The following is a 56680-nucleotide window of genomic DNA, read 5'->3' as shown; positions in this document are numbered from 1 at the left end:
TTCCCGATCACCACCATGATCATCGTCAGCGTGGTGATCTCGATCCTGCTGGCGCTTTTCCGGCGCTGACCCGCCGCCAGCGCACGCGCTGTCAAACAAAAGGGCCGGGATCGCATGATCCCGGCCCTTTTTTCGTGCGAAAAACGCAGATGCAGGAAACGCTCCGGGCCGCGCCTAGCGCGCCATCACCTCGTCGTAGAAGCGCTGCAGGCCGCCCTCGAGGAAGCGGTAGTCCTCGACCCCCCGCTCCTCCAGGTGATACTGCAGCCAGCGCACCTGCTGCCCGTTCTGGTCGAAGATCAGCAGCGGGGCACCGTCCCGGCGGGCCTGGTCGACGATACGATTAAGCGTGTCGATATTCTCCAGCGGCGCGGAGATCTCGCGCCCGGCGAACAGCGAAATCTCGTCGCGTTCCTCGTTGCCACGCACATCCACCACCACGGCATCGTCGTTCTCGCGAACGCGACGGGCAAAGGTGTCGGCCTCCAGCAGACGCGCCTCGAAGGCGTCGTCGGCAATCAACTGCGTCTCGGGGTCCTCGATGGGCTCACCGCGCAGGAGTGCCAGTCCGGGATAGCGTTCCGCCCAGTCCTTGACGCCGGCGTCATACGCCTGGGTCGGGCCCAACCCCGCGGAGTTGGCACGCGCCGCGGCGCGATACGACAGATAGCTCTCGCGACCGTTGCAGTAGAACACCAGCGGGCCACCGTGCTGCTCCTCCAGTGCACGGACCTGGTCCTCGAAATCCGGGGCCCCGAGCGGGACGTGATGCGCCCCCTCGATGTGCAGGATGTCGTATTCCAGGCGCGGGCGGACGTCGATCACCGTGGAACGCGACAGCTGACCGCGCAGATCGAACAGGTCCACGGCATCCACACCAAAGCGCTCGTACAGGCTGCGTCCGGGGAACTCGACAAAGGCCTGGGCACTGGCCACGACAGGGGCACCGGCCAGCCCGACACAGAGGGCCATGACGGCAAGGCGGGGACTCAAAGAGCGAAAGGTCATGCGAACTCCCTTGCATGGACGGGTGAACATGCCGCACGCACTGCCGCGGCCCTGTTGGGGCGTATTCGACGCCCGTTGGGCGACGCGGCGAGACGGGGCTTTATTCCCCGGCCCGGCCGCTCGCCTCGCCCGATTGTAGCCAACCCGCACCCTTTGTGTGCAACGGGAACTACAGCAGGACCTTCTCGATCCCGCCCTCGCGGGCCCGCTCGATGAAGTTCTTCTGCCAGCCATCGCCCATCAGGCGGTTGGCCATCTCGACCACGATGTAGTCGGTATCCAGCCCGGTGTCCTCGCGATAGCGCGAAAGCCCCTGCTGGCAGGCCGGGCAGGAGGTCAGCATCTTCACGTTGCCGTTCTCTGCCTTCTCCTCGCCGGTCAGCTCCTTGATGCCCTTGTGCAGCTCTTCCTGCTTGCGGAAGCGCACCTGGGTGGCAATATCCGGGCGACTCACCGCGAACGTGCCGGCCTCGCCGCAGCAACGATCCGACTTCAGGACGTCCTGTCCCATCAGTTTGGAGGCGACGTCGGTCGGCTTGTGCGACTTCATCGGCGAGTGGCAGGGGTCGTGGTACATGTACTGCACGCCCTTGAGCCCCTCGAGCTTCACGCCCTTCTCCATCAGGTATTCGTGGATGTCGAGCAGGCGGCAGCCCGGGAAGATCCGCTCGAACTCGTACTTCAGCAGCTGATCCATGCAGGTCCCGCAGGACACCACGACGGTCTTGATGTCGAGGTAGTTGAGCGTGGTCGCCAGCCGGTGGAACAGCACGCGATTCTCGGTACTGATCTGCTGGCCCTTCTCGAAGTCGCCGCCGGCGTTCTGCGGATACCCGCAGCACAGGTAGCCCGGGGGCAGCACGGTCTGCGCGCCGACGTCGTAGAGCATGGCCAGCGTCGCCAGCCCCACCTGGCTGAACAGGCGCTCGGAGCCGCAGCCGGGGAAGTAGAACACCGCATCCGAATCCAGATCGGTCTTCACCGGGTCGCGCAGGATCGGCACATAGCGCGAATCCTCCAGCCCCAGCATTTGCCGCGTGGTCTGGCTCGGCAGACCGGCGGGCATCGGCTTCTTCACGAAGTGCACGACCTGCTCGTGCACCGGCGCCTTGCCGGTGGTCGAGCGCGGGGTCTTGCCCTCGCCGGTCAGGTTCAGCTTCTTGAACGCGAAGTGCCCCAGACGCTGGGCGGCATAGCCCATCTGGATCGCGCCCTTGCGGATACCCTTGATGGTGGCCGGATCCTTCGCGTTGAGGAAGGCCATGGACATCATCGTGGCCGGCGTCGCCTTGCGCTTGCCCTTCTTGTTGAGGATCGAACGCATGTGCATGGTCACGTCGCCAAAGTCGATGTCGACCGGGCACGGATTCAGGCACTTGTGGCAGATCGTGCAGTGATCCGCGACGTCGTTCATCTCCTCGAAGTGATTGAGCGACAGCCCGCGGCGGGTCTGCTCCTCGTAGAGGAAGGCCTCGACGATCAGTCCGGTGGCCAGGATCTTGTTGCGCGGCGAGTAGAGCAGATTGGCGCGCGGGACATGCGTATTGCACTCCGGCTTGCACTTGCCGCAACGCAGGCAGTCCTTGATCTCGTCGTTGAGATCGCCCAATTCGCTCTGCTCCAGGATCAGCGCCTCCTGCTTCACCAGACGCAGCGAAGGGGTGTAGGCATTGGACAGCCCGGAGCCCTCGAGCAGCTTGCCGGCGTTGAACACGCCGTTCGGGTCGACCTGCTTCTTGTACTTCGCGAACGACTCGATGCGCTCGGGTTCCAGGTACTGCATCTTGGTCAGGCCGATCCCGTGCTCGCCGGAGATCACCCCGTTCAGCTCGCGCGCCAGGCGCATCACGTCGTCCACCAGACGCTCGGCCTGGTGCATCATCTGGTAGTCGTTGGAGTTGACCGGGATGTTGGTGTGCACGTTGCCGTCGCCCGCATGCATGTGCAGGGCGATGAACAGCCGGCTGGTCAGCACGCGGTCATGGATCGCCGCCAGGCGCTTGCGCACCGGCTCCAGCTGGTGGCCACCGAAGATCTCGAACAGCGGGCGCTCGACCTCGGCGCGGTAGGAGATCCGCAGGCTGCGCCGCAGCAGCAGGTTCATCAGCTTGTCGTGGTCGCGACGGTCAGCGCGGGCCGACTCGTCGAGCAGCTCGTCGCACTCCGACGCGAGCGTGAAGAAGTTCTCCGAGATCGCCTCCCAGCGCTTCTTCACCGCCTCCAGGACCTCCACGGCGCGCTCGCGCTTGGACTCGAACCACTGCTGACCCTCGCCGCCGGTGTCCTCCAGCAGCTCGCGCAGTTCGGGATGGTCGCCGCGCATGCACTCCAGCACCTCGTCGACCATGGTCAGCTTGTTCTTCAGCGACTCGCGCACGTTCAGGGATTCGATCCCCTCGGTGTACTCCGCCAGACGCTCCAGCGGGATCACCACATCCTCGTTGATCTTGAAGGCGTTGGTGTGGTGGGCGATCGCCGCGGTGCGGGCGCGATCCGCCCAGAAGCGCTTGCGCGCCTCGGGGCTGACCGCAATGAAGCCCTCGCCGTTTCGGGCATTGGCCGCGCGCACCATCTGGGCGGCCAGCCGACCCAGCGCATCCTCGTCGTCGGAGACGATATCGGCGACCAGCACCATCTTCGGCAGGTCGCCGCGCGCGCCTTTCGGCGTGTACTTGACCGCGCGTACATAGCGCTCGTCCAGGTGCTCGAGGCCGGCCAGCAGGACGTCGTCCTCGGCATCCACCGCGTCCTTGATCTCGACAATCGCCGGGACGGCCTGGTGCAGGTCGGTCCCGTAGAACTCGAGACACACGGTGCGGATGTTGTCGGGCATGCGGTGCAGGATGAACTCGGCCGAGGTGATCAGGCCGTCACAGCCTTCCTTCTGGATGCCCGGCACGCCCATCAGGGCCTTGTCGGTCACGTCCTTGCCCAGGCCCAGCTTGCGGAAGCGCTGCCCCGGCATCTCGAGGATCTCGGGCTCGCCCTTCGGGGTCTTGCCATCCGGCTGATAGCGCGTCACGCGGAAGCGCACCGTCTCGGCGTCGTGGATCTTGCCCAGGTTGTGATCGAGGCGCTCGATGTACATCCACTCCGCCTCGGGCGTGACCATCGTCCAGGCCGCCAGGTTGTCCAGCGCGGTACCCCACAGCACGGCCTTCTTGCCACCGGCGTTCATCGCCACGTTGCCGCCGATGGTCGAGGCATCCTGCGAGGTCGGATCGACCGCGAACACCAGGCCATTGCGATCGGCCAGTTCGGAGACGCGCTTGGTGACCACGCCGGCCTCCACGCGCACCACCGGCACGTCGTGCTCCACGCCCGGCAACGGTCGCCGCTTGACCTCGCCGAGGCCCTCCAGCTTCTCCGTGTTGATCACCGCGGAACGCTTGGACAGCGGGACCGCGCTGCCGGTGTAGCCAGTGCCGCCACCGCGCGGGATCACCGTCAGGCCCAGCTCGATGCAGGCCGCGACCAGCGGCCCCATCTCTTCCTCTGAATCAGGGGTCAGCACCACGAACGGCAGTTCCACGCGCCAGTCGGTCGCGTCGGTCACGTGGGACACCCGCGCCAGCCCGCCGAACTGGATATTGTCCTTGTGCGTGAGGCCCTTCATGCGCTTGCGCACCTGGTCGCGCAGCGCCGCGGTGTCGGTGAATTCCTTGGCAAAGGCGGATACCGCCGCCTGGGCGCGCTGGGCCAGCTTCAATGCCTTTTCGTTGCCATCGGCCCGGGCCGTGATCTGGTCCAGGCGATGCTGCATGGCGTCGATCAGCGCCTTGCGGCGCTTCTTGTCCTCCAGCAGGTCGTCCTGGATATACGGGTTGCGGGTGACCACCCACATGTCCCCCAGGACCTCGAACAGCATGCGCGCGGACACGCCCGTCCGACGCTCCCCACGCAGCTCGTTGAGGAGATCCCAGGTATCGGACCCCAGGAAACGGATGACGATTTCGCGGTCGGAGAAGGAGGTGTAGTTATAGGGTATTTCTCGAACGCGTTCGGCGGTCATTGAGGCGTGGCCCCCCGATCAAAGTGAGGCCAAAGAGTAACGGGTCCGCGCGCCCTGCGCATGAAGTCGCACTGTTGGTCCATGCTTTTGGGCACCAAACTATCCCCCGGGAACCACCCGGGCTCGCGGCCCGGGCGGTCCCGCAGTGTGCCCTACCAGTGGGCCAGGAGCCCCAGCACCCCGATCACGATCAGGTAGATCGCGACGATGTAATTGAGGAGCCGGGGACGGATCAGGATCAGAATCCCCGCCACCAGCGACAGGATGGCCATCAGCAGGCTCGGGTCAATATGCAGCGTCATGCAGCGACTCCCTTGCCGAACGCCGGCGCGTTCAGAACAGTTTTTCTTCCATCTCGAGATAGACCGCGTTGGCATTGCTGCGGTTGGTCTGCTCGAAGGCCGGGAGATCCTCGTAGTCGCTCCAGTCCATGGCCGCGTAGGCCTCGTCGAAGGTCTCCATGTTCTCCACGGCCGCGCCCATGTGCTCGCGCAGCTTCACCAGGTAGTCACGCGTGAACTTCACCGCGCGGCTTGCCTGATCGGTGGCCTCGCCATGCCCCGGGACCAGGAATTTCAGGTCCATCTCCATCAGTTCTTCCAGACGATTGACCCAGTTCTCCGAATCCAGCGCGTCGTCCCCCAGAAACGGGATACGGCCGTCAAAGACGATGTCGCCGGCAAACACCACGCCCGTCTCCTCCACCACCATGATGATGTCGTCGGGTGAATGGGCCGGGCCGGCGTGCACGCAGCGAAAGGTCTTGCCGCCAAGACGGATGGTGTACTCGTCATCGAAGAACTCGTCCGGCGGGATGATCTGCGTGTCCTCGTCCACCCATGGGCTCAGCACTCCGCGACGCTGTTCCAGCCGCGCTACCGCGCCCGGCCCGCCGAGGTAGTCGCGTGCCCGTGCCTGGCCGATGATCTTCGCGTCGGTATGGTCGGCGAATGCCTGCAGGCCGTAGATGTGGTCCGCATGGTAATGCCCGGCGATCACGTACTTGATCGGCTGGTCGGTCACCTCGCGAATCCGGCGGATCATCTCGAAGCCCAGCGGCGGGGTCCCCAGGGCGTCGTAGACCACTACACCCTCGTCGGTCACGACAAATCCGGCGTTCGATGTGTGGCCCTGGTTGTCGGGGTCCGGGATGCCGGAGATCCCGATCATGTACCAGGTGTCCGCGCCCTCCACTTCGTGGGCGGTGGTATCGACGGTCACGGGCTCGTAGGGGTTATCGGGTACCGACATCTTTGCTCCACTCCTCTTCTTGATGCGTATCCATTCGGCCCGTGGACGGGCTCTGCGTTATTGGACGGAGAAAAGACCGGAGAATTCCCTGCAATTCCCGATCCCCGCCCGGGGATTGTAGCGGAGCCGGGAACAACGATGAGAAGCCACCCGAGGAGCACAACCCAGAAGAGGCCGGGCCAACAGCCCTCCACCTTCGGCAGGACGCAGATTGACGCCGCAGGGCCTGAGGGAATGATTGCCACTCACGGGCGCGATCGTGCCTGACCCGTGCCAGAAGCACCGCATGGTTGGTTGCCCGTCAATGCTGAAATGCGGACATGCCAAACCGAGGGGCACACCGCTATGGCGGGGGACCAGGATGATTCGGCGGCTGCCCCGCCTCACCCCTTTGGGGCTGCACGCGCGGCGCGCGCGCAGTGCTCCGCTGCGCTTCGCCGAACCTTCCAGGTTCGAACCCTGGACTCGCTCAAATATCCATAGAAAAGGGCCCCGCGAGGGGGCCCTTCTCCGAAGGTAGCGACCAGTTTGAGGCAAATGACGGTGAGCCCCATCGAGGGGCACACCGCCATGGCTGGGGGACCAGGATGATTCGGCGGCTGCGCCGCCTCACCCCTTCGGGGCTGCACGCGCGGCGCGCGCGCAGTGCTCCGCTGCGCTTCGCCGAACCTTCCAGGTTCGAACCCTGGACTCGCTCAAATATCCATAGAAAAGGGCCCCGCGAAGGGGCTTCACCTGAAGGAGTGACCATTCTGAAGCAAATGACGGTGAGCCCCATCGAGGGGCACACCGCCATGGCTGGGGGACCAGGATGATTCGGCGGCTACGCCGCCTCACCCCTTCGGGGCTGCACGCGCGGCGCGCGTGCAGTGCTCCGCTGCGCTTCGCCGAACCTTCCAGGTTCGAACCCTGGGCTCGCTCATATATCCATAGAAAAGGGCCCCACGAGGGGGCCCTTTTCTATGGATGGCTGGGGGACCAGGATTCGAACCTGGGTTGACGGAGTCAGAGTCCGTAGTCCTACCGCTAGACGATCCCCCAGTAAACCGGATCGCGTGCGTCCCGCAGAAACTCGAGGCGAATTTTAACGCTTCGAGTACTGGGTTGCACGGCGGGCCTTGCGCAGGCCGATCTTCTTCCGCTCCACCTCGCGGGCATCGCGGGTCAGATGACCACCACGACGCAGCGGCGAGCGCAGCTCTTCGTTGTACTGCACCAGGGCGCGGGCAATGCCCAGGCGGATCGCACCGGCCTGGCCGTTACCACCACCGCCCTCGACGGTTGCGATCACGTCGAAGTTTTCGGTGGACTCGGTCGCCTCCAGCGGCTGGCGCACGACCATGCGCGAGGTCTGGCGGCCGAAGAACTCGTCCAGCGGCTTCTGGTTAACCGTGATGTTGCCCGTACCCGGGCGCAGGAAGACGCGCGCAGCGGCGGTCTTGCGGCGGCCGGTGCCGTAATACTGATTGGTAGCCATTCGGATCGATTCCCTTGCTGATTCTGGCGGCTCAGACTTCGAGCGGCTGCGGCTGCTGGGCCGTATGCCGGTGTTCGGTGCCGGCGTAGACCTTGAGCTTCTTGAACATGGCCCGGCCAAGCGGGTTGCGCGGCAGCATGCCCTTCACGGCAAGCTCCAGCACCTTCTCCGGATGACGCTCGATCATCTGGGTGAAGTTGGCTTCCTTGATGCCACCCGGATAACCGGTGTGGTGGAAGTACTTCTTGTCCATGGCCTTGTTGCCGGAGACGCGAATCTTCTCCGCGTTGATCACGACGATGTAGTCGCCGGTATCGACATGCGGCGTGTACACGGGCTTGTGCTTCCCGCGCAGACGGCGTGCGATCTCCGTGGCGAGTCGGCCGAGGGTCTTGCCGTCGGCGTCGACGAGAAACCAGTCGCGTTCGACTTCGGCCGGCTTGGCGCTGATGGTACTCATGATGTTCGATGCTCCGAGGTCGGGGCGATTCAGAAAGCGCGCAAGAATAACGCTTCCCTTCACCCGATTCAAGCAAAAGGGACAATTCGCGAGACGGGCCGTGCTCGACGTCCACCGGAGGCGACGTGGCGGGCCGGGGCCTGCGCGAGCACCCTCCGCACATAATAAAGGGGCCGCCCCGAAGGGCGGCCCCCCTTGCAGGCCCCGGGCGCAAGGCCCGGGGCGGCACACAACCCGTTTACAGCTGGGCTTCGGCGCGCTCCTGCACTTCCTGCATCAGCTCGGGGTCGTTCTGCAGGGCCATGGCGACTTCGTTGTATTCCTCGACGCTCATGCCCGTGTCTTCCACGGCGCTGACCATTTCGTCCTGAGCTTCCTGCTGCATGGACTGCGCCTCGGTCTCGTCCTCGGCGTTCTGCAGGCGGTCAGCGAAGTCCTCGCGCACTTCCTGCACCGCGACGAAGGCGGTCACGAAGGTGTCAATGTCCTCTTCGCTCAGGTCCACCTCGGGGGCTTCCTGCATCGGGGCTCCGCCCTGGGCCGCGCCACCCTGCGGCGGCTGGCCGCCCTGGGCACCGCCGCCGGCGCCGGCACCGCCTTCCTGGGCCGGGGGCTGGCCACCCTGGGCGCCGCCCATGTCGCCACCGCCGGCGCCGCCTTCGGCACCACCATACTGGGCGGAGGCCGCGCCACCGACGGCAAACAGGGAAGTCAGGGCCATCGCGAGGATCGTCTTGCGCATATTCATCATGTTGCTCCTTTTCCTTTGGTTCGATCGGATCTTGCGGCCGACCGGGACCCGCTCGAGGCGCCCCCGGTCCAGCCGCGCCGCAACCGTGTGAGGAGGAATGAGCCCGTGCGGGCTGCGCTTCTCCGATTGCTGCCTGAGGAGGAGCAGGCATCGTGCCAACAATGGCAACCGGGGAGACATTCTATAGTAATCAGATGGTTAGGACTGAATCAGCTGACATGGCGTCCGCCGACGGCGGGATTGTGAATGGGTCATAATGACACATGGGTCAGCTCGACCCGGGTCAGGATGTCACGACGGGTCGGATTCGCCGAGCTTGCGGTAGAGCGTCTTGCGTCCGATGCCGAGGATGCGCGCGGCCCGCTGCTTGTTGCCGTCCACGTGCTCCAGGACCCGCTGAATGTACTCGCGCTCACGCTCTTCCAGCGTCGGCCATTGGGTGTCGTCGCCGACTCCCGCTACGGGTAACACCTCTGCGCCGGCACCACCGGCGGCCACACCCGCATCTTCGCCGCCGATCGCGAACACGCGTTCCGGCAGGTCCCGGGTCTCGATCACCTCGCCCGTGGCCAGGGTGGCGGCGCGCTCGATGAGGCTGGCCAGTTCGCGTACGTTCCCGGGGAAGGGGTAGCGCACCAGCGCGCGCAGGGCCTCCGGGCTGAGACGCCGCTCGGGCAGGCCTCGGGCCAGGGCTTGCTGGCGCAGGAACTGCAGGGCCAGGTACTCGATATCGTCACCGCGTTCTCGCAGCGGCGGGATCTCGATCCGGAAGGTCTCCAGACGATAGTAGAGATCCTCGCGGAAACGGCCGTCGGCCATGTGCGCCTGCAGGTCCTGGTGGGTGGCCGCGACGATACGCACATCCGTCTCGATCTCCTCGTTGGCGCCCACCGGGCGCACCCGTCCGTCCTGCAGCAGGCGCAGCAGCTTGCTTTGCATCGCCACCGGCATCTCGGCGATCTCGTCCAGGAACAGGGTTCCCCCATGTGCCTCGGTGAACAGTCCTCGACGGGCACCCTTGGCCCCACTGAAGGCACCCGCTACATGCCCCAGCAGCTCCGACTCCAGCAGGGCCTCGGGGATGCCGGCGCAGTTGAGCGCGACGAACGGCCCGTGCGCCCGGTCACTTTCCGCGTGCAGCGCCCGCGCCACCAGCTCCTTCCCGGTCCCGGACTCGCCGGTAATCAGGACGCTGCCGTCGGCGGCCGCGATCCGCCGGATCAGGTCGAACATCTGCAGCATGGCCGGACTGTGTCCCTGCATGCCATGAAACCCGTCGGCCTGGGCGAGCACCTCGCGATAGCGCCGCACCTCGTCCTTCAGGCGACGCGCCTCGGTTACCCGGTCAGCAGCCAGGCGCAGATGATCGAGGTCCACCGGCTTGGTCAGAAAGTCGTCCGCCCCCGCCTTCAGCGCGGCCACGGCCTGATCGATGGTCCCGAAGCCCGTCAGCATGATGAAGCCCGGCGCCGGCACCCGGGCGCGCGCGTCCTCGAGCACCTGAAACCCGTCGGCGCCCGGCAGACGCAGGTCACTGACCACCAGACTGAAGGCCTGCTGTGCCAGTGCCCGCGCGGCGTCCTCGGCGCTGCCTACCGCGGTGACCGCGTAGCCGGCCTCGGCCAGCTCCTCGTGCAGCAATTCGCGATGTCCGCGGTCGTCCTCCACCACAAGGACCGATTCCGGGGGCGCGGCGGGTGTTTGTGGCGCGGCGCTCATAGGCGCGTCTCCTGCGGTTCGTCAGTGGCCAGCGGCAGATGCACGACAAAGCGGGTCTCCCCGGGCACGCTGCGATCCAGCGCGACCGTGCCGCGATGATCTTCCAGTGCCACCTGGACAACAGCCAGCCCCAGTCCGGTTCCCTCGCCCGTGGGTTTGGTGGTGAAGAAGGGCTCGAACAGGCGCGCCGCCTGTTCGTCGTCGATCCCGCGCCCGGCGGTCGGACCGTCATCGGCCACCACCAGGGTTACCCGGTCGGCCTCCGCCCGCCAGTGGACCCGCACCTCACCGGCGGCCGCCTGGGCCGCGTTCTCCAGCAGGTTCTCCAGCGCCTGTCCGAGGCGCAGACGATCGGCCGCGACGACCAGCGCCTCCCCGTCCACCTGGAACCGGATCGCGTCGGGCGCGTGCCGCGCGCGCACCCGCTCGACCAGGTCGCCGACCAGTTGCGCGAGGTCCAGGGGGCGTTCCTGCAGGGGATTGCGACGGGCAAAGTCCAGCAACTGCCGCACGATGGTCTCCACCCGCTCGAGTTCGGCCTGCAACGCCTCCATCTCCTTGCGCGCAGGATCCGGCTCCGGCAGGCGGCGAATGGCCCGCTGCACCCGCCCGGCGATAATCCCGAGCGGTGTCCCCAGCTCATGCGCCACACCGGCCGCGAGCTGGCCGATCGCCGCCAGCTTCTCCGAGTGCCGCAGCTTTTCCTCGAGCCGCACCTGCTCGTGGCGCTGCGCCTCCAGTTCCGCCTCCGAGGCCTCGCGGCGCTCCATCATGCGGTTCATCGAGACCGCCAGCCCGCGCAGTTCGGCCGGCCCGTCCTCCGGCGCCCGCAGGCCGCGCTGGCCATCGCCGATCGCGCGCATCGCGGCCATCAGGCGCGACACATGCCGGCCGACGGCGCGGTGGTAGCCGAACAGTACGACCAGCAGGAACAGCGCACTGACCGCCAGCATCAGCAACCCGCCCTGCCACTGCAGCTGCGTGACGAAGGCCCGGAACGGGGTCACATCGCGGGTCACCTGCAGCAGGCCCACGATCCGCCCGGCCGGATCGGACAACGGCAGGAAGAAGGAGAAGGTCTCGCGCCCCTGGTGCTCGCCGAAGGCCCCGAGACTGCCGGTCTCGCTGATGACCCGGGCCTCGCCGCGGCGTTGCAGGGTCGGGCTGGGCGGCCCACTGGCCGCGACCATGCGGCCCTCGGCGTCGTAGACGTAGACCCCGAACACCTCCTCGATCTGGAACAGCGAATCCAGCGATTGCTGCACCCCGGACACGTCGTCCTGCAGCATGGCGCTCGACACCGGGAGGCGGATCGAACGCGCCACCAGTTCGATATCCTCCTGCATGCGGTTTTCCATCTGGACCTGGAATTCGCGCAGGCCGAGCGCCACCACCGCGGCCATCATCAGCAGCAGCGGCAGCAGCACGAAGGACAACACCGCGGTGCGCAGGCTGTTCAGGCTTCGGATCATGGGCGTTGGGTCATCATCGACGGGCCATCCGCGGCACGGGCCGGACTCAATGGTAGACACGCCCGGCAACAGGAGGCGAATCACAGGCAAAAAAAAGCGCGGGTCGAAGCCCGCGCCAAGAAAACCACCAAAGGAGGATGGAGGAGTCCACTAACCACTGACAGGGGGGACAGCGATTAGCGTATGCAAATCTTCTAATATGGCGATGTTCTTGTCAACCGGTGAAATACGCAGGGGGTCGTCCTTCACCGTTTCGTCATATCACGTACCCTTGAAGACCTGCATACCCCGTAAGACGCACGTCCGCCCGATCTATTCCCGGGCATGAAAACCACCCGCCGGGGATGCACCAAAAATCGACTTCGTTCACGGATCCCGCATCATGCTTCGTCACCTGAGCCACCCCGTCACCTCGCTTGCCCAGAACGCCACGCTGATCTGGTGCGATGCCACCGGGGCCGCGGCCTGGGTCGACCCCGGCGCGGATGCCGCGACCCTCGAACAGATCGCCCGCGAGCACGGCGTGCACCTGGAGAAGATCCTCCTGACCCACGGCCACCTGGACCATGTCGGGGCCACCGCCGAACTGGCCGCCCGTGCCAATGTGCCGGTGATCGGGCCGCATCGCGACGACGCCTTCTGGCTGGACCAGCTCCCGGCACAGGCGCAGATCTTCGGCTTCCCCGAGACCGCGCCCCTGGTGCCCGACCAGTGGCTGGAGGATGGCGACACCATCGCGCTGGGCCAGACCACACTCCGGGTGCTCCACTGCCCCGGCCATACCCCGGGGCACGTGGTCTTCCACGACTCCGAGAGCGGCCTGGCCCTGGTCGGCGACGTGCTGTTCCACGGGGCAATCGGCCGCAGCGACTTCCCGCGCGGCAACGGGCGCGAGCTGATCGCCTCGATCACCGACAAGCTCTGGCCGCTGGGCGACGAGACCCGGTTCGTGCCCGGCCACGGCCCCGAGTCCACCTTTGGTGAGGAACGCCGCAGCAACCCCTTCGTCGGCGACGCGGCCCTTGCCGCCGGTGGGCAGCCCGGCCGCGGCCGCTACTACTGAGCCCTGCGGAGCAGCATCTCTCAAATGAAACGGGCCGCCCCGAGGGGCGGCCCGTGTACGCACGGCGCCAGGCGTCTTCTCAGCCGTTGGCGCGCAGCGCGGCGATGCGCTGTTCGATCGGCGGGTGGCTCATGAACAGCTTCTTCAGGCCCTGGGCCATGCCGCCACGGATCCCGAAGGCCGCCATCTGGTCCGGCATGTCCACCGGCCGCCCGGAGGCCCGGGCCAGCGACTCCAGCGCGCCGATCATCTTCTCGCGCCCGGCAAAGCGGGCCCCCGCCTCGTCGGCGCGGAACTCGCGCTGACGCGAGAACCAGAACACGATGATGGAGGCCAGGATCGCGAGGATGATCTCGGTCACGATGGCGGTAATCCAGAAGGCCGGTCCGTGACCCGACTCGTTCTTGAAGATCACCCGATCGACGAAGTGGCCGATCACGCGCGACAGGAAGATCACGAAGGTGTTCACCACACCCTGGATCAGCGCCAGGGTCACCATGTCGCCGTTCGCCACGTGGCCGACCTCGTGCCCCAGCACGGCCTCAACCTCACCCTGCCCCATGTTCTGCATCAGTCCGGTGCTTACGGCCACCAGGGCGTTGTTCTTGCTCATCCCGGTGGCAAAGGCGTTCGGGTCGGGCGAATCGTAGATTCCCACCTCGGGCATGCCGATACCGGCCTGCTTGGCCTGGCGCTGCACCGTCTCCAGCAACCACTGCTCGGTGGCGTTGCGCGGCTTGTCGATCACGTGGACCTTCATCGTCTTCTTCGCCATCCACTTGGAGATGGCCAGCGAGATGAAGGACCCGCCGAACCCGAACACGGCGGCGAAGATCAGCAAAGCGGTCAGGTCGAGATCGACCCCCTGTTCATCGAGGATGCTCTCCACACCCAGGATACGCAGGGTGATGCTGAGCACGATCAGGATGGCGAAGTTGGTCGCCAGAAACAGCAGAACACGTTTCATGAAGTTTTCCTGTACTCCATCAATCCATTTACGGGGATGTCGCAATCATCGGGGCGCGCCGCGCGAATTCAAGCGCCACCCCGATCAATGACCACCGGAGCGCGCCGGGGTTCAGGCCGGGCGCACTTCCAGGCGGTCCGCGTTCTGGTAGCCGCGTGGCAGCTGGCGCCCGCGCCGGGCGCGCTCGCCCACGTACTCCGCCCACTCGGCCGGGGCCAGCGCCTTGAAGCGCTTGCCGGCGTGCACGACCAGGGTGTCCTGCGGCCCCAGCACGGCCACGTCGAGCACCCGCTCGGAACCGTCCTTGAGGGCCGCGGACGGGATACCGATCAGCTTGTTGCCCTTGCCACGCGCCAGCTCCGGCAGCTCGGTGGCCGGGAACAGCAGCAGGTAGCCGCGGGTGGTGACGACCGCGATGTGATCCTCGTGCGGGTTGCGCACCGGGGCCGGCTGCAGCACAGCCGCCCCAGCGGGCACGGTGAGCACATTCTTGCCCGCCTTCTGCCGGCCCAGCAAATCGCCCAGTTTGGCGACGAAGCCGTAGCCGTGATCCGAGCCCAGCAGCCAGCGGTCTTCCTCCGCACCAGTGGCCATGCCGACAAAGCGCGCGCCCTCCGGCGGGTTCACGCGGCCGGACAGCGGCTCGCCCTGCCCGCGCGCGGACGGCAGGGTGTGCGCGGGGATGGTATAGGTGCGGCCGGTGGAGTCGATGAACGCGACCGGCTGGTTGCTGCGCCCGGTGACCGCGGCCTGGAAGGCATCCCCGGCCTTGTAGTTCAGGCCACGGGCATCCACATCGTGGCCCTTGGCCGCGCGCGCCCAGCCCTTTTCCGACAGCACGACGGTCAGCGGCTCGGTGGGCACCAGCGCGGACTCGTCCAAGGCCTGTGCGGCGGCGCGCTGGACCAGCGGCGAGCGGCGCTCGTCGCCGTAGTCCGCGGCGTCCTTCTCGATCTCGCGGCGGACCTGGGTGCGCAGGCGGCGCTCGGACCCCAGGGTCTTCTCCAGCTGGTCGCGTTCTTCGCTGAGTTCGTCCTGCTCGCCGCGGATCTTCATCTCCTCGAGCTTGGCCAGGTGGCGCAGCTTCAGCTCCAGGATCGCCTCGGCCTGGATGTCGGACAGGCCAAAGCGGCTCATCAGTTCGGGCTTGGGCTGGTCGTACTCGCGGATGATCGCGATCACCTCGTCGATATTGAGATAGGCGATCAGCAGGCCTTCCAGCACATGCAGCCGCGCCTGCACCTTCTCCAGGCGCCACTGCAGACGCCGGCGCACGGTCTCGATGCGGAAGCTCAGCCATTCACTCAGCAGCCCGGCCAGATCGCGCACCTGCGGACGACCGTCCAGGCCGATCACGTTCATGTTCACGCGGTAGGTCTTTTCCAGATCCGTGGTCGCGAACAGGTGGGCCATCAGCGCCTCGACATCCACTCGGTTCGAGCGCGGGGTGATCACCAGACGGGTCGGGTGCTCGTGGTCGGACTCGTCGCGCAGGTCCTCGACCATCGGCAGCTTCTTCGCGCGGATCTGGCTGGCGATCTGTTCCAGCAGCTTGGCCCCGGAGACCTGGTGCGGCAGCGCGGTGACCACGATGTCGTCGCCTTCGCGTTCATAGCGTGCCCGCGCGCGGATCGAGCCCTGGCCGGTCTCGTAGACCTTTCGCAGCTCCGCGGGCGGGGAAATGATCTCGGCCTCGGTGGGAAAGTCCGGCGCCGGCAGGTGCTCGCACAGCTCCGCGACAGTCGCCTTCGGGTGCTCCAGCAGGTGCACGCAGGCCGCAGCCACCTCGCGCAGGTTGTGCGGCGGGATGTCGGTAGCCATGCCCACGGCGATCCCGGAGCCGCCGTTCAGCAGCACGTTCGGCAGCCGGGCCGGCAGCACCTTCGGCTCGTCCAGCGCGCCGTCGAAGTTCGGCACCCAGTCCACCGTGCCCTGCCCCAGCTCCGAGAGCAGCAGCTGCGCATAGCGCGACAGCCGCGACTCGGTGTAGCGCATCGCGGCGAAGGACTTGGGATCGTCCGGCGAGCCCCAGTTGCCCTGCCCGTCGACGAACGGGTAGCGGTAGGAGAAGGGCTGCGCCATCAGCACCATCGCCTCGTAGCACGCCGAGTCGCCATGCGGATGGAATTTGCCGAGCACATCACCCACGGTGCGCGCGGACTTCTTGTACTTGGCCGTGGCCGAGAGCCCCAGCTCGCTCATGGCGTAGATGATGCGGCGCTGCACGGGCTTGAGCCCGTCGCCGATGTGCGGCAGCGCACGGTCCAGGATCACGTACATGGAGTAGTCCAGGTACGCCTTCTCGGTGAAGTCCTTCAGCGGCAGCTGCTCGCCGCTGTTGGCGAACAGGCTGGGGGTCTCGATATCGCTCATCGGCGCTCTCGCGAATGATGGGTGGCGCGGGCTTTTACCCCGGACCGGGCCCGCGTACTGTAGCGGGCACGCGCCCGCCATTCCACGGGGTCACGGGAAAACCGCCGAACCGGGGAGCGGAGAAGCCCCGGAGGAGTCCATTCGTGCTGGATACAGGCTGGATCGCCAGTATCGCTGCCGTCGCCGTGTTTGCCCTTGCGGCGATCAGCGTGGTGCACGCCCTGCTGCAGCGCCGCGACACCGGGACCATCATCGCCTGGGTCGGGTTGATCGTGCTGCTGCCGCTGGGCGGCTCGGTCCTGTACTGGCTGTTCGGGGTCAACCGCATCCGCCGGCGCGCCCACGCCCTGCGCGAGGGCTATCTGATCGCCGACCCGAGCGCCGGGGGCGCCACCCTGAGCGAGCCGCCGGAACGCTGGCAACGCCTGCTGCACTCCGGCGACCGACTGAGCCCTTTCCGCCTGGTCGGCGGCAACGCGATCGAACCGCTGTTCGACGGCGACCGCACCTATGCCCGCATGCTGGACGCCATCGACAGCGCCCGTCACAGCATCACCCTGGCCACCTACATCTTCGACTACGACCGGGTCGGGGAACGCTTCGTGGACCGCCTGCAGCAGGCCCAGGACCGGGGCGTGCAGGTGCGCGTGCTGATCGACGCCATCGGCGCCCGCTACAGCCGCCGCAACACCCTGCGCCGGCTGCGCCGGGCGGGGATCCCGGCCACCACCTTCATGCCGGTGCACCTGCCACGCAGTCTGGCCGCCTTCAACCTGCGCAACCACCGCAAGATGCTGGTGATCGACGGCCGCCAGGCCTTCACCGGGGGCATGAACATCCGCCGCGGCCACAGCCACGCCGATCCGGGCCCCCACCCGATACACGACCTCCACTTCGAGCTGCGCGGCCCCGCCTGCACGCAACTGCAGCGGGTGTTCACGGAGGACTGGCAATTCGCCACCGGGGAACGTCTGGACGGCCCGCGCTGGTTCCCGGATACCGTTGCCCCGGCCGGGGCCCGTGCCTGTCGCGGCCTGCCGGACGGCCCGGACGAGGACTTCGAGGTCCTGAACTTCACGCTGCAGTCGGCCCTGGCCGAGGCCCGCGAGCAGGTCACCATCATCACCCCTTATTTCCTGCCGGACGTGGCGCTGACCGGCGCGCTCAAGGCCGCCGCCCTGCGGGGTGTGCAGGTCGACATCCTGATCCCGGCCCGGAGCAACCTGCGGCTGGTGGAATGGGCCAGCCGCCCGCAACAGGGCGAGCTGCTGGAGCGCGGCTGCCGCCTGTGGCTCACCCCGCCGCCCTTCAACCACGCCAAGCTGATGCTGGTGGATCGCGAGTGGGCCCTGGTCGGCTCCGCCAACTGGGATCCGCGCAGCCTGCGCCTGAATTTCGAGTTCAATCTGGAATGCCTGGATGCCGGCCTGGGTGGCGAACTGGCCAGCTGGGCCGACGCCCTGCGCGCGCAGTCGCACCTCCTGACCCTCGACGAGGTCCGCGCCCGTCCGCTCCCCGCGCAGCTACGCGACGGAGCCGCCCGCCTCCTCACTCCCTACCTGTAACGCAGGGCGACACTCCCCGGCCGGCGTGCAGACAGCGTTAGCCGGCCCCCATGCACCGCCCCCCCGAATGGGGGCGGCGGCCTGCGGTCTTTTGTACTGTAGGCGATGTCACGCGAATACCCGACGGGGCCCGATTCGCTTCGCCGCAGGGGAGTAAAGGGATGTTACGACGCGCGGAAACCGCAAAGGGACATCGATGAACGGGGTCCTGGTGCCGTCGCTCTATCTGGCCGCCGGCCTGGCCGCCTACGCCAGTCTGAGCCACCTGCTGCACAGCCGCCAGAGTGCGCGGCGCACCGAGCACCGCCTGTTCGCCACGATGTGCGCCCTGATGGTGGTGGTCGCCATCGGATCGGCCCAGACCTACCAGGCCGACAGCGTCGCGGCCTACACCCGCGCCCTTACCCTCAACATCTACCTGCTGGCCCCGTTCTACGTCCTGTTCGCCGCCTTCGTCGCGGCCCATACGCGGACGCCCGCACGCGGCCTGATGACCGGACTGCTGGTACTGCTGGGCATCACGTGGGTGGTCAACACCCTGCAGCCCTACAGCATGCAGTACCGCCACATCGAGGAGTTGCGCATCCTCGAGCTGCCCTGGGGCGAGAACGTGGCCCTGGCCGTGGGCACGATCAGTCCCTGGTTCGGCTTCGGCGTCCTCGCGGTCTTTCTGGTGTTCGGCTTCGCGCTGGTCACGTTGATCCGGCATTACCGCCGCCACCGCCAGGCCACCACCCTGCTCCTGCTGGGCGGGATCGGGGTCTTCGTACTGTTCACCACTCAGGGCGTGCTCGCCCGTGCCGGCGTGCTGGAGATGCCGCAGCTCGCACCGTTCGGCTATGTGGTGATGGTGGTGATGATGAGCCTGGTGCTGAACCGCGAGACTGGCGAACGCCTGCGCGACTCCGAGAGTCGCTTCCGCGCGCTAGTCGAACAGTCCCCCATCGGCATCCAGGTGCTCACGCCGGAGGGCGAGATCCGCCAGACCAATGCCGCCTGGGAACGCATGCATGGCAGTGACGCCTCCCGCCCGGGCAGGAACGTCCTCGAGCGCCCGGATCCGATCGACCAGAAGCTCCTGGAGCCGCTCGCGGATGCCGTGCGCGGGCACTACCGCGAGATCGGCCCGCTGGCCTACACCCCGCCGGCGCCTGCCGACACCGGGACCGGGGAAGGCCCCGCCGGCCCGCCCGGGGAGCGCTGGCTACGGGGCTGTATCTACCCGTTGCAGGATGCGCAGGGCGAGGTACGGGACGTCATCGTGATGCAGGAGGACGTGACCGCCGCGCACCGCAGCGAGGATGCCCTGCGCCTGATCGCCGAGGGCCTGCAGGCATGCTCGCGCGAGGAGTTCTTCCAGCAGCTGGTGCTCAAGCTGAGCAATCTGTTCGATGCCGACTATGCCCTGATCGGCATGCAAGACCCGGAGCACCCCGGCGTCGTCGAGACTGTCGCCCTGTGCGCCCGGGGCCGGATCGTCGAGAACCTGCGCTACGACCTCGCCGATACACCCTGCGAACGCGTGCTGGAGATCGGCACCTGTATCTATCCCTGCGACGTTCAGCAGCGCTTCCCGGAGGACGCGATGCTGGTGGAGATGGGTGCCGAGAGCTACCTCGGCGCCCCGTTGCTGGACAGCCAGGGGACGCTGCTCGGGCATATCGCGATGGTCAACCGCCATCCGGTCGAGGATGTCGACAAGGCGATGGAGATCCTCGGGATCATGGCCGACCGTGCGGGCGCGGAACTGGAGCGGCTGCATACCGAGGAGCACATCCACGCGCTGGCCTACCACGACGCCCTGACCGGGCTGGCCAACCGTACCCGCCTGCACGACGACCTGACCCGGCATATCGAGGAGGCCGTCGTGGGGGACCTGCACGGTGGCCTGATCCTGATCGACCTGGATCACTTCAAGACCATCAACGATGCCCTCGGTCACGCGGTGGGCGACACCGTGCTGGGGGCCGTCGCCGAACGCCTGCGGGCCCATGCCCCGGAGGGCGCGCTGATCGTCCGCCTGGGGGGCGACGAGTTCGCCGTGGTGCTGCCGCCCCGCGATGGGGCCCGCGAGGCACTCGAGTCCGACCTGCACGCCATCGCCGAACGCATCCTCGAGGCCCTGCAGCGACCCATCGTGATCGGCGAGCGCACCTTCGGGGTCGGGGCCAGCCTGGGCTGCGTATGCTATCCGGATGCCGGCGAGAGCTCGGCCGATGCCCTGCGCCACGCCGATATCGCCCTGTACCAGGCCAAGCGGGCCGGGCGCGGCGGCGTGCAGTTCTACCGCCATGCGCTGCAGGACGAGGCCCATGCCCGCCTGCAGATCGAGGACGGTCTGCGCCAGGCGGTGGAGCGCGGCCAGCTGGACCTGCACTACCAGCCCCAGCTCGATGCCGCCGAACGCCTGATCGGCGCCGAGGCCCTGCTGCGCTGGCGGCACCCGGAACTGGGCGCGGTTGCGCCGGACCTGTTCATCCCGGTCGCGGAGGAGACCGGCCTGATCCATGGCATCGGCAACTGGGTCCTGGACCATGCCCTGGAACGCCTGTCGCAGTGGCAGCAGGCGGGGCTGCGTCCGCCGCGCCTGGCCCTGAACCTGTCACCGTGGCAACTCTCGCGCCCCGATTTCGTCGACCAGTTCCAGGCCCGCCTGCGCCACCACGGGGTTGACGCCCGCACCGTGACCCTGGAGGTCACGGAATCCGGACTGCTGCGCGACCTGCCGGATGCGATCGCCAAGCTGGGCGCGCTGCAGACCCTCGGCGTGCGCATCGCGCTGGATGACTTCGGCACCGGGTACTCGTCGCTGGCCTATCTGCGCGACCTGCCGGTGGACGAACTGAAGATCGACAAGTCCTTCGTGCAGGGGCTGCTGGCCGGTGGCGACCGGACCCTGATCGAGAACATCGTGGACATCGCCCGCAACATGGAGCTGGACGTGATCGCCGAGGGCGTGGAACACGCCGAGCAGCGGGACCAGCTACTGGCGCTGGGCTGCACGCGCTTTCAGGGGTTCCTGTTCAGCGAGCCCCTCGCCGAGGAGGCCTTCGCCGCCCGGCTGCGGCAATAGCACCGGTTCAGTCGCGAGCGGACGGGTCCTCCAGCCCGCACCCCAGGGCGCCCCGCCGGCGCAGCGCCAGATCGGTTGCGCGCACCGCCGCCTCGGGACACTCGTGGTAGAGCACGATACGGCTGCCACCCTCTTCCTTGGCCAGATACATGGCGCGGTCGGCACGCTGCAGCAGGGTCTCCGCGTCGTCGCCGTCCCCGGGATAGAGCGCCGCCCCCATGCTGAGGCCCACGTACACCGCTTCGCGGTTCACCTCCACCGGTTCCTCGAAGCGCTCGATCAGCTTGAGGCCGACACCGGTGACGGCATCGGGATCACGGACATTCTCCAGCAGCAGCACGAACTCGTCGCCACCCACGCGGGCGACCACATCGCTCTCCCGCACCCCCTCGCGCAGGCGCCGCGCCACGGTCACCAGCATCACGTCCCCGGCATCATGCCCCAGGCGGTCATTGATCGGCTTGAAGCCGTCGAGATCGCAGACCACCAGGGCCAGCCCGGTGCCGGTCCGCTGGGCCCGGCGCAGGGCCTGCTGCAGATGCTCCTGCAACAGGCTGCGGTTGGGCAGGCCGGTCAGGGAGTCGTGGTGGGCCTGATGCCACAGGCGCTCCTCCGAGGCCTTGTCGCGGGTGATGTCGCGCACCATGCCAAGCACCTGCACGGCCCGCCCCTCGGCATCACGGTCGATCTCGCCCTCCACCCGGACATGGCGGACCCCGCCGTCCCGGCGCACGACCCGGTGATCCACCCGGTAGAAGTTCTCGCGGTCCAGGGCCTCGTTGGTCGCGCGCCGCACGCGGGTGCGGTCGTCCGGGTGGATGGCGCGCATGTACGCCTCGAAGCCGGCACTCTCGGTGCGCGGATCGAGACCGAACAGTTCGAAGACATGCGACGACCAGTTCATGCGCTGACCGCGAATATCCCAGTCCCAGTAGCCGGCCCCGGCGATCCGCTGCGCCTCTTCCAGGCGCTCGGTGGTCTCCTGCAACGCCGCGGTGCGCCGGGCCACGGCGGCCTCCAGCCCGGCCTGCGTCTCGCGCAGACGGGCCTCGACCTGCTGGCGGCTCTCCAGCTCCTGGCGCAACGCGGCATGATCGCGCCATATACGACGGCGCACGCGCACCCACATCAGCAGCATGATCAGGACCGTGATGGCCGTGCCGATCAGCGTGATCTGCTGCGCCTGCTCGTGACGCCGGGCCATGGCGGCCACCGCCTCCTCGTTGTCGCGCTCGAAGGCCTGCAGGATGGCCTCCATCTGCTCCAGGACTTCCTCCTGCACCGGCATCGCATCCGCGTAGAGGATGGCCAGCGCCTCGTTGCGCCCACCCGCGAGGGCGATGTCCACGAGTTCGGACAGGATGGGGGCCCCGGTCGCGGTCAGTTCGCGCAGCTCCGCCAGCAACGCGGCATCGCGCGGAGTCCGGGCCAGCAACTCGGCGCCCGCGCGGGCCTCCAGAAAACGTTCCGCCAGTTCGCGAAACTCCCGCTGGTAGCGGTCCTGCAGGGCCGGGTCCTCGGCGCTGATGACCAGCGAGGCACGCAGCATGCGCTCGCGTACCAGGCTGCGCATGCGGTGCACGCGATCCACCTTCTGCACGTATTCCTCGGTCAGGGCCTGGACGTCGTACTGCAGTTGCTGCACGCGCAGCCAGCTGGCCATGGCGACTACCGCGACCAGCAACAGCACCACGACAAAGGCACTGGTCAGACCGGGGACGACAGGACGCGAGGGCATGGCTGCTCAAGCCACCAAGGATACGGGCCACGCCCCATACGCACGCAGGCCGGTTGCCGGCGAAACCCCGCAAACCGCTGTCGCATCCTTGACGCGCATCCCGTTCCCCCTGTTTGATCGATCGCATCTGCACGATCCAGCCGCGAGGGTGCCGCGAGATGTCCACCAATACAAGCGCTGACGCTGCCGACCCCGCCCCGGGGCGCGCGGAATGCGCCCCAACCAGATCGCGACGGGCTGAACTGGAACAGGCCTACCGCAAGGCGCGGTACTGCGTGGAGACCGCGGACGGTTCATGGGTGCTGCGCATCGACCGAGCGGCCGATGAGGTGGCGGCCTGGATGGCGGGGCATGGCACCCACCGCCTCGTCGTGCTGACCGCCTGCAACCCGGGCAGCCAGCCGCTCACCGAGGAAGAAAACCAGCAACGCCAGCAGCGGTTGGAGCGGGCCGTGACGGAACAGGGCCTGCGCGCCTGGCCGGCCTGCAACCGCGATCCCCTGGGCCACTGGCCGGACGAGCCGGGCCTGGCGATCGCGGACCTGCCCGAACACCTGCTCGCGCGCTGGCTGGAGACATTCGGCCAGAACGCCGCCGTGCTGCTGGAGCCGCCCGAACCGCCACGACTGGTCTGGAGGGCCGGACGGACCGGGCGTCCTGTGCCCCCGCCAGGGGATGCAGATTAGAGCGGCAGGCGCCCGCCCGAGGCGACCACGATCGTCGCCAGGCCGATCAGGGTATTGATCCCGACCAGGATGCGGATCTGCCCCAGGCGGCGCAGGCCTTCCTGGGCGTCATCCGCGGCAATGGCCTGGCGCATGCGGCGAAACGGCGCGAAGAACACATGGGCGAAGATCGCCATCATGATCAGACCCAGCAGCAGCATGGTATGCACGCTGGGGTGGACGTCGCCCATGCCGCCGAACACGCCGAAGATCATGTAGAAGCCGGTCGCCAGGATCACCAGCACCGAGGCCCAGACCCACGGGAAGAAACGGGCGAACACGCCCTCCCAGAGCTTCAGCCGGGGCATGCCCTCGAGCTGCTGCCCCGCCACCGGGCGCAGGAACATGTAGGCGAAGAACATGCCGCCCACCCAGATCACCACCGCCAGTACATGCAGCACATTCGCCAGTGCGTATCCCGTCATTGCCTGCTTCCTCTGTGTCGTTGTCCGTGTGCCGCGCAGTGTATCCGTCCGCGCCCCGGTCTGCCGAGTCCGCGGACACCCCACACGAGCGTCCGGATCAGTAGAATGGCGCCATCCGCGACAATCTATCCGGCCGAACAAGGAGCCCGCATGTCCCGCGAGATCATCCAGACCGATAACGCCCCGGCCGCCATTGGCCCCTATTCCCAGGCCGTGCGCGCCGGCGACACCCTGTACCTGTCGGGCCAGATCCCGCTGGATCCGGCCACCATGGAACTGGTGGGCGGCGGCATCGAGGACCAGATCCGCCAGGTATTCGCCAATCTCCAGGCCGTCCTGGAGGCCGCGGGCGCGAGCACCGCGGACATCGCCAAGCTGAACATCTTCCTGACCGACCTGACCCACTTCCCGCTAGTCAACGAAATCATGGGCGAGGTCTTCGGCGAGCCCTACCCGGCACGCGCCGCGATCGGCGTGGCCGCCCTGCCCAAGGGCGCCCAGGTGGAGATGGATGCCATCGCCTGGTGCCCGCGCGGCTGAGCAGCCGACGCGAGCCCCGTCGGTGGACCTGCAGGCCCCGCTGACCACCCTGAAGGGCGTCGGCCCGGCGGTGGCCGAGCGCCTGGAACGCCTGGGCCTGGTACAGGCCGGGGACCTGCTGTTCCACCTGCCCCTGCGCTTCGAGGACCGCACCCGGCTGACCCCGATCGCCGCGCTGCGCCCGGGCCTGGCCGCGCTGTTCGAGGGCCGCGTCACCCATGCCGAGGTGGTGCACCGCCGCCGGCGCATGCTGGTGGTCACCCTGGCCGACGACCAGGCACAGATCCTGCTGCGCTTCTTCCACTTCGGCGCCAACCAGCAACGGCGCCTGGGACCCGGCACGCGCATCCGCGCCTTCGGCGAGCCGCGCGGCCTGCCCGGGGCGCTGGAATGCGTGCATCCGGAGCTCCAGACCGTGGGGGATACCCCGCCCGCGCTGGAATCGCACCTGACCCCGATCTACCCGACCACCGAGGGCATCTCGCAGAAGCTGCTCCGCCAGCTGGTCGCACACGCCCTGCCGGGCATGCAGGCCCTGCCCGATCTGCTGCCGGAGCTGTCCCGCCAGGGCCTGCCCGGGCTGCACGCCGCGCTGGAACAGCTGCACCATCCCCCGGCGCGGGCCGATGCCCTGGGCGAACTGGATACCGCGGAGAACCGCAGCCCGGCGCGCACCCGCCTGGCGCTGGAGGAGCTGTGCGCCCACCAGCTCGCACGCATGCAGCAAAGCCGGACACCACGGGACGCGCGCGGCGCCCCGGTCATCCAGCCGCCCGGGGCGCTGTGGCAGCAACTTCGCGAACAGCTTCCGTTCGCGCCGACCGGCGCGCAGGAACGCGTGACCGCCGAGATCTTCGCCGACCTGGCGCGACCGCAACCGATGAACCGGCTGGTGCAGGGAGATGTGGGCTCGGGCAAGACCCTGGTGGCAGTCGCGGCCGCACTGGCCGCGGTGGAGGCCGGCTTCCAGGTCGCCTTCATGGCCCCCACGGAGCTGCTGGCGCGCCAGCACGGGCGCAACCTCGCCCAGTGGCTGGAACCGCTGGGGATTGCGATCGCCTGGCTGGGCGGACGCCAGACCGCGAGCGAACGCGGCCAGCTGCTCGCCGAGCTGGCCGCGGGCCAGCGGCAGGTCGCCATCGGGACCCACGCCCTGTTCCAGGAGGAGGTCCGCTTTCACCACCTGGGGCTTGCGATCATCGACGAGCAGCACCGCTTCGGCGTCCACCAGCGCATGGCCCTGCGCGACAAGGGCAACGGGTACATGCCGCACCAGCTGATCATGACCGCCACGCCCATCCCGCGCACCCTGGCCATGGCCCTGTATGCGGAACTCGCCAGCTCGGTGATCGACGAGCGCCCGCCCGGGCGCACGCCGGTACGCACCGCGCTGATCAGCCACGAGCGCCGCGACGAGGTCATCGAGCGCATCCGCGCCGCCTGCGGCTCCGGCACCCAGGCCTACTGGGTCTGCCCGCTGGTGGAGGAGTCGGAACAACTGGAGGCGGAATCCGCCGAGGCCACCGCCGAACGCCTGCGCGAGGCGCTGCCGGAATTGACCATCGGCCTGGCCCACGGACGCATGAAGGGCCCCGAGCGCGACGCGGTGATGGAGCGCTTTCGCGCGGGGGCAATCGACCTGCTGGTCGCCACCACGGTCATCGAGGTCGGCGTGGACGTACCCAACGCGAGCCTGATGATCATCGAGAACGCCGAGCGCATGGGACTCTCGCAGCTGCACCAGTTGCGCGGCCGGGTCGGGCGCGGCAATACCGCCTCCGCCTGCGTACTGCTCTACCGCCCGCCACTGGGCGAGACCGCGCGCGAGCGCCTGGAGGCGATGCGCCGCACCGACGACGGCTTCGAGATCGCCGAGGTGGACCTGAAACTGCGGGGGCCGGGAGAACTGCTGGGCACGCGCCAGACCGGCGATCGCAGCTTCCGCGTCGCCGACTGGACCCGCGACCAGGACCTGCTGGACGAGGCCACCACACTGGCCGCACGAATCGAGAACGACCCAGCCCGCGCCGGCGCCCTGATCGAACGCTGGCTGGGCAGCGCCACCCGCTACGCCACCGTGGGGTAGGAATTCACCACGAAGCCCACGAAGGCACGAAGGAGGTCAACTTCAAGAGCGGTTTGAACCACCGAGGACACAGAGAAACATCAGGATTGCGGAGGAGTAGCACCAATGATCAGTGCACCGACAGGGATGCAGATCCCGGCAATCCCGGCACCCTTGAATGATCTTCTTTTCTCCTTGTCCTCCGTGCCCTCTGTGGTGAAATGCCCTTGACCTTCTTCGTGCCTTCGTGCGCTTCGTGGTCGAAACATCCCTCAGGGCCTCAGGAGCGGACCCTCGACGGCGTCGCGGGCATCGCGGCCGGCGAGCTGCTCGATCAGGGTCAGGGCGAAGTCCATCGCGGCGCCCGGGCCGCGGCCCGTGATCAGGCGGCCGTCCACCTCCACCGGGGCGCCGGTGGACGGGATTCCGACGTCGTCCAGCGCGCCGGTGAACGCCGTCACGCGCCGGCCTTCCAGCAGGCCGGCCTCGGCCAGCGCCTTGGGTCCGGCGCAAACCGCCGCCAGGTAGCCGTCGCGCTCGGCCTGCGCCCGCAGGAGTCCCTGCACCCGGGCATCGTCGCGAAGGTGATTGGCCCCCGGCAGGCCACCCGGCAGGACGATCAGGTCAAAGGCCGCATCCAGCACCTGGTCCAGGGTGGTATCCGGCTGGATGACTGTTCCGCGCGAGCAGGTCACCGGCCCGGACTCCAGCCCGGCCACGGTGACCTCGAATTGCGCGCGTCGCAGCAGGTCGATGATGGTGACTGCCTCCAGTTCCTCGGCCCCGGCAGCCAGGGGCACCAGTACGTTCGGCATCGGTTCTCCGTCGATCGCGACCCCGCCGCGCTCAGCGGCGGTTGTAGAAGTTCAGGCCCTTCAGCAGGTTCAGCGCCTCGCTCAGGCCGTAGTCGCGCTCGGCCAGGGCCTCGCCATTGTCCTCGTCATCCGCATCCACCGACTCCGGCAGACCGTCCCGGCCCATGCGGGCGCCGCCGTTCTCGCTGTCACTGCGCTGCACCACCAGTTGCTGCAGGCGGATGTCCGGCTCGATCCCGTCCTCGTTGATCGCGCGACCCTCGGGCGTGAAGTAGCGCGCGGTGGTCAGCTTGATCCCGGTGTTCTGGGTCAGCGGCAGGATGGTCTGTACCGAGCCCTTGCCGAAGGTGTTCTGGCCCATGACGACGGCCCGCTTGTGGTCCTGAAGCGCGCCCGCCACGATCTCCGAAGCCGAGGCCGAACCGCGATTGACCAGCACCACCATCGGCGCGCCCTTGAGCACGTCGCCCGGCGAGGCCTGGTAACGGAACTGCGAGTCCTCCAGACGGCCCTCGGTGTAGACGATGAGGCCGTCCTCGAGGAACGCGTCCGAGACTCCCACGGCCCCGTTCAGGATGCCGCCCGGGTTGTTGCGCAGGTCCAGCACCAGACCCTTCAGCTCGCCCTGCTCCTGCAGGTCCTCGACCGCCCGCACGAGATCGCGCGCGGTGCGCTGCTGGAAGTTGCTGATGCGCACATAGCCAAATCCGTCCTCCAGGATCTCGGAGCGCACGCTCTGCACCTGGATCACATCCCGGGTGATGGTGATCTCCATCGGCCGGTCCTCGCCATCGCGCAGCACGGTCAGGGTGATGTCCGACCCTTTCTCGCCGCGCATCTTGGCGACCGCGTCGGACAGCGACATGCCCTTCACCGACTCGCCGTCCAGGCGGATAATCAGATCACCGGCCTCGATCCCGGCACGGCTGGCGGGGGTGTCGTCGATCGGCGCGATGACCTTGACGAACCCGTCTTCCATGCCCACCTCGATCCCCAGGCCACCGAACTCGCCGGAGGTGCCGACCTGCATGTCCTCGAAGTCCTGTTCGTCCAGGTAGGCCGAGTGCTGGTCCAGACCGGACAGCATCCCCTGGATCGCGTTGTCCAGCAGGTCCTTGTCGTCGACCTCGGTGACGTAATTGCGCTTGATGCGCATGTACACGTCGGTGAAGCGCTGCAGATCCTCCACCGGCAGGGCGGATTGCGCGCCATTGTCGCGGTCGGCGTAGACGGCCACCGAGACACTCAGCATGACCCCTACGACCAGTCCGACGATCAGGGCGTATCCGGTGCGACAAGACTTGCTCATTACCTTTCCTCGTTACGTGAGGTGATCAGTGTGAGGATGGTAGCACCGGCAATGTGATGGGCGCCTGAATGCAGGCGCTCCATCCGCCTTTTGCCGGACCCCGGTCTCACTTCTCTCTGTCTACTGAGAGGGCCACCAGCCCTCGGGGTTCAATGGTCCGCCGTTATGCCGGATCTCGAAGTAGAGCCCGGGCGCGATCGCCTCGCTGCCCGCGCCGGCCACGGCCAGTTGCTCGCCGGCGCCCACCGTTGCCCCTTCCGCCACCAGGATCTCCTCCACATTGGAGTACAGCGTCAGGTAGCGCTCGCCGTGATCCACGATCACCAGGAAACCGTAGCCCTGCATCCAGTCGGCGTAGACCACCTGCCCGTAGTGCACCGCGCGCACCGCCGCGCCGTTCTCGACCTCCAGCACCGTGCCGCGCCAGCGCGAGCGCAGGCGGCTGCCACGGGAATCATTGAAGCTGCGGATCACCCGGCCGTCGGCCGGCCGCGGGAGTTCGCCCTGCAGCTCGGCGAAGGCCACGTCGAGTTGCGCGGGGGCGGAGTCCCCGGGGGCCTCGGCGCGCGCTGCGCTGCGCGCCTCGACCTCCTCGATCACTGCCTCCAGCGTCTCCGCGTTGCGCTGCAGGCGTTCCAGCTCCAGCGCCTCGTCCTCGATGGCCGCCTCCAGTTCCGCCATGGCCTGGCGCTGGCGCGCCTCTTCGCGTTCCAGGTCCGCGACCGCGGCGCGCGCCTGTTCCTCCTGTTCCGCCAGGACCGCGCGTTCCCGCGCCAGGGCCTCGCGCTCCGCCTCCAGCCCCTCGATCCGGTCGCGCAACGACTCCAGCGCCTGCTCCCGGGCCTCGCGGATACGCACGGCGAACGCCACCTGATGGCGATCGTCCCCGCCCTGACCGTTCAGGCGCCCGACGTGGCGTTCGCGCTGCCACTGGTCGCGCACCAGCCGGGCCGCCGCGCGGCGTTCCGTCTCCAGGTGCTCCCGGGCCTCTTCCACCCGCGCCTCCTGGTCGGCGACGACCGCCTCCTGGCGCGAACGCGCCTGCGCCAGCTCGCGCAACTCGCGGCGCGAGTCCTCGGTCCCGCGCGCGGCATCCGCCAGCAGGGCCTCCAGTTCCTGCAAGGCCGCGTAGCGCTCCTCCTGGGTGCGTTCCAGGTCCTGGATCGCCTCGCGGGTCTCGCGCAGTTCGGCCTCGGGTTCCAGCGCCAGGGCCCCCGGGGCCAGCAGCAGACCGGCCAGTACCGCGCACCAGAACGGGGCACGGAGGCCATATGGATGACTCAGGATTGCGCAGATTCGCATATCGGGGTACGTTTAGGTTCTTATATTCTGACCCGGTTGCGAGGATTTCCCTCGCTCGCAAGAGAGGTATGCCGTGAGCCACGAAACGGTTGAAGACGATCTGTCCGTCGAAGACGGCCTGATGTCCCAGGACGAGGATATCGAACGGGCCTCGCGCTCGCTCAAGGCCATGTCCCACCCGCTGCGCCTGAAGATCCTCTGCATTCTCGGCGATCGCGAAATCAGCGTACAGGAAATCGTCGACCAGGTCGGGACCTCGCAGAGCAACATTTCGCAGCACCTGGGCATCCTGCGCGACAAGGGCATCCTCGCCACGCGCAAGGATGCCAACCGGGTCTACTACCGCGTGGGGGACTCCCGGACCCTGCGCCTGATCGGTATGATGCAGGACGTTTTCTGCAGTTCCTGACAATCACCCCTCCGATCCGGTCTCCCGAATGCTTGAACGCCTGCCCGAATTTCTCGCCAATCACCCGATCCTGACCGGCGCCCTGCTGGCGGTGATCGGGATGATCCTGTTCGTCGAACTCCGACGCCTGAACCGCAAGTACCGCTCCCTGTCGCCGGCCGAGGCGGTGCGCGTGATCAACCAGGACGACGCCCTGGTGCTGGACGTGCGCGAGGACAGCGAAGTCGCGGCCGGCCGCATCGGCGGCGCCAAGCACATCCCGCTGGGCAGCCTGAAAAAGCGCATGGGCGACATCGAGAAGTACAAGGACAAGCCCGTGGTGGTCTACTGCCGCAGCGGCAACCGTTCCGCCAGTGCCGCGCAGCAGCTTACCGCGGCCGGGTTCCAGGACGTGGTCAACCTGCAGGGCGGCATCCAGGCCTGGCAGTCGGCCAACATGCCCGTCAAGAAGAAGTAATGCAGTTCGAGGTCTACTCCAGCGGGCGCTGCCCGTTCTGCCTGCTGGCCCGGCGCCTGCTCAACCAGCGCGGCTACCCGTTCGCGGAATACGCCGTCGACCGCGAACCGGGCCTGCGTGCCGAGATGGAGCAACGCGCCGACGGCCGCACCTCGGTCCCGCAGATCTTCCTCGGCGAGACCCACATCGGCGGCTTCGACGAACTGCAGGCGATGGACAGCAGTGGCGAGCTGGCGCGCCTGGCCGCCGCGGCAGGGGTCGAGCCGACAGCCGCCGGCAGTCCCGGATAACCGGCAGCGCCCGCACCACCGGGCAGCGCTTCCGGCCACCGCACCCGCAAGGCGCGCGCACCCCCTTATAATGCCCCGATTCAAGACGACTGCGAGATAGAACACCATGGCTGAAGAGAACTCCCCCAACAGCGGCAACGGCGCGGCCCAGGGCGAACAGAACGACCGCCCCGATTTCTCCATTCAGAAGGTCTTCATCAAGGACCTCTCGTTCGAGGCGCCGGACTCCCCCGAGGTGTTCATGCGCGAGTGGAAGGGCGAGACCAACATCCAGCTGAACACCAACGCACGCCCGATCGACGAGGCCGCCGGGGCCTTCGAAGTGGAACTGGGCCTGACCGTGACCACCGAGTCCGACGGCAAGACCGCCTACCTGGTGGAGATCAAGCAGGCGGGCGTCTTCATCGTGCGCAACTTCCCCGAGGACCAGCGCAATCACCTGCTGGGCGCCTACTGCCCCAACGTGCTGTTCCCGTTCGCCCGCGAAACCGTCGCCGACCTGGTCCTGAAGGGCGGCTTCCCGCAGCTGCTGCTGCAGCCGGTGAATTTCGAGTCGCTGTACGCCCAGCACCTCCAGGAGCAGAAGCAGCAGGCCGGCGGCGAGCAGACCGCGCCCAGCCAGCAGGCCTGACGCCAGGCCCCCGAAGGACCTGGCGTACCGACGCGAGCGCGTACATGAAGCATGGGGTTTCCTAGGATGCGCATCGCGGTCCTCGGCGGCGGCTGCTGGGGCACGGCGCTGGCCCTGCATGCGGCGCGGCTGCATGCCGACGTGGCCCTGTGGGTACGCGGCGATGACACCGCCGCGCGCCTGCAGGCCGAGCGCGAGAATGCCCGCTACCTCCCCGGCCACCGCTTCCCGGACAACCTCCGCGTCAGCGCCGACCCCGCGATCGTCGACGGCCGCGATCTGGTCCTGATCGCCGTCCCCTCCGGCGCCTTCCGCGCGACCCTGCGCTGGCTGGCCCCGCGGCTGGCGCGCGGACAGGTGGTGGCCTGGGCCACCAAGGGCCTGGAGACCGCCACCGGCGCCTGGCTGCACGAGATCGCCGAGCAGGAACTGGGTCCGGAACACCCGCCCGCCCTGATCTCGGGCCCCTCCTTCGCCGCCGAGGTCGCGCAGGAGCAACCGACCGCGCTGTCCGTGGCCTCCACCGACGAAGGCCATATGGATCGCCTGGTGGAGGCGCTGCACGGGCGTTCCCTGCGTCTGTACCGCAACACCGACGTCATCGGCGTGGAGCTCGGCGGGGCCCTGAAGAACGTGCTGGCGGTGGCCACGGGCATCGCCGATGGCGCCGGGTTCGGCGCCAATGCCCGCGCCGCCCTGATGACCCGGGGGCTGGCCGAGATCCAGCGCTTCGGCGCCGCGGTGGGCGCCCGCCCTGCCACCCTTACCGGCCTCTCCGGGCTGGGTGACATGATCCTCACCTGCACCGACAACCAGTCGCGCAACCGCCGCCTGGGGCGGATGCTGGGCGAGGGGTTGGACCTCGAGACCGCCCGCGCACGGGTCGGCCAGTCGGTGGAGGGCGTGGAGACGGCCCGGGTCGCCGTGGTGCGGGCCGAGGCACTGGAGGTGGAGATGCCGATCTGCGCCGAGGTACACGCCGTGCTCTACCAGGGCCGCCCGGTGCGCGACACCGTGCGCCGCCTGCTGGAACGCGACCCCACGCGCGAAGAGGGCTGACGCAGCGCCGGTAAAACCCTCGCGCGGCACCCGCACAATCGCCCCGCGCCCCGGGTTGCGGCTACCGTGGCGCTACACGTGAACGCAACGGAGGCAGGGATGAGCAAGGCCTGGAAGGAACTGGACCTGGAGGGCGGCGGCCTGCAGTCCGTCAATGCCAAGCTCGCCAGCGAGATGCGCACCCGGCCCGCGGCCTACGCCGCGTGGGTCCTGTTCCCGCTGGGCCTGCACCGCTTCTACCTGCGCGAACCGCTGGGCGGCGCCGGCTTCCTGGCGCTCACCGCGATCACCCTGGCTCTGGCCTTTTTCCTACCCGCCCTCTGGTGGCTGCTACCCCTGGGCGCCGGTGTGCTGTGGGCGCTGGTGGACCTGTGGTGGATCGACCGCCGGGTCACCGACTACAACAAGGAACTGCGCAAGCAGGTCTTCCTGCGCAAGGGACACAAGCCGCCGCAGGACTACCGCGGCCGCTACACCAGCGACGAGGATGCCCGCCGCGAACTGCAGGAGTATCAGCGCATCAAGGACGCCGAAAAGCCGGGCCAGTCCGGCCAGGCCGGCGCCAGCGACCGTGACCGCGACGTGGGCGGCAAGCGGCGCATGCCCAGCTTCAACGAGCAGGAAGCCATGCTGCGCCAGATGCGCAAGGACCGGGGCGAAGGCGGCGACAACGGCTGACGCCGGCGCACCGCCAGCCCGGATCAGTTGTCGCCGGGGCGCCACACGCCGCTGGCTTCCTGCGGCGGCGGCGCGGCCTGCTTGCGACTCTCCACGTCCACGAACACCGACTCGGTGAACTGCGACAGCTGCTTCAGGTATTCCTTGCGCTCGTTCACCGACTCCGGCATCTGCGCGACCATGAACCCGGTAATGGCGCTCAGGTACTGGACGGCCACGATGGGCTGTTGCGCCTTCGGATCCACCTCGGTCAGCACCTCCTGGACCTTCTGGATCAGCTCGCCGGACAACTGCAGGGTATCGCTCATGGGGCTTCTCTCGCGGTTCGGTTGACGATGGGCGCACAGGCTACGGCAAGCCCCGCCCACCCGAAAGTGGGCGCAGGATGCGCGGGCCTTTCTCCTCTACCCACCGCCCATTTTGTTTACCACGAAGCGCACGAAGGCACGAAGAAAGGCAACTTCAAGAGCGATTTGAACCACAGAGGACACGGAGGACACTGAGAACATCAGGGTTGGACGGAAGCGTGTGTCGATCGGCCTGCAGCGATCCACGTGGTCCCTCGTCATGCACGGCCCTTGGCTTGTTTTCTCCGTGTCCTCCGTGCCCTCTGTGGTGCAACGATTTTGCCCTTCTTCGTGCCTTCGTGGGCTTCGTGGTGAAAACTCGAGGCACAGGTCAGGAGCGCCGGGGTACGTCGTCCTCGTCGCGGGCCTCGGGGGCGTCGTCGTCTACGTCGAAGTCCTCGTGGACGCGGTCCGGCGGGATGGTCCACGGCTCGCTGGGCGCGACCGTGTGCTCGCCCGGACGCGGCGCGTAGCGCTCGTCCTCCAGACCGCGCATCAGCCCGACCACCATCATCAGCATCACCAGCGAGAACGGCAGCGCCGCCAGGATGACCGCGTTCTGCAGGACCTCCAGCCCGCCGGCCAGCAGCAGGACCCCGGTCACCAGCCCGATCATCGCCCCCCACAGGATCAGGTGGATCGCCCGATGCTCGGTGGATCCATGGGCCAGCAGGGTATTGATGACCACGATCCCGGCATTCGCGGAGGTCAGCAGGTAGGTCGCAATAAGGATCGTGATCAGAATCGCCCCCGTCTTCGCAATCAGCCAGGGCTCCAGGGTCTCCATGGTGGCGAAGGTCGCCATGGTCAGGTCCTCGGACACGCGCTCGGCGATATTGGCGATGCCCTCGACCTCGGCATGCAAAGCGGTGCCGCCCAGCAGCGCGAGCCAGAAGAAGGTGATCAGGGTGGGCACCAGCAGCACGCCCATCACGAACTCGCGCAGCGTGCGGCCGCGCGAGATGCGCGCGATGAACAGCCCGACGAACGGCGCCCAGGCCAGCCACCAGCCCCAGTAGAAGACCGTCCAGTCGGCATGCCACTCGTCCATATGGTGGGCGTGGGTGTACAGCGAGAGCCCCAGCAGGTTCTGCAGGTAGCTGCCGCTGGACTGCACGACCAGGGCCAGCAGGTACTGGGTCGGCCCTGCGACCAGCAGCAGTCCCAGCAACGCGACACTGAGCCAGAGGTTGGCCTGGCTGACCCGCTGCACCCCGGCCTGCATCCCGGTCACCACGGACACGATCGCAATCACGGTCAGCAGCGCGGTCAGCATCAGCAGTCCGCGGTCCCCCTCCAGGGAGATCCCAACGGTGTGCGCGAGTCCGGACTCCAGTTGCTGGATCCCCAGGCCCAGCGTCGTCGCGATCCCGAAGACGGTGGCGATGATCGCCAGCAGGTCGACCAGGTCCCCCGGCCAGGTGTGACTGTACTTGCCGATCAGCGGGTGCAGGGCCGAGCGCAGGGCCAGCGGCTGGCCCTTGCGGAACCCGAAGTAGGCCAGGATCAGGGCCAGCAGGGCGAACACGCCCCAGGCATTCAGACCCCAGTGGAAATAGGTCAGGACCATGGACATGTCCGCGGCCGCGGCCCGGTCGCCATTATCGATCAGGAACGGGTTCCCGCCGTAGTGCGACAGCGGCTCGGCCACCGCCCAGAACAGAAGCCCCACGCCCATGCCTGCAGCGAACAGCATCGACAGCCATGACAGGGTGGTGAACTCGGGAACCTCGTCGTCATGCCCCAGGCGCACGTTCTTGTAGCGCCCGACCCCGAGCCAGACCACGATCACCAGGAAGAAGGCCATGACGACCACGTAGTACCACTCCAGCAGCGGCGTCACGAAGGTACGCGCATCGCCCACCACCGCACCCAGCTGCTCGGTGCGATACACCCCCAGCAAGGCGATGATTACCACCAGGATCAGCGCGAGCGGCGCGACACGCGGATTCAGGCCCTTGAATGGGCCACGGGTGGCAACGTTGTACATCGGGTGTCCTTTGGCTTGAGTGGGGGCGCGCCGGACCGCACGCCCCCGATGTGCGCTCAGGTACCGGTGGCACCCGCCGGCGCGGCACGACAATCCGTGCGGAAATCCTGAATGACCTGATGCACGAACGCCAGCTTGGCGATGGCGGTGGCCGTCAGCACAAAGGGATAGACATGCGGATGGCCCATGCTGCGGTTGAGGCTGTTGAGGGCGCTGACCAGCGGCAGCCAGTGCTCCATCAGCACATCGAAATCCGCCGCGGCATAGGCATCGAAGGCCGGTGCATCGGCCTGCGCGCCCAGCCGTGCCGACGGGCCGGCACCGGGCACGATGTCCATGTTGTAGGCGGACGCCGTATCCAGGGTATCCACGATGTGCAGGTAGTGGGCCCAGGTCTCGGCCCAGTCCTCCCAGGGATGGGAACTGGCATAGGCGGAGACGAACGAGGCCTGCCATTCGGCGGGCGGCCCCTCGGCATAATGGCGTCGCAGGGCTTCGTCATAGTCCGCGCGCTCGTCGCCGAAGCACTCGCGGAAGGCGGCGTGCCAGGGGGTATCGCGGATCAGGCGGTCCCAGTAGTAGTGCGCGGACTCGTGGCGGAAATGGCCGAGGATCGTGCGATAGGGTTCGGCCATCGCCTCGCGCATGCGCTCGCGGACCGCCGGGTCGGCCTCGGCGATATTCAGGGTAATGAGTCCGTTCGCATGACCGGTGACCACGCCACCGCCCTCGCGGAACTCGGGGGCCGTGTCGGCCAGGAAGTCGAATGCGATCCCCTTGGGATCATCACGGCGCGGCACCACCGGCAGACCCAGACGCAACAGCCCGTAGACCAGGCGCCGCTTCTCCGTCTCCAGGCGCTCCCACAGGCGCGCATTCCCGGGGACACTCAGGTCGGGTATGGTCCGATTTAGGCGGCAGGCCACGCAGAACGGGTCGGCGTCGCCATGCGGCACCATCCAGTTGCAGATCGCGTCCACCGCGTAGTGGCGACACTGGCGGTACAGCGCCCCGTCCGGCTCGTCCGCCACGCGCCACAATCCGCCGGGCACCGGGTGCCCGCGGGCATCCGTGGCCTCTCCTGCCGGCGCCAGGGCCGACACCTCCAGACGATCCGGGAGAAACCCCAGCCGGTGACCACAGCGTGTGCAGTAGGTGTTGTCGAAATACACCCCCTGCCCACAGAACTCGCACTCGAACAACTGCATCGCGTTCCCCGTTGAACCGCCCGCCCGCTCAAAGCGCGGCCGGGTTGCCCCAGACTACGCCGATTCCGCTGCCCCGTCGCGGTGCAGAGGCCGCCGCGGCGCGGCCATTACCGATCCTCCACCCGGGACAGGAGTTCCTCGACCCGCTCCAGCGCCAGCGGATGCGACAGGATGCCGGCATGCGTGGTCGCCACACCGAAGACCGAGGCCGCCTCGCGCTGGGCCGGCGGGTGCAGCATGCTGGCCAGCGTGACCACCCCGTCCGCGGTCGCGCGCGCCCCCCCTTCGCCGCGCTGGTAGCCGAACACCAGATGCATCTCGGTTGCCCCCGCACCCGGAAGCGGAAACAGGCCTTCCAGGAAATCGCTGCCCGGCGCCATGTCGCGCCAGGCCGGGATCACAACCGGCGAGCGATCCACCCCCTGCTGCGCCCGCTCGTGCCCGGCCCAGGGCGTGGACAGGGTGATCATGACAGGCACCGGTGCCGCCGCCTCGCGCCGGGCGCGCTCGTTCAGGAAACCCCGGGCCACCAGCCCGCCCATGCTGTGCGCCACCACCGGCAGCGACTTGACCCCGTGACGCACTTCCAGTTCCTCCACCACCTGTGCCAGATGCGCTGCCGCCGACTGCAGTGGCAAACCGGAGGCGTAATAGTAGAACCACGGCTGATAACGCTCGCGGTCCAGAACCTCCAGCAGCCCGGCAAAGTCCCGCGGCGAGCCGTTCATCCCGTGCACGAACAGCACCGGCGTCCGCGTCGGGTCATGGGGCTCGAGGAAATACACGCCCGCGTAACCGTCCATCACGAAGTCCAGGGGTCGCCATTGGCTGCCCCGCGCCACCTCGGACGCAAAACGCGGGTCATCCAGATGAGTAATCGCGCCGAAGGCGGTCACCCGCCCCAGGCTCAGCGGCAGATCGCTGGCGCCCTCGGCACCCACCAGGCCGCGCGTTGCCGGCAGCGCAACCGGGTGGGTCAGGCGATGGTCCCCGTTCACGCGGATCTCGATCCCGGTCAGCCGCCCGCCGGGGCCACAGTCCAGCGCCTCGCCACCGGCCACATACTGGACCGAGGCACCGGCGGGCTGGGCCCGATCACCCTCTTCGTCGCGGAAGGCCAGCACGCGGTAGCGACCCGGCTCCAGGCCGAAGAACCAGCTCCCGCCCTGGGCGCTGACGACGTGATCCACCGGCTCGGGCACCCCGGCACCCGCGACCGGCTCGCGGAATACCGCCACCACATAGGGCCCCGTCCGACCGGCCTCGGACGCCGTCGCGTCCGGCCCCACCGTGCCGCTGATCACACAGGCCCCGCCCATGCGCGCAAGCTGTTCGCGCGCATCCAGCAGCGAACACCCCGCCAGCGCGAACCCCAGCGCCAGGACCGCAACCAACCGTACCACCGTCATCACGAACATCCCGTTCCGTCCTTCCTGCCCCCGAGTGTAGCGGTCCGCGCCGAGCGACTCGCCCCGCGCGCCGGATTTCAATCCGGGCGGTCCCGGTCTCCGGACCGCGGATCGTGCCGCGCGTAGCTCGCCGCCTCCATCTCGACCACCTCCACGGTGATCACCGCCTCCCCGACCCGGTCCTGCAGGGCGCGCAGGACCGCCTCGCTCAGCGCCTGGCGCTGCGCCAGCGAACGTCCGGACTTGAGACTCACCTCGACATGCACGAAGGGCCGCACCGCACCCCCGACCCGATACTGCGCCACCGGGTGGGCGCGCACCTTGATATGCGATTCGGGGAACAGCCCCGATGCGTGCGCCGCCTTATGCACGGCGTCCAGCCAGACGGCCACCTCCGGCCCCGCGGCCAGGTCCTGCGAGTATTCGACGATCAGATGCGGCATACCCAAAGCTCCCTCGGCGTGCGCGGCGCGGCTCGCAGGCCGCATTGCGCCGGGTCCGCAATGGTGTCGCAACACGGACCCGGCATGAAAAAGGCCCGCTCGGGGCGGGCCTTGTCACGGGTGCAGGATAGCGGACGGATCAGGCCGCGGCCGCCGCCCGGGTGAAGGCCAGCTGCTCGCCGGCCATGTCCACCTCGATGGTATCGCCGGGGCCGAACTCGCCGGCCAGCAGCGACTGTGCCAGCGGGTTCTCCAGCTGGGTCTGGATCGCCCGCTTGAGCGGGCGCGCCCCGTAGACCGGGTCGAAGCCCGCGGCCCCCAGGTGATCCAGCGCGGCGTCGGTGATGGTCAGGCCCAGGTCATGCTCTTCCAGCCGCTTGCGCAGGTACTGCAGCTGGATATCGGCGATCGCGCGGATCTGTTCGCGCTCCAGCGGATGGAACACCACCACGTCGTCCACCCGGTTGATGAACTCGGGACGGAAGTGCTGCCCGACGATCTCCATCACCGCGCCCTTCATCGCCGCGTAGTTCTCCTCGCCGGCCATCTCCTGGATTTGCTGCGAGCCCAGGTTGGAGGTCATCACGATCACCGTGTTGCGGAAGTCCACGGTGCGGCCATGCCCATCGGTCAGGCGCCCGTCATCCAGCACCTGCAGCAGCACGTTGAAGACATCCGGGTGCGCCTTCTCGACCTCGTCGAGCAGGATCACGGAGTACGGCTTGCGGCGCACGGCCTCGGTCAGGTAGCCGCCCTCCTCGTAGCCGACGTAGCCCGGGGGCGCCCCGATCAGCCGCGCCACGGAGTGCTTCTCCATGAACTCGGACATGTCGATGCGCACCATCGCCTCTTCGGTGTCGAACAGGAACCCGGCCAGCGCCTTGGTCAGCTCGGTCTTGCCCACGCCGGTCGGGCCGAGGAACAGGAACGAGCCGTTCGGGCGGTTCGGGTCGGACAGGCCCGCCCGCGAGCGGCGGATGGCGTTGGCCACCGCGCGCACCGCCTCGGACTGGCCGACCACGCGGTCACCAATGGCCTCTTCCATGCGCAGCAGCTTGTCCTTCTCGCCCTCCAGCATCTTGGAGACCGGGATGCCGGTCCAGCGCGAGACGACCTCGGCGATCTCCTCGTCGGTGACCTTGTTGCGCAGCAGCTGGGTCTCCTGGCTCTCCATCTCGTGAGCCATGGCGAGGGACTTCTCCAGGTCCGGGATACGGCCGTACTGCAGTTCCGACATGCGCGACAGATCCCCGGCGCGGCGGGCCGTCTCCAGCTCGGTACGGGCGCGCTCGAGCTCTTCCTTCAACTGGGCCGCCCCGGAGACCGAGGCCTTCTCGGACTTCCACACTTCTTCCAGGTCGGAGTACTCGCGCTCCAGGCGTTCGATCTCCTCCTCCAGCGTGCCCAGGCGCTTCTTCGAGGCGTCGTCGGATTCCTTCTTCAGGGCCTCGCGCTCGATCTTCAGCTGGATCAGGCGCCGCTCCAGCCGGTCCATGGACTCCGGCTTGGAGTCGATCTCCATGCGGATGCGCGAGCTAGCCTCGTCGATCAGGTCAATCGCCTTGTCCGGCAGCTGCCGGTCGGTGATGTAACGCTGCGACAGCTGTGCGGCGGCGACGATCGCCGGGTCGGTGATCTCGATCCCGTGGTGGACCTCGTAGCGCTCCTTCAGCCCGCGCAGGATGGCGATGGTGTCCTCCTGGGTGGGCTCGTCCACCAGCACCTTCTGGAAGCGGCGCTCCAGCGCGGCGTCCTTCTCGATGTTCTGGCGGTATTCGTCCAGCGTGGTCGCGCCGATGCAGTGCAGCTCGCCGCGCGCCAGGGCCGGCTTGAGCATGTTGCCGGCGTCCATCGCGCCCTCGGCCTTGCCCGCGCCCACCAGGGTGTGGATCTCGTCGATGAACAGGATCACGCGACCCTCTTCCTGCGACAGCTCCTTGAGCACGGACTTCAGCCGTTCCTCGAAATCGCCACGGTACTTGGCCCCCGCCAGCAACGCCCCCAGGTCCAGCGCGAGCACGCGCTTGTCCTTGAGCCCCTCCGGCACCTCGCCGTTGATGATGCGCTGCGCCAGGCCCTCGACGATCGCGGTCTTGCCGACCCCTGGCTCGCCGATCAGCACCGGGTTGTTCTTGGTGCGCCGCTGCAGCACCTGGATCGAGCGGCGGATCTCCTCGTCACGCCCGATCACCGGATCCAGCTTGCCCTGCTCGGCGCGCTCGGTGAGGTCGATGGTGTACTTGTCCAGGGCCTGGCGGTTCTCCTCGGCGTTCGGGTCGTCCACCTGGGCCCCGCCGCGCATGTCCTCCACGGCCTTCTCCAGGGAGTCCTTGTTGGCGCCAGCGTTGCGCAGCATCTCGCCGACACCGGCCTTCTCGTCGATCGCCGCGAGCAGGAACAGCTCGCTGGGGATGTACTGGTCCTTGCGCTCCTGGGCGAGCTTGTCGCAGACGTTCAGCATGCGCCCCAGGTCGTTGGAGACATGCACCTCGCCCGCGGCGCCTTCCACCTTCGGCAGGCGATCCAGCGCCTCGCCCAAAGCGGAGCGCAACTGGCGCACGTTGGCGCCGGCGCGGTCGAGCACGTGACGGATCGTGCCCCCCTCCTGGTCCAGCAGGGCCAGCAGCAGGTGGGACGGCTCGATGAACTGATGGTCGCGGCCAACCGCGAGCGACTGTGCGTCCGCGATGGCGGACTGGAATTTGGTGGTCAGGCGATCCATTCGCATTGGGAAACCCCTCGGTCGAATCTTGTTGAACTGACACCAACGTTGGGGACAATCCCCCCGGCTTCAAGGATAGACGCGCGGAAACCGCTAAGCGGGGCCAGAGCCGAGGCTCGCCGCGAAACCAGCGTCGGGGTGTATCCAGCGACTGCCACGGCCCCTGGAAGGGCCTCGCCGTGACGGGCACAAAGACACCGTCATCGCGAGGCGCGAAGCGCCGTGGCGATCGCCATGGACAGCCCCGGCGCCTGCCGCGAAACCCGTGTCGGGGTGCATCCAGCGACTGCCACGGCCCCTGGCAGGGCCTCGCAGTGACAGGTGGCTATCGCGCGGGGTCGGGGGCGAACCACACGAGCGTGCCCATGCGGCCGGTCGCTCCGTCGCGACGATAGGAATAGAAGGTCTCCGCCTCGGTGAAGGTGCAGCGGCCCCCGCCGGCGACCTGCGCCACACCGGCCCGCTGCAGCCGCTGGCGCGCCAGCCGGTAGAGATCCGCCAGCAGGCGCCCCCCGGCACCGGGCCGAAACGCGGCATCGGCCTCCGGATCCTGCGCCCGGAAGGCCTCGCGCACCTCGGGCCCGACCTCGAAGGCCTCCGGTCCGATGGCGGCCCCCATCCAGGCCTGGATTGGCACACCTGGACGCAGGCCCTTCAGCGCCGTGATCGTTGCCTCCAGCGCCCCATCGGCCAACCCGCGCCAGCCGGCATGGGCCACCCCGACCGCCGCGCCGTCCACTGTCGCCAGCACCACGGGCAGACAATCGGCGGTCTGCACGGCGCAGATCGCCCCCGGCCGGTCGCTGACCACCGCATCGGCCTCGGGCGTATCGCCCGCCTTCAACGCCGCCTGCAGGGCATCGGCGGTGATCACGGTCGTCCCATGGACCTGGCGCGGCCAGGCGATGGGCGCGGCGCACCCCAGGGACTGTTCCAGTCGGCGCCGGTTTTCCGCCACGTGATCCGGGGCATCGCCGGTATGCAGGGCCAGATTCAGCGCGGCCCAGGGCCCGGTACTGACGCCACCCGTCCGGGTCGTCTGCAGCGCTTGCACCCCGGCCGGGAGTTCCCCGGGCCCGGGTTTCAACAGCGGCAGGGCCTCAGACATCCCCGGCCTCCCGGGCATCGGCGCGCAGGGCCGCGAGCAGGGCCTCGAAATCCTCCGGCAGCGGGGCCTCGAAGGCGCAGGGCTCGCCCGTCTCCGGATGCTCGAACTCCAGGCGGGCCGCATGCAGGGCCTGGCGCTTGAAGGCCGCGACCGTCGCCTTCGCCGCTTCGCCCATGCCCTTCACCGGGCGCGGACGACCGCCGTAGGTCAGATCGCCCACGATCGGGTGGCGGATATGCGCCATGTGTACGCGGATCTGATGGGTGCGCCCGGTCTCCAGGCGCACGTTCAGCAGGGTGTGCGCGGGAAAGCGCTCGGCCACACGGTAATGCGTGACTGCGGGCTTGCCGGCCGCGGTCACGGCCTGGCGCTTGCGATCAACCGGATGACGCCCGATCGGCTCGTCGATGGTGGCCCCGCTGATCACTCGGCCCTGGACCAGGGCGCGGTACTCGCGGTGCACGCTGCGCGCCTGCAACTGGCGCACCAGGGCGGTCTGGGCCTCGGGCGTACGCGCGACCACCATCAGGCCGGTGGTGTCCTTGTCCAGGCGGTGGACCACCCCGGCGCGCGGCAGCTGCGCCAGCTCCGGGGCGTGGTGCAGCAGGGCATTGACCAGCGTGCCGTCGCGATGCCCGGCCGCCGGGTGGGCCACCAGCCCGGCGGGCTTGTTGACCACCAGCACCGCGGCGTCCTCGTACACGATGTCCAGCGCAATGGCCTCGGGCCGGGCCTCCAGCACCGGCGCCTCGGGCGCCGTCAGCTCGACCCGCTCGCCCCCGCGCACCGGCGTGCGCGGGCGGGGCGAGCCACCATCCACCCGCAGCGCGCCCTCCTTCAGCCACTGGGTCAGCTGGCTACGCGAATACTCCGGGAACAACCGCGCCAGCGCGGCATCCAGGCGCTGTCCCGCCGCTTCTTCCGGCAGACAGGCCTCCCGCGGTTCACTCATTGCGCGGCCTCCCGCTCGTCGCCACCGGGGCTTGATGTTGTAGAATCCCTGCACTTCGGTTCATCTGTGAGGCCTCGCCGTGATTTCTGTCCCGCACCTGTCGCGCCTGTTCGTCGTTCTGATCGTGGCGCTCGTGGTCGCCGGCTGTGCCGGGCGCGAAGACCCCACGCTCGGCTGGTCCGCCAGCCAGCTCTACGGCGAGGCCAAGAACGCCCTGAACGAGGGCAACTACGACCAGGCCGTCGAATACTACGAAAAACTCGAGGCGCGCTATCCCTTCGGGCGCTATGCCCAGCAGGCGCAGATCGAGATCCCCTACGCCTACTACAAGGCCGGCGAGCCGGAACCCGCCCTGGCCGCGGTGGACCGCTTCGTGCAGCTGAACCCGCGCCACCCGAACCTCGATTATGCGTACTACCTGCGCGGGCTGATCAACTTCAACCGCCAGCAGGGCTTCCTCGCCAACCTGTTCCCGCGCGACCCCGCCGAGATGGACCCGGAGCCCTTCGACCAGGCCTTCGAGGACTTCGACCGCCTGATCCGCGAGTTTCCCGACAGCCGCTACGCCCCGGACGCCTACCAGCGCATGATCTACATCCGCAATGCGCTGGCCGCCTACGAACTGCGGGTGGCCGAGTTCTACATGGAACGCACCGCCTGGGTCGCCGCCGCGCAGCGCGCCCGCAACGTGGTGGCCGTATACCCCGGCTCCGAGGTCATGCCGAAGGCCCTGGCCGTGCTGCATCGCGCCTACACCGAGCTCGGCCTGGACGATCACGCCGAGAACACCATGACCGTGCTGGAGCTGAACTACCCGGACGCCGCCGTGGCCGTGCGCGCGGGCGAGCCGGTGGAACTGGAACGCGAGGAACGCCGCGGCCTGTGGCGCGTGATGGACCGCATCCCCTTCCTCACCAACTGAGTTGGCACCTCCCGGCGCTGTTTGGACTCACCACGAAGCACACGAAGGCACGAAGAAGGGCAAGGTCAAGGGCGTTTGCACCACAGAGTGCACGGAGGACACGGAGAAAATCAGGGCTGCAGGGCAAGGCGCATCGAGCTCCGTCTGAGTCATCGAACATCACCAATTTAGGCCTTTCTCTGTGTGCTCCGTATCCTCTGTAGTGAAAAGGCTTTTAACCTCCTTCGTGCGCTTCGTGGTGAATCCAAGCGGCGCCGAAAGGCAGGTCGCTCAGAGGGCCTCGCTGCCCTCTTCGCCGGTGCGGATGCGGACCACGCGCGACATGTCGGAGACGAAGATCTTGCCGTCCCCGATCTTGCCGGTGCGCGAGGCCTTCACGATCGCATCGATGCAGGGGTCGACCCGGTCGTCGTCCACCACCAGTTCCAGCTTCACCTTGGGCAGGAAATCGACCACGTATTCCGCGCCCCGGTAGAGCTCGGTGTGGCCCTTCTGGCGCCCGAAGCCCTGGACCTCGGTCGCGGTCATCCCGGCGATACCCATCTCGGTCAGGGCCTCGCGGACATCTTCCAGCTTGAACGGCTTGATGATCGCCTCGATCTTCTTCATGCGAATCCCTTTGGTTGTGCCCGCTTCGCAGGCGCTTGTCTCACCCCTGAAAGTGTATCAAACCCCCGCGGCTGCGCTGTGGTCCTCGCCTTCTCGCGACGTTCGACGCTGCTTGGAATCGACCACGAAGCACACGAAGGCACGAAGAAGGGCCAGGTCAAGGGCGTTTAACAGGAAGACGGGAAGGCTGGAAGAGGGCCTGTGGTTGATCGGGGAAGTCCTTTCCGGTCCGCAATATGCCGCCGTTTCGGATACGTCGGACGGAGCGAGGCACCGAGTCAGTATTGTCGGGGCCCTAAGACCGCAGCCCGGGACACCCCATTCAGAACCTTCGGTACTTCCTGTCTTCCTGTGAACCGTCCTTGACCTTCTTCGTGCCTTCGTGTGCTTCGTGGTGAACTCTGCGCGCGTCGGCGCGGATCAGTCCGGGCGGTAGCCGGAGGTGATCGGGTAGCGCCGGTCGCGGCCGAAGGCGCGCGGGCTGACCCGTATTCCGGGCGCGGCCTGGCGGCGCTTGTACTCGGCGATGAACACCATGCGGGCGATGCGCTCCACCGTGGGGCGGTCGAATCCCTGCGCGACGATCTCGGCGACCGACCGCTCCTGTTCGACAAAGGCCTCGAGGATCGCGTCCAGCACCTCGTACGGCGGCAGCGAGTCGGCGTCCTGCTGATCCGGGGCCAGCTCCGCGCTGGGCGGACGTTCGATCACCCGTTCCGGGATCGCCGGCCCGCGCGTGTTGCGCCAGCGCGCCAGGCGATACACCCACTGCTTGGAGACATCCTTCAGCGGCGCGAAACCGCCATTCATGTCGCCGTACAGCGTGGAGTAGCCCACCGCCATCTCGGATTTGTTGCCCGTGGCCAGCAACAGCTTGCCGCTGCGGTTGGACAGCGCCATCAGGAGCACCCCGCGGGCGCGCGCCTGCAGGTTCTGCTCGGTCACATCCCCCGCCCCGGCCGGGTAGGCCGCCAGAGCATCCCCCAGCCCCGCCATGAAGCTCTCGACCATCGGTTCGATCGCGATCTCGTGATACTCCAGCCCCAGCAGCCGGGCCTGTGCCTCGGCGTCCTCGATGCTGATCGAGGCGGTATAGCGATAGGGCATCATCACGGCCGTGACTGCCGCCGGGCCCAGGGCGTCGGTCGCCAGCGCCGCGGTCAGTCCAGAGTCGATCCCACCGGACAGGCCCAGCAGCACCCCGGGAAAGCCGTTTTTGGTCACGTAGTCGCGGATGCCGATCATCAGCGCCTGGTAGAGGTCGCGGGCATCGGCCTCGTCCGGTTCCGGACCGGGGTCGGCCAGGGTCGGCCGGATGCCGCAGGCAGACAGGTGCAGGTGCTCGTCGCGCGGGTGCAGGATCGGCCCCTGCGCCCCGCGGCGCACTTCTACCTGCCCCTGACCGGTGGCCCAGGCCGGCAGCACGGCCCGCGCCCCGTTGACCGGATCCTGCACGAAGGAACGACCATCGAAGACCAGCTCGTCCTGACCGCCCACCTGGTTCACGTAGACCACCGGGCAGCCGGTCTCGGCCACGCGCTGGCCGACCACGCGCAGGCGTTCCTCGGCCTTGCCGCGGTGGTAGGGCGACGCGTTGAGATTCAGCAGGAGCTCGGCCCCGGCGTCGCGGGCGTCGGCGGCCGGGGCCGGCTGCCAGATGTCCTCGCAGACCGTCAGTCCGACTCGCCAGCCGTCCAGTTCGACCACACAGGCCTCGGTGCCGGCGACGAAATAGCGCTCCTCGTCGAACACCGAGTAATTGGGCAGGACCTGCTTGGCATAGCGCGCGATGCAGGCCCCGTCGCGCAGCCAGAGCGCCGCGTTGATCAGGCCCGCCTCCCCGTGCACCGGGGCGCCCAGGATCACATCGATACCCCGCGCCGCCTCGGTGATCGCGGTCACCACGCGCTCCACGCCCAGCAGAAACGCCGGACGCAGCAGCAGGTCCTCCGGCGGGTAGCCGGTGACCGCCAGTTCGGGGAACACCACTGCGCGGGCGCCGCCGGCGCGGGCCTGTTCGATCGCCTCGAGGATGCGGTGGCGGTTGTCCTCCAGACCGCCCACCACCGGGTTGATCTGGGCCAGGGCCAGACGCAGGGGCGAATCGGCGCTCATCCGCGGATCAGACCAGTGCGGACTGCATCGCGGCGCCCAGTTCCGCCGGGCTCTCGGCCACGGTCGCACCGGCCTCGCGCAGGGCGGTCATCTTCTGCGCCGCGGTGCCCTGACCACCGGCGATGATCGCCCCGGCATGGCCCATGCGCCGGCCCGGCGGTGCGGTGGCGCCGGCAATATAGGCGGCAACCGGCTTGTCGAATTCGTCCGCGATAAAGCGCGCGGCGCGTTCCTCGGCGTCGCCACCGATCTCGCCCACCATCAGCACGCCGTCGGTCTCCGGATCCTCGCGGAAAAGGCGCAGGCAGTCGACAAAGTCCAGGCCCTGGATCGGGTCACCACCGATGCCCACGCAGGTGCTCTGGCCCAGTCCAAGGTCCGAGGTCTGCTTGACCGCCTCGTAGGTCAGCGTACCCGAGCGCGAGATGATGCCGATGCGCCCGCGGCGATGGATGTAGCCGGGCATGATCCCGACCTTGCAGGCATCCGGGGTGATGATGCCCGGGCAGTTGGGGCCAATCAGGCGCGTCGGGCTGCCGGCCAGCACCTGCTTGACCCGGACCATGTCCTGTACCGGGATGCCCTCGGTGATGCAGACCGCCAGCTCGATCCCGGCGTCCGCCGCCTCGCAGATCGCGTCCGCGGCGAACGGGGCCGGCACGTAGATCATGCTGACGGTCGCGCCGGTGGTCGCCACCGCGTCGGCCACGGTATCGAACACCGGCCGATCCAGATGGGTCTTCCCGCCCTTGCCGGGGGTTACGCCCCCGACCAGGCGGGTCCCGTAGGCGATGGCCTGTTCCGAGTGGAAACTGCCCTGCTTGCCGGTGAAGCCCTGACAGATCACCTTGGTGTCGCGGTCGACAAGGATGCTCATGCCACGGCCTCCACTACGGCCCGCGCTGCCGCGTCCAGATCAGCGGCCGGGATCACGTCCAGGCCCGAGTGCGCCAGCGCACTGCGGCCCTGCTCGGCGTTGGTGCCCTCCAGGCGCACCACCACCGGCACCTGGACCTGCACCTCGCGGATCGCGGCGATGATGCCCTCGGCGATCAGGTCGCAGCGCACGATGCCGCCGAAGATATTCACCAGCACCGCCTTCACCGAGGCATCGGACAGGATCAGCTTGAAGGCCGCGGTCACCCGCTCCACCGTCGTGCCGCCACCGACATCCAGGAAGTTGGCGGGTTCGCCGCCGTGGTGCTGGATCAGGTCCATGGTCGCCATCGCCAGGCCGGCACCGTTGACCATGCAGCCGATGGAGCCATCCAGGCGGATGTAATTGAGGTCGTGCTCGTGCGCCTGTTCCTCGGCCGGGTCGCGCTGGCGCGCGTCGCGCTCTTCGAACAGCGCCTTCTGGCGGTAGGCTGCGGAGTCGTCGATGGTCAGCTTGGCGTCGATCGCCAGCAGCCGGTCATCGCCGGTCAGCACCAGCGGGTTGATCTCGAGCAACTGGGCATCGAGCTGCTGGAACAGGGCATGCGCGTTGGTCACCAGCTGCGCCATCGCCTTGGCGGCGGCGCCGGCCAGGCCCAGGGTCGAGGCCACCCGGCGGCCATGAAACGGCATTACCCCGGTGGCCGGATGGATCGGCAGGGTCACGACCGCCTCGGGGCGCTCGGCCGCCAGCGTCTCGATATCCATGCCGCCCTCGGCGGAGACCACCAGCGCCAGGCGCTCGCGCGCGCGGTCCACCAGCATGGCGAAGTAGAATTCGCGGGCAATATCCACCGCCGGCTCCAGCAGCAGCTGGTCCACCGGCAGCCCCTCGGGGCCGCTCTGGCCGGTGACCAGGCGCGAACCCAGCAGGTTCTCCGCCGCCGCGCGCGCCGCATCGAGGGAATCCGCCATCACCACGCCGCCGGCCTTGCCACGACCGCCGGAGTGGACCTGGGCCTTGACCAGCACGCGCTCGGTACCCAGCGCCTGCCAGGCGCCGGGTAGTGCATCGATCGCGGTGATCACCTGACCGTCGGGAACGGGGATGCCGGCGTCGCGAAAGCGCGCCTTGGCCTGAAATTCGTGGAGATTCATGGGCGTCGAGGATAGCGGCGCGCCCCCGGCCCGACAACTGCGGGCGGGCCGTGCGCGGAGGAGAGGGAAATCAGGCGGCCTGGACCGGGATGCCGTGACCGGTGCGAATGATCCGGTTGGCGGCGTCGAGATAGACCAGGTCGGGGGTGAATTCGCGGGCCTCGGCGGCCTCCATCTGAGCATAGGCGCAGATGATCACGCGATGGCCCACCGCCGCCTTGTGCGCGGCCGCGCCATTGACCGAGATGATGCCGGAACCGGCCTCGCCCTCGATCGCGTAGGTCGTGAAGCGCTCGCCATTGTCGATGTTGTAGATCTGGATCTGCTCGAACGGCAGGATGCCGGCCGCCTCCAGCAGGCGGGTATCGATCGCGCAGGAGCCTTCGTACTCCAGCTCGCAATGCGTGACCCGGCCCTGATGCAGCTTGCCTTTCAGCATAGTGACAACCATACGGCGAATTCCCGGCTTGTACCTCGGAAGGGCGGAAAATTATCCGCGATCCCGGCGACCACGGCAAACCCGCCCGTTCGGGTCAATGTTTTTTCACCACGAAGCCCACGAAGACACGAAGAAGGGCAAAGGGCGGATTTACCACAGAGCACACGGAGGACACAGAGAAAACTACTGTTGGGGTTGAGAGCGTCCGCGGCGAAACGCATCAATCCGGGAACTGGGGGGCCGCGGGCCACCACCCGATGGGATGCGATGCGCGGCGCTCATCACATCCTACCCCCCGAAAGCCTGGTCCTTTCCTCCGTGGACTCTGTGCCCTCCGTGGTAAAAAGCCCCTGACCTGGCCCTTCTTCGTGCCTTCGTGGGCTTCGTGGTCAATCCGTTAACAGAATCAGGCCGGGCGGGTGCGGACGTTGTCGATCAGGCGCACGTCCTCCAGCCAGGCGGCGGACAGGACCACGAGGTCCTGCTCCGCCAGCGGTACGCCCAAGGCCGGCTCCAGCAGGTCCTCGGCGCGGCGGATCGAAAGGTACTCCGGATCGAAACCGGCCTCGCGCAGTCGTTCGCAGGCCCGTCCCTCGACCTCGGGGATGCGGTCGGCGTCGAACACAGTGGCGGTACGGCAGACCATCGCGACCTCGTCCAGCACCCGCTTGAGTTCGGGGGCTACCGCACGGGCGGCCTCCGACAGCTGATGGTTGCGCGAGCTGAAGGCCAGACCGTCCGCCTCGCGCACCGTGGGGATGGCCTCCACCCGGGTCGGGATGTCCAGCCCCTGCACCATGCGCTCGATCAGCTTGAACTGCTGGAAGTCCTTCTCGCCGAACAGGGCCAGGTCCGGGCGCACCAGGTTGAACAGCTTGGTCACCACGGTGGCCACCCCGTCGAAGTGCCCCGGTCGGTAGTCCCCCTCGAGGATCTCCGACAGCCCCGGCACGACCACGCGTACCGGGGGCATGCCGTCATCGGGATACATGTCCTCGTTGCTGGGGCAGAACAGCGCATCCACGCCGGCATCGGTCGCCAGACGGGCATCCTCCTCCAGGGTGCGCGGATAACGCTCCAGGTCCTCGGCGCGATCAAACTGCAACGGATTCACGAAGATCGAAACCACCACCCGCTGGGCGCGCGCCCGCGCATGCCGGATCAGGGTCAGGTGCCCCTCGTGCAGGTTGCCCATGGTGGGCACCAGCGCCACGGTGCCGCGCCCCTTGCGCGACCACTCTCGATGCATGGCCACCAGCTGTGGCCGATCACGCAGGATTCTCATGCTCGGGCTTCCGTGTCAGGTAAAGGTATGGACGCCGGATTGCGGGAACGCCCGGGTCCGCACGGCGTCGCAGTAGGCGCGTACCGCGCCTTCCAGGGAGCCCCCCTCGGCGAGGAAATCCCGCGCGAAGCGCGGCGGCTCGGGGGTCAGGCCAAGCACATCGGACAGCACCAGCACCTGGCCGTCACAGCGCGGACTGGCACCGATGCCGATCACCGGCACCCCGGCGCTGCGCACGATGGCATCGGCCAGGCTCTCCGGGATGCCCTCCAGCAGCAGGGCCTGCGCCCCCGCACTCTCCAGGCGCGCGGCCAGGGATTCCATCTCGGCCGCCGCCTTCGGATCGCGCCCCTGCACGCGGTGGCCACCAAAGCGGTGAACGGCCTGCGGCGTCAGCCCAAGGTGGGCGCAGACCGGAATGCCGGCGGACACCAGGCGTTCCACGATCGGTACCTCCACCGCCCCGCATTCGACCTTGACCATGTGCGCCCCGGCCCGCAGCAGTGCCCCGGACTGGGCCAGGGCGGTGGCGACATCGACATCGCCCAGAAACGGGATATCCGCCATGATCAGGGCGTTCTCGCTGCCGCGCGCCACGTTGGCGACGTGATAGACCATGTCGTCCAGCGTCACCGGCAGGGTGGTCGTGTGGCCCTGCACCACCATGCCGAGCGAATCGCCGACCAGGATCACGTCGACCCCGCAGCGGTCCAGCAGCCCGGCGAAGGCCGCGTCGTAGGCAGTGAGGCAGGCGATCGGCTCGCCGGCCTGCTTGCGCCGGGCCAGGGTGTTCACGGTAATCGGCCGCATGTTCATGCCTCCCGGGCAGTCCGGCTTGCCACCCTCTAGAGCGAGATGGGCAACGGGTTGAAGTAGTGCCGCCCGCCCTGGATCGGCTCCAGAAACTGCACCAGCTGGTCGAAATCGGCCGGGTTGTTCACCCAGTCGATCTCGGTGGCGTTCACAATCACGAGCGCCGGTCCTTCGAAATGATAGAAGAATTCCGCGTAGGCGGCGTTCAGCCGTTCCAGGTAACCGGCCTCGATGTGACGTTCGTACGGTCGTGCCCGGCGGCGGATGCGCTCCTGCAGCACGTCCACCGGCGCCTGCAGGTAGATCACCAGATCCGGACGCGGCAGGCCGCCGCGCAGGTGCCGGAACATCTCGCGATAGATCTCCAGCTCGTCGGGGTGCAGGTTCAGCTCGGCGAACAGCGGGTCCTTGTCCATCAGATAGTCGGACACGTGCCGCTGCTCGAACAGCCCCTTCTGCGCCACTGGCGTCAGCTGGCGCACGCGCTGCACCAGGAAGTGCAGCTGGGTCGCCAGGGCGTGCTTGTCCGGCTCCTGGTAGAAGCGGTCGAGGAACGGATTCTCGTCCGGCGCCTCGAAGATGCCCTCGGCCTGAAGGTGCTCGGCCAGGCGTTTCGCCAGGCTGGACTTGCCAACCCCGATCGGTCCCTCGACCGCGATGAAATCGAAATCGCCCAGGCTCATCGGCGCCCCTCCGCCGCCGCGACGCCCGCCTCCGGCTCCGCGATCGGGATCAGGGCCGCGCCGTCGAAGCGCCGCGCCAGCCCCTCCAGCGGGCCCGCACCCGGGATCTGCAGACCAGGCGCCAGCTCCAGCAACGGCAGGACCACGAAATCACGCTCGGCGATGCCGGCATGCGGCACCTGCAGGCCCGGCAGATCCAGCGACTGTTCACCGAACAGCAACAGGTCCAGATCCAGCAGCCGTGGCCCCCAGCGGCTGCCGTCGCGCTTGCGGCCGCAGGCGCACTCGATGGCCTGCAGACCCGCCAGCAGGTCCAGCGGCTCCAGACGGGTGTGCAGCCGGGCCACTGCGTTCACGTAGTCGGGCTGGTCCTGCGGACCCATCGGCGGGTTACGGAACAATCGGGAACGCCCGGTCAGGCGCGTCTGCGGCAGTTCCTGCGCCAGACGCTCAAACGCCTCGCGCACCTGTGCCTCGGGCTCGCCCAGGTTGGCCCCGATCCCGATGAAGGCCTGCACGCCGTGATCGGCCGTGCTCACTCGCCACCCCCGGTATCCGGCTTCGGGGCCGGTCCAGTGTTATCGCCACCCCCCTTGCGACCCCGGCGCCGACGGCGGCCACCGCGGCGCGACTTGCCCTTGGTACCCGACTTGCCGTCACCTTTGGGCCCCTTCGGGGCTCCGGCCATGGCCTTCTGGCCGGCCTCGTCCTGCTCCTGGATCTCGGTCCACCAGCGGCACAGCTCGGGGTCGGCATCGCCGGCACGGGCGCGCAGACAGAGGAAGTCGTAGCCGGCACGAAAACGCGGATGGGTCAGCAGGCGCAGCGCGCGGCCGCCCCGATGGCGCTCCAGGCGCGCCTGCAGTTCCCAGATCTCGCGCACAATCAGGCTGAAGCGCTTGGGGATAGAGACCGTCTTCACCTGCCGATCGAGCACCTCGGCCATCGCCTGTTGCCAGGCCGGGATCTCCTGCTCGCCGTCGTCGATCCGTTGCGCCGCGGCCACCTGCACCGGTGCCCACAGGATCGCGGCATAGAGGAAGGCCGGGTTCACGCCCAGCCCCTCGTTGATGCGCTTGTCGGTGTTCAGCAACGACTCGACCAGGAACTGGCGCCGCTCGGGACCGACATCCGGATCGGCAAAGCAGTCCGCCGCCTCGGGGAACATCGCCTCGAACAGGCCAAAGCGCTCGAGCTCGTCCAGGCAGGTCACCGCCGCACCGCTGTGGAACAGCTTGATCACCTCGTCGAACAGCCGCGCGGGCGCCACGGTCTGCATCAGCGAGGCCAGCTCATGGATGCCGGCCTCGACCTCCGGTGCGATGGTTAGCCCCAGCTTGGCGGAGAAGCGCACCGCCCGCAGCATGCGCACCGGGTCCTCGCGCAGCCGGGTCTCGACGTCGTCGCCGATCAGGCGCAGCACGCCCGCGCGCAGGTCCTCAACCCCGCCGGTGTAATCCAGCACCGAGAAGTCTTCGATGTCGTAGTACAGGGCGTTGACGCTGAAGTCGCGGCGGATCGCGTCCTGCTCGATGGTGCCGTAGCGGTTGTCCCGCAGGATGCGTCCTTCCTCGCTCAGTGCCACCTGGCCCTCGTCCCCGGACTCGTCGTCATGCGGGGCGCGAAAGGTCGCCACCTCGATCATCTCGCGCCCGAACAGCACATGCGCCAGGCGGAAGCGGCGCCCGATCAGGCGACAGTTGCGGAACAGCCCGCGCACCTGCTCGGGCGTCGCGTCGGTGGCAACGTCGAAATCCTTCGGCTCGCGCCCCAGCAGCAGGTCACGCACGCCGCCGCCCACCAGACAGGCCCGGTAGCCCGCGTCGCGCAGGCGATAGAGCACCTTCAGGGCGTTGTCGTCGATCGCCGCGCGCGAGATCCCGTGATCCGCGCGCTCGTAGACACGCGGTTCCGGCAGCTCGCTGTCGGGTCGAGTCGGGGTTGCGGGGTCAGCCTTTGTCACGCGATACCGTAGCGGTGGTCGAAAGCGCCGTATGGTAACAGCTTGGCCGGCTTCATCCCGCTTTTCGCACCGGGCGCGGCGCGGCGGTTTCACCGGTCAGACGCCAGCGGCGGTAGTCATCGAGGATGCGCCGGTGATCGAACACCAGGACAGGATCCGGATCCTCCGGGTCCAGCCAGGCGCAGTCGGTGGCATCGTCGGCGGCCTTCGCCTCGCCCCGGCCACGGGCGATATAGACCGCGCTGACGGTATGCCCGCGCGGATCGCGCTCCGGGTCGGAATAAACGCCCAGCAACACCTCCAGCTCGACCTCCAGCCCGGTCTCCTCGCGCGCCTCGCGCACCGCGGCATGCTCGGCGGTCTCGCCAACGTCGACGAAGCCCCCGGGGAGCGCCCAGCCATGCGGGGGGTTGCGCCGCTCGATCACCAGCACCCGACCGGGCTGGGCCGGATGACGGATCACCAGATCCACCGCCACACGCGGGGTCACCGGAGGGCCACTGCCTTCGAGGGATGTCACTCGGATTCGCTCCTGTCGCTGTCATCCTGGCGAATAAAACGGCGAATCTTGCGCCGCTCGCGCTTGTCCGGCCGGCGGCTGGGCGCACTGTCCGCCACCGCGCGCTCGGCCCGGCGGCGCTCGCTTTCCGCCTCGCGCCGGGCCTGGCTCTCCGGGGTCTCCTCGTACAGAGCCTGCGCCTCGCGGGCCGGCCGGCGCTGCTCGTTCAGCCCCACCACGTCCAGCTCCCAGACCTGCGGACCCCGATGGATGGTCAGACGATCGCCGGGATGCACGCGCCGCGCCGGCTTGCAGCGCTCGCCGTTCACGTGGACCTTGCCGCCGCCAACCGCCTCGCTGGCCAGCCCGCGCGTCTTGTAAAAACGCGCGGCCCACAGCCACTTGTCGATCCGCAGCCCGGCGCTGGGCGCCTCGTGATGGCCGCTACCCCTGGCCAAGGCTTCCCCGGGCCTGCGCGAGGGGGGACAATGCGCAACCTTTCCAGGCCAGGCACCGACGTTCCGCGGTCATCCGGACCGTGACCTGCCCCGACCCAGGACGCCAAGGACCCTCATGAATCTGCCGCATCTGCACCTGATCAGTTTCGCCATCTGTCCGTTTGTCCAGCGTAGCGTGATCACGCTGAAATACAAGCAGGCCCCGTTCGAACTGAGCCTGATCGATCTGGCCGACCCGCCGGAGTGGTTCCGCGCGCGCTCGCCGCTCGGCAAGGTGCCGGTGCTGATCGTCGACGACGACACCGTGCTGTTCGAGTCGGCGGTGATCAACGAGTATATCGATGCCATCACCCCGCCCGCCCTGATGCCGGTGGACCCCCTGGAACAGGCCCGCACCCGGGCGTGGATCGAGTACCTCTCGGAACAGACCTTCGCCCAGTATCACTGGATGACGGCCGCCACCGAGGACGCCTTCGAGCTCACGCGCCATACGGCCGCGCGCGGGCTGGAGCGCCTGGAACAACAGATGACGCGGGATGATCGCCTGGCCACCCCGGATTTCTCGCTGATCGACGCGACCCTGGCACCGATCCTGATGCGCTATGCGCTGCTTGCGGACCCGGACAGCCCCTGGGAGGCGGAGGCGTTTCCACGGCTGGCGCAGCGCTGGGAGCGGCTGCGCGAGATGCCGGCCGTGCGGGACTCGGTCCCGGCCGACTTTGCGGCCCAGCTGGCCGACTATCTGCGCAAGCAGGAAGGCTACGCGCCGGCGCATTTCGCGGCGCAGCTCGACGGGTCCGCCTGACCCGGGCTTTTCCCGACCACCCCCCCTTGGGTCGCGCCCGGTTCGGCATCGGGTGTTTGCACTGCCTCCGGCCCGCTTCCTGCCTGGTGGTGGCTGGGCCTGGTTCGGCATCTGGTGTTCACGGTGGCTCCGGTCCACATACTGCCTTGCGCTGACTCGCCAGCGCGCCCCGAGTGACTTCTTTGCTCGTGCAAAGAAGTCACCAAGAAACACGCCCGACTGCCGCGACCCCGGCCCGCTGT

At 68.2% G+C, this 56680-nt stretch carries 51 protein-coding genes and 1 tRNA gene (1 of these 52 cut by a window edge); 15 read left to right on the top strand and 37 right to left on the bottom strand.

The genetic code is table 11. The features are described from left to right. Window positions 1–69 carry the 3' portion of a DUF2905 domain-containing protein gene (locus F627_RS0109600; RefSeq protein WP_018867188.1) on the top strand. 141 nt of this gene lie to the left of the window's left edge, so 69 of the gene's 210 nt are visible here — the last part of the coding sequence; its start codon lies beyond the left edge, outside the window; it ends in the stop codon at window positions 67–69. 105 nt (window positions 70–174) lie between these two features. Here F627_RS0109600 and F627_RS0109595 read toward each other — a convergent pair whose 3' ends face one another. The 10 genes from F627_RS0109595 to F627_RS0109550 form a co-directional block, all read right to left on the bottom strand. Next, on the bottom strand, window positions 175–1008 hold the full coding sequence (locus tag F627_RS0109595; RefSeq protein ID WP_026279275.1) for a rhodanese-like domain-containing protein: 834 nt from the start codon (window positions 1006–1008) through the stop codon (window positions 175–177). Window positions 1009–1177: 169 nt separating this feature from the next. Further along, window positions 1178–5020 carry a DUF3683 domain-containing protein gene (locus F627_RS0109590; RefSeq protein WP_019583941.1) on the bottom strand — a complete coding sequence of 1281 codons (3843 nt, stop codon included), beginning with the start codon at window positions 5018–5020 and terminating at the stop codon, window positions 1178–1180. Between the two features lie 152 nt (window positions 5021–5172). Further along, window positions 5173–5322 (bottom strand): DUF3096 domain-containing protein, encoded by a 150-nt coding sequence (locus F627_RS16475; protein WP_018867185.1) that lies wholly within the window; start codon window positions 5320–5322, stop codon window positions 5173–5175. 31 nt (window positions 5323–5353) lie between these two features. Next, entirely contained in the window at window positions 5354–6271 is a 918-nt protein-coding gene (locus F627_RS0109580) for an MBL fold metallo-hydrolase (RefSeq protein ID WP_018867184.1), read from the bottom strand. Between the two features lie 967 nt (window positions 6272–7238). Continuing rightward, a tRNA-Gln gene (locus tag F627_RS0109575) sits at window positions 7239–7312 on the bottom strand. Window positions 7313–7355: 43 nt separating this feature from the next. After that, complete coding sequence (gene rpsI / locus F627_RS0109570; RefSeq protein WP_018867174.1) at window positions 7356–7748, bottom strand: 30S ribosomal protein S9; 393 nt, start codon at window positions 7746–7748, stop codon at window positions 7356–7358. A 31-nt stretch (window positions 7749–7779) separates the two neighbouring features. Further along, on the bottom strand, window positions 7780–8208 hold the full coding sequence (gene rplM, locus F627_RS0109565; RefSeq protein WP_017940583.1) for a 50S ribosomal protein L13: 429 nt from the start codon (window positions 8206–8208) through the stop codon (window positions 7780–7782). 238 nt (window positions 8209–8446) lie between these two features. Then, complete coding sequence (locus tag F627_RS0109560) at window positions 8447–8956, bottom strand: DUF4168 domain-containing protein (protein WP_019583940.1); 510 nt, start codon at window positions 8954–8956, stop codon at window positions 8447–8449. Window positions 8957–9250: 294 nt separating this feature from the next. Next, window positions 9251–10678 (bottom strand): sigma-54 dependent transcriptional regulator, encoded by a 1428-nt coding sequence (locus F627_RS0109555; protein WP_019583939.1) that lies wholly within the window; start codon window positions 10676–10678, stop codon window positions 9251–9253. Next, a complete protein-coding gene (locus F627_RS0109550; protein ID WP_018875843.1) occupies window positions 10675–12150 on the bottom strand; it encodes an ATP-binding protein in 1476 nt (491 codons plus the stop codon). The genes F627_RS0109555 and F627_RS0109550 overlap by 4 nt, the downstream gene beginning before the upstream one ends. Window positions 12151–12532: 382 nt before the next feature. Here F627_RS0109550 and F627_RS0109545 point away from each other — a divergent pair, with 382 nt between their 5' ends. After that, complete coding sequence (locus F627_RS0109545; RefSeq protein WP_018875844.1) at window positions 12533–13213, top strand: MBL fold metallo-hydrolase; 681 nt, start codon at window positions 12533–12535, stop codon at window positions 13211–13213. A 79-nt stretch (window positions 13214–13292) separates the two neighbouring features. Here the strand turns inward: F627_RS0109545 and htpX are convergent, their stop codons facing one another. Both htpX and parC read right to left on the bottom strand, forming a co-directional pair. Continuing rightward, the gene (htpX, locus tag F627_RS0109540; RefSeq protein WP_018867169.1) at window positions 13293–14180 is read right to left on the bottom strand and encodes a protease HtpX; all 888 of its coding nucleotides are present in this window, start codon (window positions 14178–14180) and stop codon (window positions 13293–13295) included. A gap of 111 nt (window positions 14181–14291) precedes the next feature. Next, on the bottom strand, window positions 14292–16553 hold the full coding sequence (gene parC, locus F627_RS0109535) for a DNA topoisomerase IV subunit A (protein ID WP_019583938.1): 2262 nt from the start codon (window positions 16551–16553) through the stop codon (window positions 14292–14294). Window positions 16554–16696: 143 nt separating this feature from the next. On the opposite strand from parC, the gene cls reads away from it, so the two are divergent. Both cls and F627_RS0109525 read left to right on the top strand, forming a co-directional pair. Further along, window positions 16697–18118, top strand: coding sequence for a cardiolipin synthase (gene cls / locus F627_RS0109530; protein ID WP_019583937.1), 1422 nt, complete (start codon window positions 16697–16699; stop codon window positions 18116–18118). 196 nt (window positions 18119–18314) lie between these two features. Further along, window positions 18315–21191: an EAL domain-containing protein gene (locus tag F627_RS0109525; protein ID WP_019583936.1), complete on the top strand. Its 2877-nt coding sequence runs from the start codon at window positions 18315–18317 to the stop codon at window positions 21189–21191. Between the two features lie 7 nt (window positions 21192–21198). On the opposite strand, the gene F627_RS0109520 is transcribed toward F627_RS0109525, so the two are convergent. Next, window positions 21199–22929, bottom strand: a complete 1731-nt coding sequence (locus F627_RS0109520) for a diguanylate cyclase domain-containing protein (RefSeq protein WP_019583935.1) — start codon at window positions 22927–22929, stop codon at window positions 21199–21201. Window positions 22930–23087: 158 nt separating this feature from the next. Between F627_RS0109520 and F627_RS15715 the strand changes: the two genes are divergently transcribed. Further along, window positions 23088–23615 (top strand): DUF3293 domain-containing protein, encoded by a 528-nt coding sequence (locus tag F627_RS15715; RefSeq protein WP_038032887.1) that lies wholly within the window; start codon window positions 23088–23090, stop codon window positions 23613–23615. On the opposite strand, the gene F627_RS0109510 is transcribed toward F627_RS15715, so the two are convergent. Further along, on the bottom strand, window positions 23612–24079 hold the full coding sequence (locus F627_RS0109510; protein WP_018875849.1) for a CopD family protein: 468 nt from the start codon (window positions 24077–24079) through the stop codon (window positions 23612–23614). The genes F627_RS15715 and F627_RS0109510 overlap by 4 nt on opposite strands. Before the next feature lie 150 nt (window positions 24080–24229). Between F627_RS0109510 and F627_RS0109505 the strand changes: the two genes are divergently transcribed. Together F627_RS0109505 and recG are read left to right on the top strand one after the other, a co-directional pair. Continuing rightward, on the top strand, window positions 24230–24619 hold the full coding sequence (locus tag F627_RS0109505) for a RidA family protein (RefSeq protein WP_018867162.1): 390 nt from the start codon (window positions 24230–24232) through the stop codon (window positions 24617–24619). Continuing rightward, entirely contained in the window at window positions 24591–26705 is a 2115-nt protein-coding gene (gene recG / locus F627_RS0109500; RefSeq protein ID WP_081630748.1) for an ATP-dependent DNA helicase RecG, read from the top strand. The genes F627_RS0109505 and recG overlap by 29 nt, the downstream gene beginning before the upstream one ends. 251 nt (window positions 26706–26956) lie before the next feature. Here the strand turns inward: recG and F627_RS0109495 are convergent, their stop codons facing one another. The 3 genes from F627_RS0109495 to F627_RS0109485 form a co-directional block, all read right to left on the bottom strand. Next, on the bottom strand, window positions 26957–27499 hold the full coding sequence (locus F627_RS0109495; protein WP_018881629.1) for a DJ-1 family glyoxalase III: 543 nt from the start codon (window positions 27497–27499) through the stop codon (window positions 26957–26959). Window positions 27500–27530: 31 nt separating this feature from the next. Further along, window positions 27531–28808, bottom strand: a complete 1278-nt coding sequence (locus tag F627_RS0109490) for a S41 family peptidase (RefSeq protein WP_018867159.1) — start codon at window positions 28806–28808, stop codon at window positions 27531–27533. 120 nt (window positions 28809–28928) lie between these two features. Next, window positions 28929–30110, bottom strand: coding sequence for a murein hydrolase activator EnvC (locus F627_RS0109485; protein ID WP_018875852.1), 1182 nt, complete (start codon window positions 30108–30110; stop codon window positions 28929–28931). A gap of 73 nt (window positions 30111–30183) precedes the next feature. On the opposite strand from F627_RS0109485, the gene F627_RS0109480 reads away from it, so the two are divergent. The 6 genes from F627_RS0109480 (at window position 30184) to F627_RS0109455 (ending at window position 33634) form a co-directional block, all read left to right on the top strand. Beyond that, window positions 30184–30519 (top strand): helix-turn-helix transcriptional regulator, encoded by a 336-nt coding sequence (locus F627_RS0109480; RefSeq protein WP_018867157.1) that lies wholly within the window; start codon window positions 30184–30186, stop codon window positions 30517–30519. 28 nt (window positions 30520–30547) lie between these two features. Further along, window positions 30548–30976: a rhodanese-like domain-containing protein gene (locus F627_RS0109475; protein ID WP_019583933.1), complete on the top strand. Its 429-nt coding sequence runs from the start codon at window positions 30548–30550 to the stop codon at window positions 30974–30976. Beyond that, on the top strand, window positions 30976–31266 hold the full coding sequence (grxC, locus tag F627_RS0109470) for a glutaredoxin 3 (protein ID WP_018881631.1): 291 nt from the start codon (window positions 30976–30978) through the stop codon (window positions 31264–31266). The genes F627_RS0109475 and grxC overlap by 1 nt, the downstream gene beginning before the upstream one ends. Window positions 31267–31372: 106 nt before the next feature. Next, window positions 31373–31897, top strand: coding sequence for a protein-export chaperone SecB (gene secB / locus F627_RS0109465; protein WP_018867154.1), 525 nt, complete (start codon window positions 31373–31375; stop codon window positions 31895–31897). A 66-nt stretch (window positions 31898–31963) separates the two neighbouring features. Further along, window positions 31964–32956: an NAD(P)H-dependent glycerol-3-phosphate dehydrogenase gene (locus F627_RS0109460; protein WP_018875854.1), complete on the top strand. Its 993-nt coding sequence runs from the start codon at window positions 31964–31966 to the stop codon at window positions 32954–32956. Window positions 32957–33055: 99 nt separating this feature from the next. Beyond that, window positions 33056–33634 (top strand): hypothetical protein, encoded by a 579-nt coding sequence (locus tag F627_RS0109455; RefSeq protein WP_019583932.1) that lies wholly within the window; start codon window positions 33056–33058, stop codon window positions 33632–33634. Between the two features lie 23 nt (window positions 33635–33657). Here F627_RS0109455 and F627_RS0109450 read toward each other — a convergent pair whose 3' ends face one another. From F627_RS0109450 to rluD, 8 genes are all read right to left on the bottom strand, one after another. Beyond that, the gene (locus tag F627_RS0109450; protein WP_018867151.1) at window positions 33658–33942 is read right to left on the bottom strand and encodes a hypothetical protein; all 285 of its coding nucleotides are present in this window, start codon (window positions 33940–33942) and stop codon (window positions 33658–33660) included. Between the two features lie 370 nt (window positions 33943–34312). Beyond that, window positions 34313–35971 (bottom strand): BCCT family transporter, encoded by a 1659-nt coding sequence (locus F627_RS0109445; RefSeq protein WP_019583931.1) that lies wholly within the window; start codon window positions 35969–35971, stop codon window positions 34313–34315. A 56-nt stretch (window positions 35972–36027) separates the two neighbouring features. Continuing rightward, complete coding sequence (locus F627_RS0109440) at window positions 36028–37179, bottom strand: putative zinc-binding metallopeptidase (protein ID WP_019583930.1); 1152 nt, start codon at window positions 37177–37179, stop codon at window positions 36028–36030. Between the two features lie 107 nt (window positions 37180–37286). Then, the gene (locus F627_RS0109435; RefSeq protein WP_019583929.1) at window positions 37287–38597 is read right to left on the bottom strand and encodes a hypothetical protein; all 1311 of its coding nucleotides are present in this window, start codon (window positions 38595–38597) and stop codon (window positions 37287–37289) included. Between the two features lie 68 nt (window positions 38598–38665). Then, on the bottom strand, window positions 38666–39031 hold the full coding sequence (locus F627_RS0109430; RefSeq protein WP_019583928.1) for a 5-carboxymethyl-2-hydroxymuconate Delta-isomerase: 366 nt from the start codon (window positions 39029–39031) through the stop codon (window positions 38666–38668). A 139-nt stretch (window positions 39032–39170) separates the two neighbouring features. Further along, window positions 39171–41753 carry an ATP-dependent chaperone ClpB gene (gene clpB, locus F627_RS0109425; RefSeq protein WP_019583927.1) on the bottom strand — a complete coding sequence of 861 codons (2583 nt, stop codon included), beginning with the start codon at window positions 41751–41753 and terminating at the stop codon, window positions 39171–39173. A 325-nt stretch (window positions 41754–42078) separates the two neighbouring features. After that, window positions 42079–42861: a peptidoglycan editing factor PgeF gene (pgeF, locus tag F627_RS0109420; RefSeq protein ID WP_019583926.1), complete on the bottom strand. Its 783-nt coding sequence runs from the start codon at window positions 42859–42861 to the stop codon at window positions 42079–42081. Next, window positions 42854–43813: a 23S rRNA pseudouridine(1911/1915/1917) synthase RluD gene (rluD, locus tag F627_RS0109415; RefSeq protein WP_019583925.1), complete on the bottom strand. Its 960-nt coding sequence runs from the start codon at window positions 43811–43813 to the stop codon at window positions 42854–42856. Before rluD ends, pgeF begins: the two co-directional genes overlap by 8 nt. 79 nt (window positions 43814–43892) lie before the next feature. On the opposite strand from rluD, the gene F627_RS0109410 reads away from it, so the two are divergent. Continuing rightward, complete coding sequence (locus F627_RS0109410) at window positions 43893–44735, top strand: outer membrane protein assembly factor BamD (RefSeq protein ID WP_019583924.1); 843 nt, start codon at window positions 43893–43895, stop codon at window positions 44733–44735. Window positions 44736–45005: 270 nt separating this feature from the next. Here the strand turns inward: F627_RS0109410 and F627_RS0109405 are convergent, their stop codons facing one another. The 12 genes from F627_RS0109405 to F627_RS0109350 all read right to left on the bottom strand — a co-directional run bounded on the left by F627_RS0109405 (window position 45006) and on the right by F627_RS0109350 (window position 55633). Continuing rightward, window positions 45006–45344 (bottom strand): P-II family nitrogen regulator, encoded by a 339-nt coding sequence (locus F627_RS0109405; RefSeq protein ID WP_017940393.1) that lies wholly within the window; start codon window positions 45342–45344, stop codon window positions 45006–45008. Window positions 45345–45764: 420 nt separating this feature from the next. Beyond that, window positions 45765–47459, bottom strand: a complete 1695-nt coding sequence (locus F627_RS0109400; RefSeq protein ID WP_019583923.1) for an NAD+ synthase — start codon at window positions 47457–47459, stop codon at window positions 45765–45767. A gap of 7 nt (window positions 47460–47466) precedes the next feature. Then, window positions 47467–48336 carry a succinate--CoA ligase subunit alpha gene (gene sucD, locus F627_RS0109395; protein WP_018867141.1) on the bottom strand — a complete coding sequence of 290 codons (870 nt, stop codon included), beginning with the start codon at window positions 48334–48336 and terminating at the stop codon, window positions 47467–47469. Continuing rightward, window positions 48333–49493, bottom strand: coding sequence for an ADP-forming succinate--CoA ligase subunit beta (sucC, locus tag F627_RS0109390; protein WP_018875864.1), 1161 nt, complete (start codon window positions 49491–49493; stop codon window positions 48333–48335). The genes sucD and sucC overlap by 4 nt, the downstream gene beginning before the upstream one ends. Window positions 49494–49563: 70 nt before the next feature. Further along, window positions 49564–49944, bottom strand: coding sequence for an aspartate 1-decarboxylase (gene panD, locus F627_RS0109385; RefSeq protein ID WP_026280257.1), 381 nt, complete (start codon window positions 49942–49944; stop codon window positions 49564–49566). A 394-nt stretch (window positions 49945–50338) separates the two neighbouring features. Then, window positions 50339–51217, bottom strand: a complete 879-nt coding sequence (panC, locus tag F627_RS0109380) for a pantoate--beta-alanine ligase (RefSeq protein ID WP_019583922.1) — start codon at window positions 51215–51217, stop codon at window positions 50339–50341. A 15-nt stretch (window positions 51218–51232) separates the two neighbouring features. Next, entirely contained in the window at window positions 51233–52027 is a 795-nt protein-coding gene (gene panB, locus F627_RS0109375) for a 3-methyl-2-oxobutanoate hydroxymethyltransferase (RefSeq protein ID WP_018881638.1), read from the bottom strand. A gap of 35 nt (window positions 52028–52062) precedes the next feature. Further along, window positions 52063–52713 (bottom strand): deoxynucleoside kinase, encoded by a 651-nt coding sequence (locus tag F627_RS0109370; RefSeq protein ID WP_018867136.1) that lies wholly within the window; start codon window positions 52711–52713, stop codon window positions 52063–52065. Then, entirely contained in the window at window positions 52710–53252 is a 543-nt protein-coding gene (gene folK / locus F627_RS0109365) for a 2-amino-4-hydroxy-6-hydroxymethyldihydropteridine diphosphokinase (protein ID WP_019583921.1), read from the bottom strand. The genes F627_RS0109370 and folK overlap by 4 nt, the downstream gene beginning before the upstream one ends. Then, window positions 53249–54676 (bottom strand): polynucleotide adenylyltransferase PcnB, encoded by a 1428-nt coding sequence (gene pcnB / locus F627_RS0109360; RefSeq protein WP_019583920.1) that lies wholly within the window; start codon window positions 54674–54676, stop codon window positions 53249–53251. The genes folK and pcnB overlap by 4 nt, the downstream gene beginning before the upstream one ends. Window positions 54677–54728: 52 nt before the next feature. After that, entirely contained in the window at window positions 54729–55196 is a 468-nt protein-coding gene (locus tag F627_RS0109355) for an NUDIX hydrolase (protein WP_019583919.1), read from the bottom strand. Continuing rightward, a complete protein-coding gene (locus F627_RS0109350) occupies window positions 55193–55633 on the bottom strand; it encodes an RNA-binding S4 domain-containing protein (RefSeq protein WP_017940403.1) in 441 nt (146 codons plus the stop codon). Before F627_RS0109350 ends, F627_RS0109355 begins: the two co-directional genes overlap by 4 nt. Before the next feature lie 115 nt (window positions 55634–55748). Here F627_RS0109350 and F627_RS0109345 point away from each other — a divergent pair, with 115 nt between their 5' ends. After that, the gene (locus tag F627_RS0109345) at window positions 55749–56438 is read left to right on the top strand and encodes a glutathione S-transferase family protein (RefSeq protein WP_019583918.1); all 690 of its coding nucleotides are present in this window, start codon (window positions 55749–55751) and stop codon (window positions 56436–56438) included. Window positions 56439–56680: the final 242 nt, after the last annotated feature.

The sequence above is a fragment of the Thioalkalivibrio sp. ALE16 genome (assembly GCF_000381305.1).
Classification (GTDB): domain Bacteria; phylum Pseudomonadota; class Gammaproteobacteria; order Ectothiorhodospirales; family Ectothiorhodospiraceae; genus Thioalkalivibrio.
Note: the sequence above shows the minus strand (reverse complement) of the source record. Positions and strands in the feature narration are given on the sequence as shown.

Excerpts from the sequence above, each read along its gene's own strand:
- rplM (WP_017940583.1), bottom strand. The coding sequence starts at position 8,208 with ATGAGTACCATCAGCGCCAAGCCGGCCGAAGTCGAACGCGACTGGTTT.
- F627_RS0109520 (WP_019583935.1), bottom strand. The coding sequence starts at position 22,929 with ATGCCCTCGCGTCCTGTCGTCCCCGGTCTGACCAGTGCCTTTGTCGTG.
- F627_RS0109455 (WP_019583932.1), top strand. The coding sequence starts at position 33,056 with ATGAGCAAGGCCTGGAAGGAACTGGACCTGGAGGGCGGCGGCCTGCAG.
- F627_RS0109345 (WP_019583918.1), top strand. The coding sequence starts at position 55,749 with ATGAATCTGCCGCATCTGCACCTGATCAGTTTCGCCATCTGTCCGTTT.
- F627_RS0109545 (WP_018875844.1), top strand. The coding sequence starts at position 12,533 with ATGCTTCGTCACCTGAGCCACCCCGTCACCTCGCTTGCCCAGAACGCC.
- F627_RS0109580 (WP_018867184.1), bottom strand. The coding sequence starts at position 6,271 with ATGTCGGTACCCGATAACCCCTACGAGCCCGTGACCGTCGATACCACC.
- panC (WP_019583922.1), bottom strand. The coding sequence starts at position 51,217 with ATGAGAATCCTGCGTGATCGGCCACAGCTGGTGGCCATGCATCGAGAG.
- recG (WP_081630748.1), top strand. The coding sequence starts at position 24,591 with ATGCCATCGCCTGGTGCCCGCGCGGCTGAGCAGCCGACGCGAGCCCCG.
- parC (WP_019583938.1), bottom strand. The coding sequence starts at position 16,553 with ATGAGCGATATCGAGACCCCCAGCCTGTTCGCCAACAGCGGCGAGCAG.
- F627_RS0109475 (WP_019583933.1), top strand. The coding sequence starts at position 30,548 with ATGCTTGAACGCCTGCCCGAATTTCTCGCCAATCACCCGATCCTGACC.
- F627_RS0109400 (WP_019583923.1), bottom strand. The coding sequence starts at position 47,459 with ATGAGCGCCGATTCGCCCCTGCGTCTGGCCCTGGCCCAGATCAACCCG.
- F627_RS0109405 (WP_017940393.1), bottom strand. The coding sequence starts at position 45,344 with ATGAAGAAGATCGAGGCGATCATCAAGCCGTTCAAGCTGGAAGATGTC.
- F627_RS0109505 (WP_018867162.1), top strand. The coding sequence starts at position 24,230 with ATGTCCCGCGAGATCATCCAGACCGATAACGCCCCGGCCGCCATTGGC.
- pgeF (WP_019583926.1), bottom strand. The coding sequence starts at position 42,861 with ATGTCTGAGGCCCTGCCGCTGTTGAAACCCGGGCCCGGGGAACTCCCG.
- secB (WP_018867154.1), top strand. The coding sequence starts at position 31,373 with ATGGCTGAAGAGAACTCCCCCAACAGCGGCAACGGCGCGGCCCAGGGC.
- F627_RS0109525 (WP_019583936.1), top strand. The coding sequence starts at position 18,315 with ATGAACGGGGTCCTGGTGCCGTCGCTCTATCTGGCCGCCGGCCTGGCC.
- F627_RS0109435 (WP_019583929.1), bottom strand. The coding sequence starts at position 38,597 with ATGTTCGTGATGACGGTGGTACGGTTGGTTGCGGTCCTGGCGCTGGGG.
- grxC (WP_018881631.1), top strand. The coding sequence starts at position 30,976 with ATGCAGTTCGAGGTCTACTCCAGCGGGCGCTGCCCGTTCTGCCTGCTG.
- F627_RS0109445 (WP_019583931.1), bottom strand. The coding sequence starts at position 35,971 with ATGTACAACGTTGCCACCCGTGGCCCATTCAAGGGCCTGAATCCGCGT.
- clpB (WP_019583927.1), bottom strand. The coding sequence starts at position 41,753 with ATGGATCGCCTGACCACCAAATTCCAGTCCGCCATCGCGGACGCACAG.
- F627_RS0109555 (WP_019583939.1), bottom strand. The coding sequence starts at position 10,678 with ATGAGCGCCGCGCCACAAACACCCGCCGCGCCCCCGGAATCGGTCCTT.
- F627_RS15715 (WP_038032887.1), top strand. The coding sequence starts at position 23,088 with ATGTCCACCAATACAAGCGCTGACGCTGCCGACCCCGCCCCGGGGCGC.
- F627_RS0109460 (WP_018875854.1), top strand. The coding sequence starts at position 31,964 with ATGCGCATCGCGGTCCTCGGCGGCGGCTGCTGGGGCACGGCGCTGGCC.
- panB (WP_018881638.1), bottom strand. The coding sequence starts at position 52,027 with ATGCGGCCGATTACCGTGAACACCCTGGCCCGGCGCAAGCAGGCCGGC.
- F627_RS0109595 (WP_026279275.1), bottom strand. The coding sequence starts at position 1,008 with ATGACCTTTCGCTCTTTGAGTCCCCGCCTTGCCGTCATGGCCCTCTGT.
- F627_RS0109440 (WP_019583930.1), bottom strand. The coding sequence starts at position 37,179 with ATGCAGTTGTTCGAGTGCGAGTTCTGTGGGCAGGGGGTGTATTTCGAC.
- F627_RS16475 (WP_018867185.1), bottom strand. The coding sequence starts at position 5,322 with ATGACGCTGCATATTGACCCGAGCCTGCTGATGGCCATCCTGTCGCTG.
- rluD (WP_019583925.1), bottom strand. The coding sequence starts at position 43,813 with ATGAGTGAACCGCGGGAGGCCTGTCTGCCGGAAGAAGCGGCGGGACAG.
- sucC (WP_018875864.1), bottom strand. The coding sequence starts at position 49,493 with ATGAATCTCCACGAATTTCAGGCCAAGGCGCGCTTTCGCGACGCCGGC.
- F627_RS0109510 (WP_018875849.1), bottom strand. The coding sequence starts at position 24,079 with ATGACGGGATACGCACTGGCGAATGTGCTGCATGTACTGGCGGTGGTG.
- F627_RS0109430 (WP_019583928.1), bottom strand. The coding sequence starts at position 39,031 with ATGCCGCATCTGATCGTCGAATACTCGCAGGACCTGGCCGCGGGGCCG.
- F627_RS0109490 (WP_018867159.1), bottom strand. The coding sequence starts at position 28,808 with ATGAGCAAGTCTTGTCGCACCGGATACGCCCTGATCGTCGGACTGGTC.
- rpsI (WP_018867174.1), bottom strand. The coding sequence starts at position 7,748 with ATGGCTACCAATCAGTATTACGGCACCGGCCGCCGCAAGACCGCCGCT.
- F627_RS0109550 (WP_018875843.1), bottom strand. The coding sequence starts at position 12,150 with ATGATCCGAAGCCTGAACAGCCTGCGCACCGCGGTGTTGTCCTTCGTG.
- F627_RS0109450 (WP_018867151.1), bottom strand. The coding sequence starts at position 33,942 with ATGAGCGATACCCTGCAGTTGTCCGGCGAGCTGATCCAGAAGGTCCAG.
- F627_RS0109495 (WP_018881629.1), bottom strand. The coding sequence starts at position 27,499 with ATGCCGAACGTACTGGTGCCCCTGGCTGCCGGGGCCGAGGAACTGGAG.
- panD (WP_026280257.1), bottom strand. The coding sequence starts at position 49,944 with ATGGTTGTCACTATGCTGAAAGGCAAGCTGCATCAGGGCCGGGTCACG.
- F627_RS0109370 (WP_018867136.1), bottom strand. The coding sequence starts at position 52,713 with ATGAGCCTGGGCGATTTCGATTTCATCGCGGTCGAGGGACCGATCGGG.
- htpX (WP_018867169.1), bottom strand. The coding sequence starts at position 14,180 with ATGAAACGTGTTCTGCTGTTTCTGGCGACCAACTTCGCCATCCTGATC.
- sucD (WP_018867141.1), bottom strand. The coding sequence starts at position 48,336 with ATGAGCATCCTTGTCGACCGCGACACCAAGGTGATCTGTCAGGGCTTC.
- F627_RS0109560 (WP_019583940.1), bottom strand. The coding sequence starts at position 8,956 with ATGAATATGCGCAAGACGATCCTCGCGATGGCCCTGACTTCCCTGTTT.
- F627_RS0109485 (WP_018875852.1), bottom strand. The coding sequence starts at position 30,110 with ATGCGAATCTGCGCAATCCTGAGTCATCCATATGGCCTCCGTGCCCCG.
- F627_RS0109590 (WP_019583941.1), bottom strand. The coding sequence starts at position 5,020 with ATGACCGCCGAACGCGTTCGAGAAATACCCTATAACTACACCTCCTTC.